Annotated in this window: 58 protein-coding genes and 1 riboswitch; of the genes, 26 read left to right on the forward strand and 32 right to left on the reverse strand. The window is 69.3% G+C overall.

Annotated elements, in window-relative coordinates:
* Positions 1-99: 99 nt before the first annotated feature.
* From QH270_RS31395 to QH270_RS31415, 5 genes are read right to left on the reverse strand one after another with little or no spacing between them, the layout of a single operon-like run.
* Positions 100-1,260: an acyl-CoA dehydrogenase family protein gene (locus tag QH270_RS31395; protein ID WP_280348030.1), complete on the reverse strand. Its 1,161-nt coding sequence runs from the start codon at positions 1,258-1,260 to the stop codon at positions 100-102.
* Complete coding sequence (locus QH270_RS31400) at positions 1,257-3,329, reverse strand: acetyl/propionyl/methylcrotonyl-CoA carboxylase subunit alpha (RefSeq protein WP_280348031.1); 2,073 nt, start codon at positions 3,327-3,329, stop codon at positions 1,257-1,259. The genes QH270_RS31395 and QH270_RS31400 overlap by 4 nt, the downstream gene beginning before the upstream one ends.
* Before the next feature lie 11 nt (positions 3,330-3,340).
* On the reverse strand, positions 3,341-4,939 hold the full coding sequence (locus QH270_RS31405; RefSeq protein ID WP_067978945.1) for an acyl-CoA carboxylase subunit beta: 1,599 nt from the start codon (positions 4,937-4,939) through the stop codon (positions 3,341-3,343).
* Positions 4,936-6,087 (reverse strand): acyl-CoA dehydrogenase family protein, encoded by a 1,152-nt coding sequence (locus QH270_RS31410; RefSeq protein ID WP_280348033.1) that lies wholly within the window; start codon positions 6,085-6,087, stop codon positions 4,936-4,938. The genes QH270_RS31405 and QH270_RS31410 overlap by 4 nt, the downstream gene beginning before the upstream one ends.
* Positions 6,084-7,799, reverse strand: coding sequence for an acyclic terpene utilization AtuA family protein (locus tag QH270_RS31415; protein ID WP_280348035.1), 1,716 nt, complete (start codon positions 7,797-7,799; stop codon positions 6,084-6,086). Before QH270_RS31415 ends, QH270_RS31410 begins: the two co-directional genes overlap by 4 nt.
* 84 nt (positions 7,800-7,883) lie before the next feature.
* On the opposite strand from QH270_RS31415, the gene QH270_RS31420 reads away from it, so the two are divergent.
* Together QH270_RS31420 and QH270_RS31425 are read left to right on the forward strand one after the other, a co-directional pair.
* On the forward strand, positions 7,884-8,039 hold the full coding sequence (locus QH270_RS31420) for a hypothetical protein (protein ID WP_280348037.1): 156 nt from the start codon (positions 7,884-7,886) through the stop codon (positions 8,037-8,039).
* A 103-nt stretch (positions 8,040-8,142) separates the two neighbouring features.
* Positions 8,143-8,382, forward strand: coding sequence for a hypothetical protein (locus QH270_RS31425; protein WP_280348039.1), 240 nt, complete (start codon positions 8,143-8,145; stop codon positions 8,380-8,382).
* 2 nt (positions 8,383-8,384) lie between these two features.
* Here QH270_RS31425 and QH270_RS31430 read toward each other — a convergent pair whose 3' ends face one another.
* The 6 genes from QH270_RS31430 to thiO form a co-directional block, all read right to left on the reverse strand.
* Entirely contained in the window at positions 8,385-9,230 is an 846-nt protein-coding gene (locus QH270_RS31430) for an adenylate/guanylate cyclase domain-containing protein (protein ID WP_432420459.1), read from the reverse strand.
* A gap of 257 nt (positions 9,231-9,487) precedes the next feature.
* Positions 9,488-10,243, reverse strand: a complete 756-nt coding sequence (locus tag QH270_RS31435; protein WP_280348041.1) for an ABC transporter permease — start codon at positions 10,241-10,243, stop codon at positions 9,488-9,490.
* On the reverse strand, positions 10,243-11,175 hold the full coding sequence (locus QH270_RS31440; RefSeq protein ID WP_280348042.1) for an ABC transporter ATP-binding protein: 933 nt from the start codon (positions 11,173-11,175) through the stop codon (positions 10,243-10,245). The genes QH270_RS31435 and QH270_RS31440 overlap by 1 nt, the downstream gene beginning before the upstream one ends.
* 94 nt (positions 11,176-11,269) lie before the next feature.
* Entirely contained in the window at positions 11,270-12,031 is a 762-nt protein-coding gene (locus QH270_RS31445; protein ID WP_280348043.1) for a thiazole synthase, read from the reverse strand.
* Positions 12,024-12,242, reverse strand: a complete 219-nt coding sequence (gene thiS, locus QH270_RS31450) for a sulfur carrier protein ThiS (protein WP_110039018.1) — start codon at positions 12,240-12,242, stop codon at positions 12,024-12,026. Before thiS ends, QH270_RS31445 begins: the two co-directional genes overlap by 8 nt.
* Positions 12,239-13,324, reverse strand: a complete 1,086-nt coding sequence (thiO, locus tag QH270_RS31455; protein WP_280348161.1) for a glycine oxidase ThiO — start codon at positions 13,322-13,324, stop codon at positions 12,239-12,241. The genes thiS and thiO overlap by 4 nt, the downstream gene beginning before the upstream one ends.
* An 80-nt stretch (positions 13,325-13,404) precedes the next feature.
* On the opposite strand from thiO, the gene thiE reads away from it, so the two are divergent.
* Positions 13,405-14,109 (forward strand): thiamine phosphate synthase, encoded by a 705-nt coding sequence (thiE, locus tag QH270_RS31460; RefSeq protein ID WP_280348044.1) that lies wholly within the window; start codon positions 13,405-13,407, stop codon positions 14,107-14,109.
* A 54-nt stretch (positions 14,110-14,163) separates the two neighbouring features.
* Here thiE and QH270_RS31465 read toward each other — a convergent pair whose 3' ends face one another.
* Complete coding sequence (locus tag QH270_RS31465; RefSeq protein WP_280348046.1) at positions 14,164-14,793, reverse strand: NUDIX hydrolase; 630 nt, start codon at positions 14,791-14,793, stop codon at positions 14,164-14,166.
* Between the two features lie 129 nt (positions 14,794-14,922).
* On the opposite strand from QH270_RS31465, the gene QH270_RS31470 reads away from it, so the two are divergent.
* Genes QH270_RS31470 through QH270_RS31480 form a run of 3 tightly spaced genes read left to right on the forward strand, consistent with a single transcriptional unit; the run spans position 14,923 to position 20,235 of the window.
* Positions 14,923-16,404, forward strand: coding sequence for a hypothetical protein (locus tag QH270_RS31470; protein WP_280348048.1), 1,482 nt, complete (start codon positions 14,923-14,925; stop codon positions 16,402-16,404).
* Positions 16,401-17,363, forward strand: a complete 963-nt coding sequence (locus tag QH270_RS31475; RefSeq protein ID WP_280348050.1) for a glutamate ABC transporter substrate-binding protein — start codon at positions 16,401-16,403, stop codon at positions 17,361-17,363. Before QH270_RS31470 ends, QH270_RS31475 begins: the two co-directional genes overlap by 4 nt.
* Positions 17,364-17,367: 4 nt before the next feature.
* On the forward strand, positions 17,368-20,235 hold the full coding sequence (locus tag QH270_RS31480; protein ID WP_280348052.1) for a serine/threonine-protein kinase: 2,868 nt from the start codon (positions 17,368-17,370) through the stop codon (positions 20,233-20,235).
* Here the strand turns inward: QH270_RS31480 and QH270_RS31485 are convergent.
* Positions 20,232-21,431, reverse strand: coding sequence for an acetate kinase (locus QH270_RS31485; protein ID WP_280348079.1), 1,200 nt, complete (start codon positions 21,429-21,431; stop codon positions 20,232-20,234). The two genes, QH270_RS31480 and QH270_RS31485, sit on opposite strands and share 4 nt — an antisense overlap.
* Positions 21,428-23,506, reverse strand: coding sequence for a phosphate acetyltransferase (gene pta, locus QH270_RS31490; protein ID WP_280348081.1), 2,079 nt, complete (start codon positions 23,504-23,506; stop codon positions 21,428-21,430). Before pta ends, QH270_RS31485 begins: the two co-directional genes overlap by 4 nt.
* 74 nt (positions 23,507-23,580) lie before the next feature.
* Between pta and QH270_RS31495 the strand changes: the two genes are divergently transcribed.
* Positions 23,581-24,087, forward strand: coding sequence for a nitroreductase family deazaflavin-dependent oxidoreductase (locus QH270_RS31495; protein WP_280348083.1), 507 nt, complete (start codon positions 23,581-23,583; stop codon positions 24,085-24,087).
* A 100-nt stretch (positions 24,088-24,187) separates the two neighbouring features.
* On the opposite strand, the gene fgd is transcribed toward QH270_RS31495, so the two are convergent.
* The gene (gene fgd / locus QH270_RS31500) at positions 24,188-25,198 is read right to left on the reverse strand and encodes a glucose-6-phosphate dehydrogenase (coenzyme-F420) (protein WP_280348084.1); all 1,011 of its coding nucleotides are present in this window, start codon (positions 25,196-25,198) and stop codon (positions 24,188-24,190) included.
* Positions 25,199-25,352: 154 nt separating this feature from the next.
* Between fgd and QH270_RS31505 the strand changes: the two genes are divergently transcribed.
* From QH270_RS31505 to QH270_RS31530, 6 genes are all read left to right on the forward strand, one after another.
* Positions 25,353-26,111, forward strand: coding sequence for an HAD-IIA family hydrolase (locus QH270_RS31505; RefSeq protein WP_432420460.1), 759 nt, complete (start codon positions 25,353-25,355; stop codon positions 26,109-26,111).
* A gap of 47 nt (positions 26,112-26,158) precedes the next feature.
* Entirely contained in the window at positions 26,159-28,408 is a 2,250-nt protein-coding gene (locus QH270_RS31510; protein WP_280348088.1) for a serine/threonine-protein kinase, read from the forward strand.
* A 65-nt stretch (positions 28,409-28,473) separates the two neighbouring features.
* Entirely contained in the window at positions 28,474-29,565 is a 1,092-nt protein-coding gene (locus tag QH270_RS31515; RefSeq protein WP_280348090.1) for an LLM class flavin-dependent oxidoreductase, read from the forward strand.
* A 31-nt stretch (positions 29,566-29,596) separates the two neighbouring features.
* Positions 29,597-30,217: an FMN reductase gene (locus tag QH270_RS31520; protein WP_280348092.1), complete on the forward strand. Its 621-nt coding sequence runs from the start codon at positions 29,597-29,599 to the stop codon at positions 30,215-30,217.
* A gap of 24 nt (positions 30,218-30,241) precedes the next feature.
* The gene (locus QH270_RS31525) at positions 30,242-30,790 is read left to right on the forward strand and encodes a YceI family protein (RefSeq protein WP_280348094.1); all 549 of its coding nucleotides are present in this window, start codon (positions 30,242-30,244) and stop codon (positions 30,788-30,790) included.
* A 138-nt stretch (positions 30,791-30,928) separates the two neighbouring features.
* Positions 30,929-31,366, forward strand: a complete 438-nt coding sequence (locus QH270_RS31530; RefSeq protein WP_280348096.1) for an ATP-binding cassette domain-containing protein — start codon at positions 30,929-30,931, stop codon at positions 31,364-31,366.
* On the opposite strand, the gene QH270_RS31535 is transcribed toward QH270_RS31530, so the two are convergent.
* A complete protein-coding gene (locus QH270_RS31535; RefSeq protein ID WP_280348098.1) occupies positions 31,326-31,784 on the reverse strand; it encodes a MarR family winged helix-turn-helix transcriptional regulator in 459 nt (152 codons plus the stop codon). The genes QH270_RS31530 and QH270_RS31535 overlap by 41 nt on opposite strands.
* Positions 31,781-32,407, reverse strand: coding sequence for a DJ-1/PfpI family protein (locus QH270_RS31540; protein ID WP_280348100.1), 627 nt, complete (start codon positions 32,405-32,407; stop codon positions 31,781-31,783). The genes QH270_RS31535 and QH270_RS31540 overlap by 4 nt, the downstream gene beginning before the upstream one ends.
* 120 nt (positions 32,408-32,527) lie before the next feature.
* Between QH270_RS31540 and QH270_RS31545 the strand changes: the two genes are divergently transcribed.
* Positions 32,528-32,749 carry a hypothetical protein gene (locus tag QH270_RS31545; protein WP_280348102.1) on the forward strand — a complete coding sequence of 74 codons (222 nt, stop codon included), beginning with the start codon at positions 32,528-32,530 and terminating at the stop codon, positions 32,747-32,749.
* Positions 32,750-32,751: 2 nt separating this feature from the next.
* Positions 32,752-33,849: an SPFH domain-containing protein gene (locus tag QH270_RS31550; protein ID WP_280348104.1), complete on the forward strand. Its 1,098-nt coding sequence runs from the start codon at positions 32,752-32,754 to the stop codon at positions 33,847-33,849.
* 26 nt (positions 33,850-33,875) lie between these two features.
* On the opposite strand, the gene QH270_RS31555 is transcribed toward QH270_RS31550, so the two are convergent.
* From QH270_RS31555 to QH270_RS31565, 3 genes are read right to left on the reverse strand one after another with little or no spacing between them, the layout of a single operon-like run.
* Positions 33,876-34,292, reverse strand: coding sequence for a hypothetical protein (locus QH270_RS31555; RefSeq protein WP_280348106.1), 417 nt, complete (start codon positions 34,290-34,292; stop codon positions 33,876-33,878).
* Positions 34,282-35,499: a DUF6973 domain-containing protein gene (locus tag QH270_RS31560; RefSeq protein WP_280348108.1), complete on the reverse strand. Its 1,218-nt coding sequence runs from the start codon at positions 35,497-35,499 to the stop codon at positions 34,282-34,284. The genes QH270_RS31555 and QH270_RS31560 overlap by 11 nt, the downstream gene beginning before the upstream one ends.
* Positions 35,496-35,792, reverse strand: a complete 297-nt coding sequence (locus QH270_RS31565; RefSeq protein WP_280348110.1) for a hypothetical protein — start codon at positions 35,790-35,792, stop codon at positions 35,496-35,498. The genes QH270_RS31560 and QH270_RS31565 overlap by 4 nt, the downstream gene beginning before the upstream one ends.
* Positions 35,793-35,859: 67 nt before the next feature.
* Between QH270_RS31565 and QH270_RS31570 the strand changes: the two genes are divergently transcribed.
* On the forward strand, positions 35,860-36,339 hold the full coding sequence (locus tag QH270_RS31570; RefSeq protein ID WP_280348163.1) for a type II toxin-antitoxin system VapC family toxin: 480 nt from the start codon (positions 35,860-35,862) through the stop codon (positions 36,337-36,339).
* Here the strand turns inward: QH270_RS31570 and QH270_RS31575 are convergent.
* From QH270_RS31575 to QH270_RS31595, 5 genes are all read right to left on the reverse strand, one after another.
* Positions 36,237-36,761, reverse strand: a complete 525-nt coding sequence (locus QH270_RS31575; protein WP_280348113.1) for an STM3941 family protein — start codon at positions 36,759-36,761, stop codon at positions 36,237-36,239. The two genes, QH270_RS31570 and QH270_RS31575, sit on opposite strands and share 103 nt — an antisense overlap.
* 43 nt (positions 36,762-36,804) lie before the next feature.
* On the reverse strand, positions 36,805-37,344 hold the full coding sequence (locus QH270_RS31580; RefSeq protein ID WP_280348114.1) for a hypothetical protein: 540 nt from the start codon (positions 37,342-37,344) through the stop codon (positions 36,805-36,807).
* Between the two features lie 71 nt (positions 37,345-37,415).
* A complete protein-coding gene (locus QH270_RS31585) occupies positions 37,416-38,624 on the reverse strand; it encodes an O-succinylhomoserine sulfhydrylase (RefSeq protein ID WP_280348116.1) in 1,209 nt (402 codons plus the stop codon).
* 10 nt (positions 38,625-38,634) lie between these two features.
* Positions 38,635-39,051, reverse strand: coding sequence for a rhodanese-like domain-containing protein (locus tag QH270_RS31590; RefSeq protein WP_280348118.1), 417 nt, complete (start codon positions 39,049-39,051; stop codon positions 38,635-38,637).
* Between the two features lie 17 nt (positions 39,052-39,068).
* A riboswitch (SAM riboswitch) is annotated at positions 39,069-39,185 on the reverse strand.
* Between the two features lie 44 nt (positions 39,186-39,229).
* Positions 39,230-39,688: an Rv0361 family membrane protein gene (locus QH270_RS31595; protein WP_280348120.1), complete on the reverse strand. Its 459-nt coding sequence runs from the start codon at positions 39,686-39,688 to the stop codon at positions 39,230-39,232.
* A gap of 189 nt (positions 39,689-39,877) precedes the next feature.
* Here QH270_RS31595 and QH270_RS31600 point away from each other — a divergent pair, with 189 nt between their 5' ends.
* The gene (locus tag QH270_RS31600) at positions 39,878-41,266 is read left to right on the forward strand and encodes an FAD-dependent oxidoreductase (RefSeq protein WP_280348123.1); all 1,389 of its coding nucleotides are present in this window, start codon (positions 39,878-39,880) and stop codon (positions 41,264-41,266) included.
* Between the two features lie 51 nt (positions 41,267-41,317).
* Positions 41,318-42,184: an amidohydrolase family protein gene (locus tag QH270_RS31605; protein ID WP_280348125.1), complete on the forward strand. Its 867-nt coding sequence runs from the start codon at positions 41,318-41,320 to the stop codon at positions 42,182-42,184.
* On the opposite strand, the gene QH270_RS31610 is transcribed toward QH270_RS31605, so the two are convergent.
* On the reverse strand, positions 42,185-42,667 hold the full coding sequence (locus tag QH270_RS31610) for a DUF456 domain-containing protein (RefSeq protein WP_280348127.1): 483 nt from the start codon (positions 42,665-42,667) through the stop codon (positions 42,185-42,187).
* Positions 42,668-42,793: 126 nt separating this feature from the next.
* Here QH270_RS31610 and QH270_RS31615 point away from each other — a divergent pair, with 126 nt between their 5' ends.
* Positions 42,794-43,885 (forward strand): CaiB/BaiF CoA transferase family protein, encoded by a 1,092-nt coding sequence (locus QH270_RS31615; RefSeq protein WP_280348129.1) that lies wholly within the window; start codon positions 42,794-42,796, stop codon positions 43,883-43,885.
* 78 nt (positions 43,886-43,963) lie between these two features.
* Positions 43,964-44,296 carry a hypothetical protein gene (locus tag QH270_RS31620; RefSeq protein WP_280348131.1) on the forward strand — a complete coding sequence of 111 codons (333 nt, stop codon included), beginning with the start codon at positions 43,964-43,966 and terminating at the stop codon, positions 44,294-44,296.
* Positions 44,297-44,305: 9 nt separating this feature from the next.
* Here QH270_RS31620 and QH270_RS31625 read toward each other — a convergent pair whose 3' ends face one another.
* Positions 44,306-45,808: a PLP-dependent aminotransferase family protein gene (locus QH270_RS31625; protein WP_280348132.1), complete on the reverse strand. Its 1,503-nt coding sequence runs from the start codon at positions 45,806-45,808 to the stop codon at positions 44,306-44,308.
* Here QH270_RS31625 and QH270_RS31630 point away from each other — a divergent pair.
* From QH270_RS31630 to QH270_RS31640, 3 genes are all read left to right on the forward strand, one after another.
* Positions 45,807-46,154: a hypothetical protein gene (locus tag QH270_RS31630; RefSeq protein ID WP_280348133.1), complete on the forward strand. Its 348-nt coding sequence runs from the start codon at positions 45,807-45,809 to the stop codon at positions 46,152-46,154. The genes QH270_RS31625 and QH270_RS31630 overlap by 2 nt on opposite strands.
* A gap of 32 nt (positions 46,155-46,186) precedes the next feature.
* Entirely contained in the window at positions 46,187-46,750 is a 564-nt protein-coding gene (locus QH270_RS31635; RefSeq protein ID WP_280348134.1) for a methylated-DNA--[protein]-cysteine S-methyltransferase, read from the forward strand.
* 82 nt (positions 46,751-46,832) lie between these two features.
* Complete coding sequence (locus tag QH270_RS31640; protein ID WP_280348137.1) at positions 46,833-47,651, forward strand: alpha/beta fold hydrolase; 819 nt, start codon at positions 46,833-46,835, stop codon at positions 47,649-47,651.
* A 185-nt stretch (positions 47,652-47,836) separates the two neighbouring features.
* Here the strand turns inward: QH270_RS31640 and QH270_RS31645 are convergent, their stop codons facing one another.
* The 3 genes from QH270_RS31645 to QH270_RS31655 all read right to left on the reverse strand — a co-directional run bounded on the left by QH270_RS31645 (position 47,837) and on the right by QH270_RS31655 (position 50,973).
* Positions 47,837-48,130 (reverse strand): hypothetical protein, encoded by a 294-nt coding sequence (locus QH270_RS31645; RefSeq protein ID WP_280348139.1) that lies wholly within the window; start codon positions 48,128-48,130, stop codon positions 47,837-47,839.
* Between the two features lie 367 nt (positions 48,131-48,497).
* The gene (locus tag QH270_RS31650) at positions 48,498-49,454 is read right to left on the reverse strand and encodes a hypothetical protein (protein WP_280348141.1); all 957 of its coding nucleotides are present in this window, start codon (positions 49,452-49,454) and stop codon (positions 48,498-48,500) included.
* Between the two features lie 229 nt (positions 49,455-49,683).
* A complete protein-coding gene (locus QH270_RS31655; protein ID WP_280348142.1) occupies positions 49,684-50,973 on the reverse strand; it encodes an adenylosuccinate synthase in 1,290 nt (429 codons plus the stop codon).
* A gap of 295 nt (positions 50,974-51,268) precedes the next feature.
* Here QH270_RS31655 and QH270_RS31660 point away from each other — a divergent pair, with 295 nt between their 5' ends.
* The 3 genes from QH270_RS31660 (at position 51,269) to QH270_RS31670 (ending at position 53,622) form a co-directional block, all read left to right on the forward strand.
* Positions 51,269-51,898: a hypothetical protein gene (locus tag QH270_RS31660; protein WP_280348144.1), complete on the forward strand. Its 630-nt coding sequence runs from the start codon at positions 51,269-51,271 to the stop codon at positions 51,896-51,898.
* The gene (locus tag QH270_RS31665; RefSeq protein ID WP_280348146.1) at positions 51,895-52,683 is read left to right on the forward strand and encodes a site-2 protease family protein; all 789 of its coding nucleotides are present in this window, start codon (positions 51,895-51,897) and stop codon (positions 52,681-52,683) included. The genes QH270_RS31660 and QH270_RS31665 overlap by 4 nt, the downstream gene beginning before the upstream one ends.
* 81 nt (positions 52,684-52,764) lie before the next feature.
* The gene (locus tag QH270_RS31670; protein WP_280348147.1) at positions 52,765-53,622 is read left to right on the forward strand and encodes a glycosyltransferase; all 858 of its coding nucleotides are present in this window, start codon (positions 52,765-52,767) and stop codon (positions 53,620-53,622) included.
* A 4-nt stretch (positions 53,623-53,626) separates the two neighbouring features.
* On the opposite strand, the gene QH270_RS31675 is transcribed toward QH270_RS31670, so the two are convergent.
* Positions 53,627-54,793 (reverse strand): FUSC family protein, encoded by a 1,167-nt coding sequence (locus tag QH270_RS31675; RefSeq protein ID WP_280348149.1) that lies wholly within the window; start codon positions 54,791-54,793, stop codon positions 53,627-53,629.
* Positions 54,794-54,815: 22 nt separating this feature from the next.
* On the reverse strand, positions 54,816-55,250 hold the full coding sequence (locus QH270_RS31680; RefSeq protein ID WP_280348151.1) for a DUF3151 domain-containing protein: 435 nt from the start codon (positions 55,248-55,250) through the stop codon (positions 54,816-54,818).
* Between the last annotated feature and the right edge of the window lie 524 nt (positions 55,251-55,774).

Below are 55,774 nucleotides of genomic sequence, written 5' to 3' on the forward strand. Positions count from 1 at the left end.
GCCGGTCAGGTGCCGCGGCGTAGGCGACGAAGGAGCAAGCCGCGGTGCCTGACCGGCGGGACACGAGGGGCCGCCGACTCGAGCGCGCCAGCGCTCCAACTAATACGAGCGCGGCAGGCCCAGCGAGTGCTGTGCCACGAAGTTCAGGATCATCTCCCGGCTCACCGGGGCGATGCGCATGATGCGCGCCGCCTGCAGCATCGCCGACAGACCGACCTCCTTGGTCAGCCCCGAACCGCCGTGGGTCTGGATCGCCTGGTCCAGCGCCTTGATGCTGGCCTCGGCGGCCGCGTACTTGGCCATGTTCGCGGCTTCGGCGGCGCCGAACTCGTCACCGGCGTCGTAGAGGGTGGCGGCCTTCTGCATCATCAGCTTGGCCAGTTCCAGTTCGATCTTGATCTGCGCCAGCGGATGCGAGATGCCCTGGTGCGCACCGATCGGTGTCTTCCAGACGGTGCGTTCCTTGGCGTACTCCACCGCGCGGTCGATGGCGTAGCGGCCGAGACCGATGGCCATGGCCGAGCCCATGATGCGCTCGGGGTTGAGGCCGGCGAAGAGCTGGGCGATGGCCGCGTCCTCGGAGCCGACGAGGGCGTCGGCGGGCAGGCGCACGTCGTCGAAGAACAGGGTGTACTGGTGGTCCGGCTCGATGACGTCCATCTCCTGGACGTTCTTGACCAGGCCGGGCGCGTCGACCGGGACGATGAACAGCGCGGGCTTGAGCTTGCCGGTCTTGTGGTCCTCGGTGCGCGAGACCACCAGGATCGCCTCGGCCTGGTCGACGCCCGAGATGAAGATCTTGCGGCCGTTGAGAATCCAGTCCGAGCCGTCGCGGCGGGCGGTGGTGGTGATCTGGTGCGAGTTGGAACCGGCGTCGGGTTCGGTGATCGCGAAGACCATCTTCGACGAGCCGTCGGCGAGCTTGGGCAGCCAGGTCTGCTTCTGCGCGTCGGTGCCGTACTTGGTGATGATGGTGCCGCAGATGGCCGGGGAGACGACCATCAGCAGCAGGCCCGCGCCCTGCGCCGAGAGTTCCTCCTGCACCAGCGCCAGCTCGTACATGCCCGCGCCACCGCCGCCGTACTCCTCGGGCAGGTTCACGCCGAGGAAGCCGAGCTTGCCCGCCTCGTCCCACAGTTCGCTCAGCGGCTCGTTCTTGCGCGAGAGCGGCAGCACGTAGTCGCGGTAGTTGTACTTGGCCGCCAGGGACGCGACCGCCCCGCGCAGCGCCTTCTGCTCTTCGGTTTCGTGGAAGCTCATGCCTGCTCCTGCTCTTCTTCCTCGACGACGGCGAGGACGGTTCCGACCTCGACCTGCTGGCCGACGGTCACGTTCAACGCACTGAGAACGCCGGTGGCCGGCGCGACGATGGTGTGCTCCATCTTCATGGCTTCCAGCCACAGGATCGGCTGGCCCTGTTCGACGTGATCGCCCTCGGCGGCGCCGAGCCGGATCACGCTGCCGGGCATGGGCGCGAGCAGCGAACCGGCCGCGACCTGCTCGGACGGGTCGGTGAAGCGCGGCAGCCTGCGCACGGCCACGGGGCCGAGCGGCGAGTCGACCGCGACCAGGTCGTCGTAGCGGGCGATCTCGAACTGGCGGCGCACCGGGCCACGCTCACCCGGCACCGCGAGCACGACGCGATGAGGCGTCGCGGAGATCAGTTCCAGGCCGTCGTGGCCCTCGACCGTCACGGCACCGGAGCGGTCGAACCGGTAGCGCACCTCATGGGTCCCGCTGACGCGACTCTCATAGGACTTGCGCTGCGGCTCCGACGCCAGGTTGCGCCAGCCGCTGGGCGCCAGCCCGCCGAAGCGGTTGGCGGCGTGGTTGGCGGCCGAATCGGCCAGGGCGGCGGCGACGATCGAGAGCGCCTCGTCGGCCTCCGACACCAGCGGCGCCGACAGCGCGGCCAGGTCGTGGGTGGCGAAGAAGGCGGTGTCGGTGTCACCGGCGAGGAACGCGGGGTGCCGCAGCACGCGCACGAGCAGGTCGCGGTTGGTGACCAGGCCGTGCAGTTTGGCGCGCTGGAGCGCGGTGGCGAGCAGATGCGCCGCCTCGGCACGGGTTTCGGCGTAGGAGATGACCTTGGCCAGCATCGGGTCGTAGTGCACGCCCACGACCGAGCCGTCGACGACACCGGTGTCCAGGCGCACACCCGGCTGGTCGAGCACGGTGAACTCGCCTGCGGTGAAGGGAATCTCGATCTTGTGCACCGGACCGCTCTGCGGCTGCCAGTCCTGCGCCGGGTCCTCGGCGTAGAGCCTGACCTCGATCGAGTGGCCGCGCAGGGCAGGCTGGGTCGCGGGCAGCGGCAGACCGGAGGCCACCTGCAGCTGCAGGCGAACCAGGTCCAGTCCGGTGGTCTGCTCGGTGACCGGATGTTCCACCTGCAGGCGGGTGTTCATCTCCAGGAAGAAGAAGTCACCCTTCTCGTCGGCCAGGAACTCGACGGTGCCCGCGCCCTCGTAGCCGATCGCCTCGGCGGCCAGCCGGGCCGCCTCGAACAGCCGATCGCGCGTGCTCTGCCCATCGGCGCTGTTCGCGGAGCCTGCGTGGCTACGCTCCGCTACCGCCTCCGGCCCCTGAGCTCGCAGCGCGTCGATCTTCTCGACCAGCGGCGACGGGGCTTCCTCGACGACCTTCTGATGCCGACGCTGGATCGAGCACTCCCGCTCGCCGACGGCCCAGGTCTTGCCGAAAGTGTCGGACATGACCTGGACTTCGATGTGGCGACCGGTCTCGAGGTAGCGCTCGCAGAACACCGTCGGATCACCGAAGGCCGACTCGGCTTCGCGCTGGGCGGCGGCGATCTGGTCGTTCAGGTCACCCAGTTCCCGCACCACGCGCATACCGCGACCGCCGCCACCGGCGGAGGCCTTGATGAGCACGGGCAGGTGCGCCTCGGTGACCTCGGCCGGATCGAGTTCGGCGAGGACGGGGACACCGGCGGCGTCCATCATCTTCTTCGACTCGACCTTCGAGCCCATCTGCTCGATGGCGGCGACCGGCGGTCCGATCCACACCAGGCCGGCGTCGAGCACCGAACGCGCGAATTCGGCGTTCTCGGAAAGGAATCCGTAGCCGGGGTGGATGGCGTCGGCACCGGCCGACAGCGCCGCCTCGATGATCAGCTCACCCCGGAGGTAGGTCTCGGCGGGGGTGTTGCCGGGCAGCCGGACGGCGGCGTCGGCCTCGGCCACATGCGGGGCCGACGCGTCAGCGTCCGAGTACACCGCGGTGGTGCCGATACCCATCCGGCGGCAGGTGGCGAACACGCGGCGCGCGATCTCACCCCGGTTGGCGACAAGAACATTGGTGATTGCCATGTTGGGCCGCCTCACATTCGGAAGACGCCGAAGCCCTCGGCGCCCTGGATCGGTGCCGTGTGGATGGCCGACAGCGCCATCCCCAGCACGGTGCGGGTGTCACGGGGGTCGATGATGCCGTCGTCGAAAAGCCTGCCCGACAAGAACATCGGCATCGCCTCCGCCTCGATCTGCGCCTCGACCATGGCGGCCAGGCCTGCGGCGGCCTCCTCGTCGAACGGCAGGCCCTTGGCCTCGGCCGCGCCGCGCTGCACGATCGTGAGCACGCCGCCCAGCTGCGCGCCGCCCATCACGGCCGACTTCGCGCTCGGCCACGCGAACAGGAAGCGCGGGTTGAACGCGCGACCGCACATGCCGTAGTGGCCCGCGCCGTAGGAGGCGCCGATCAGCAGTGAGATGTGCGGGACCTTCGAGTTGGCCACCGCGTTGATCATCATCGCGCCGTGCTTGATGATGCCGCCGTGCTCGTAGTCCTTGCCGACCATGTAGCCGGTGGTGTTGTGCAGGAACAGCAGTGGCGTGTTCTTCTTGTTCGCCAGCTGGATGAACTGGGTGGCCTTCTGCGATTCCTCGGAGAACAGCACACCGCGCGCGTTGGCCAGGATGCCGATCGGGAAGCCGTTGATCTCGGCCCAGCCGGTGACCAGGCTGGAGCCGTAGAGCGGCTTGAACTCGTCGAAGTCGGAGCCGTCGACGACGCGGGCGATCACTTCGCGCGGATCGAACGGGATCTTCAGATCCGAGGGCACGATGCCGAGCAGTTCCTCGGGATCGTAGAGCGGCGAGATCACCTCGGCGCGCGGCTCGGGCCCCTGCTTCTTCCAGTTCAGCCTGCGCACGATGCCGCGGCCGATGCGGATGGCGTCCTGCTCGTCGGCGGCCATGTAGTCGGCCAGACCCGAAGTGCGGGCGTGCATCTCGGCACCGCCGAGGGTCTCGTCATCGGAGTCCTCGCCGGTGGCCATCTTCACCAGCGGCGGGCCGGCCAGGAAGACCTTCGCGCCCTCCTTGACCATCACCACGTAGTCGGACATGCCGGGGATGTAGGCGCCACCGGCGGTGGAGTTGCCGAAAACCAGGGAGATGGTGGGAATTCCGGCCGCCGAGGCCTGGGTGAGGTCGCGGAACATCGCGCCGCCGGGGATGAAGACTTCCTTCTGCGTAGGCAGATCGGCGCCGCCGGACTCCACCAGCGAGATCACCGGCAGGCGGTTCTCCCGGACGATGTCGTTGATGCGCAAGGTCTTGCGCAGCGTCCACGGATTGGACGTGCCGCCGCGCACGGTCGGATCGGGCGCGACGATCATGCACTCGACGCCCTCCACGATGCCGATGCCGGCGATCGTGGACGCACCGACATGGAAGTCGCTGCCCCAGGCCGCGAGCGGGCACAGTTCGAGGAACGGCGAGTCCTCGTCGAGCAGCAACTCGATGCGCTCACGCGCGGTGAGCTTGCCGCGCTTGTGATGACGGGCCACCTTCTCGGGGCCGCCACCGGCGATGGCCTTGGCGAACTCGGCCTCGACCTCGGTGAGCTTGGTCGCCATCGCCTCCGCGGCCGCGGTGTACTCGGGCGAGGCGGTGTCGAGGGTGGAACGGAAGGTCGTCACGACTGGTACCCCAATACTTTCGACGCCAGCATGGTCAGGATCTCGTTGGTGCCGCCGCCGATGCCGATGATGCGGATGTCGCGGTAGATGCGCTCCACCTCGGACTCGCGCATGTAGCCCATGCCGCCGTGCAACTGGACGGCCTGGTTGGCGACCCACTCCACGGTCTCGACGGCGGTGTTCTTCGCGAAGCAGACCTCGGCGATCAGGCCCTGCTCGCCGTTGTCCACGCGCTCGACCAGCGAGCGGGTGTACACGCGGGCGATGTCGACGCGGCGAGCCATCTCGGTAAGCGTCATCTGCACCGACTGGCGGCTGATCAGCGGGCGCCCGAAGGTCTCCCGGTTGCGGCACCACTCGAGGGTGAGGTCGAGGGCGCGCTGGGCCATCGAGTACGCCTGTACGGCCAGGCCGACCCGCTCGCTGACGAACGCGCTGGCGATCTGCGCGAATCCGGAGTTCTCCGCGCCGACCAGGTTGGTCGCGGGCACCCGAACATCGGTGAACGACAGCTCCCCGGTGTCCGAGGCCAGCCAGCCCATCTTCTCCAGCTTGCGGGTCACCTCGAAACCCGGCGTGTCGGTGGGCACGATGATCAGCGAGACACCGGCGGCGCCGGGCCCACCCGTCCGCACGGCGGTGACGATGAAATCGGCGCGGCAGGCCGAGGTGATGAAGGTCTTGGCGCCGTTGATGATGAAGTCGTCGCCGTCGCGCACCGCCGAGGTGGTGAGGTGGCCGACATCGGAGCCGCCGCCGGGCTCGGTGATGGCCAGTGAGCCGATCAGGTCACCGGACAGGGTCGGCTTCACCCAGCGGTCGATCTGCTCCTGGTTGCCCGAAGCGATGATGTGCGGCAACGAGATACCGCAGGTGAACAGCGAGGCCCAGGTGCCGCCGGAGGCGCCGGCGTAGTGGAACTCCTCCCCCACGATCACGCCGTCGATCGCGGAACCGCCCTCACCACCGGCGAATTCGGGGTACTCGATGCCGAGCAGGCCGAGTTCACCGGCCTTCTTGTGCAGCTCGCGCGGCAGAGCGCCCTCGCGCTCCCAGGTGTCCAGATCGGGCAGGATCTCCCGCTCGACGAACCCGCGCACGGTGGCGCGCAGCTCTTTTCGTTCCGGCGTGTCCCAAACAGATGTCATGCGAGCAGCTCCGTCGGCATGTCGATGTGGCGGGAGCGCAGCCATTCGCCGAGCCCCTTGGCCTGCGGGTCGAAACGTGCCTGGTAGGCGACGCCCTTGCCGAGCAGACCGGAAATGATGAAGTTGACCGCGCGCAGGTTCGGCAGCACGTGCCGGGTGACGGTGAGTTCGGCCGTCTCGGGCAGCAGTTCGCGCAGCTTCCCGACCGTGAGGGTGTGCACCAGCCAGCGCCACTGCGCGTCGGTGCGCACCCAGACGCCGATGTTCGCGTCGCCGCCCTTGTCACCGCTGCGGGCGAGCGCGATCGTGCCGAGCGGGACGCGGGTGGTCTCCGACGGCGGCAGCTCGGCGGGCAGGTCCGGTTCGGAAACCGGTTCCAGTACAGCGGTTTCGGCGGCGGGATCGATGGCGACGCGGGTGCCGTCGGCCAGCACGGCGGTGTGCGGCACCTCGTGCGCGTCGACGAAGCCAGGGGTGAAGATGCCGTAGGGCGAGCCGTTGCCGGGCAGCGCGGTGAAACTCGCGCCGGGGTAGCTGGCCAGTGCCAATTCCACGGCGACACTGGAGAACGCGCGCCCGACCTTGTTCGGGTCGGGGTCGCGCACCACACAGCGCAGGATGGCGCTGGCCTGTTCCTCCGTCTCGGCGTCGGGTCGGTCGAGCCGGGCGAGAGTCCAGCTGAGTTCGGCGGGCTTGTCCGGCAGCCAGGACTCCAGCTGTCGTCGCGCCAGGGCGGCTTTGGCCTCGATGTCGAGGCCGGTGAGGATGAACGACATCTCGTTGCGGAACCCGCCGAGGGTGTTCAGCGAGACTTTGAGCTGCGGCGGCGGCGCCTCGCCGGTGACCCCGCTGATCAGCACCCGATCCGCGCCCTCCTGGCTGAGCGTGATGCTGTCGAGCCGGGTGGTGACGTCGGGGCCCGCGTAGCGCGCGCTCTGGATCTCGTACATGAGCTGGGCTTCGACGGTGTCGACGGTGACCGCGCCGCCGGTCCCGTCGTGCTTGGTGATCACGCTCGACCCGTCGCGGCGGATCTCGGCGATCGGGAAGCCGGGGCGGCCCAGGTCGGCGAGTTCGGTGAAGAAGGCGAAGTTGCCGCCGGTGGCCTGGGTGCTGCACTCGATGACGTGTCCGGCCACCACCGCGCCGGCCAGGGCGTCGTAGTCCGTGCGGCCCCAGCCGAAGTGCGCCGCGGCCGGGCCGACGATCACCGAGGCATCGGTGACGCGGCCGGTGACGACGATGTCGGCCCCGGAGTTCAGGCACTCGACGATGCCCCACGCGCCCAGGTAGGCGTTGGCGGTGAGCGGCTGGCCGAGGCCGAGCTCGCCGGCGCGCGCGACCAGGTCGTCGCCCTCCACGTGCGCGATCTTGGCGTCCAGCCCCAGGTCGGCGGCGACCTTGCGCAGCCGCTCGGCCAGGCCGGCCGGGTTCAGGCCGCCCGCGTTGGTGACGATCTGCACGTTCTTCTCGAGCGCGAGGCCGAGGCAGTCCTCGATCTGCTTCACGAAGGTCTTGGCATAGCCGAGGCTCGGGTCCTTCATCCGGTCGCGGCCGAGGATGAGCATGGTGAGTTCGGCGAGATAGTCGCCGGTCAGGACGTCGAGCTCGCCGCCTTCCAGCATCTCGCGCATCGCGCTGAGCCGGTCGCCGTAGAACCCGGAGCAGTTGCCGATCCGGATCAGGTCCGGGTTCGCCGAGAGTGCACTCATGAACCCCAGGATCACACCGGGTCCGGAAAAAAGCAAGCATGCGTGCTTGTTAATTACGAGCAATTCACCAGGCAAGATGGGGACATGTCGTCCTCCACCGCCGTCATCCTGCTGTTCGCCCTCGCCGGGTTCCTCATCGGCGGCGCCTTCACCACCTGGAAGACCAACCGATCGATGTCGATCGGCCTGCTCGTCGCCGCGGTCATGGCCGCCGTTGGCGCACTCCTCTGGCTGCAATAGCGCCACCAAGACTTTCGCAAGGGTGAGCCAAGACCGTCGCGATCAGCTTCCGGCAGTCTTGTCGTCCGGCCCAGCGGCCGCCTCAGCTCCGGGGGAAACACCCATGTTCGATTGGTACGTCGGCCTGCTCGCGTTCAGCGGCATCGCGATGCTCGTCATGGCCGATATCGGCAACGGGCAGGGCGAGTTCGCCCGCTACCTGATCTTCTTCCAGGCGTTCATCCTGCCGGTGCTGCTGGCGGTCAACTTCGTCCGCTCGACCGACTGGACCGCGTTGACCACCCGTCCGACGCCGACCCAGCAGGCCTGGCGCGCCTACCAGCGCGGGCAGCAGCGGCACTGAGCTCAGCTCGGCACGCTGAGTTTGAAGATGCGGACGTCCTCGGGGATGCCGGTGAGTGGGGCGGCCCAGAAATTGCGTTTGTAGGGCTTGACGATGGCGCCGAGCTCCTCGAGGGTTTCGGGGCGCAACGCGGCGAGGGTGGTGCTGGACAGCATCATGTTGCCGTTGCCGCCCGCTTCCATCATGCGGGCGGCGATATTGACGTCGACGCCGAGCCAGTCGCCGCCGATCTCGCGCGGGGTCCCCGTGTGCAGGCCGACGCGCATGCGGGGCCGGTATCCGTCGACCTCGACGGTGGCGAGGTTGCGGCGGGCGGCGACGGCCGCGCGGACCGCGCGATCGGGCGAGGAGAAGACCGCCATCAGGCCGTCGCCCATCCGCTTGACCACCTGACCGCCGCGCTCGGCGATCGGCGGCTCGATCGCCCTGGCGACCTTGCGCAGCAGCTCCAGGGTGCGCTCGTCGCCCGCGGCGAGCGACCAGCTCGAGAACGACACCAGATCGGTGAACACGACGGTCACCTCCTCGGTGCCGCGCCCACGCCCGATCCGCTCCAGCGCGGCCTGCCACACCTGCAGCGCGCCGAAACCGATCTCCTTGGCGGCGCTCGGGGTGCCACCCACGATCTTGTCCGCGGCGCGCGCGACGGCACGGGCGCCGCCGGGGCCGGTCACCGACAGTGGATCGCCGAACGACGGGTCGCCGGGCAGCTGCTGCCTGGCCTTGCGCACCGCGCCGATCAGGTCCGCGCGCCGGTTGGCCGCCTGCAACTTCGACGAGATCTGCGCGCGCCGCCGACCGGGTCGCGCATCGGACTCCTCGGAGGTCGACTCCGAGGGCTCGGTCACGGTGGGCTCCAAGGGAATCACCACCTCCGCGGCCTTGTCGCGCTGCCGCGGATCCATCCCGCCAGAAGGCGTTTCACTCACGCACCGAGGGTATCTCACCCAACGACAACCGCCGATCCGCTGTTTGTGTCCAGCGGATCGGCGGTCGTACCTTCGGCGACCGGGCAGCGGAAGCCGAAGGCCGGGTTCCGCGACCTCCCGACAAGGTCGCGGCCCTGGTGGCCCGGGCACTTGCGAGGGCAGCCCGGGCTGGTCTGTCAGGCGTCGCGGCGGTTGACCACCGCGAGCGCGCCGGCGAACACGATCGCCACGAAGACGGCGAAGTAGATCAGGCTGCCCCACACGCCCCAGTGCCAGTTGCCCGACACCTCCTCGGTGGTGAGGAAGCGGTTCGCGTTGGCGAACGGCAGGAACGGGTTCACCGCCCGGCCGAAGCTACCGAACGCGCCGAGCAGACCCTCGATCAGCAGCGGCCACAGCACGATCAGCGAGATCGCGGCGGCGGACTGGCGCACCAGCACACCCACACCGATGGCGAGCAGCACACACAGGAAGGCGTAGATCGGGATGCCGTAGATCGCGCGCCAATTGCCGTCGAGCACCAGCATCGGGGCCTCGTCGCCGACGATCAGCTTGGCCACCACGAAGGCGACCAGCGCCAGCACTCCGGTCAGCACCGCGGCGTACACGCCGACCAGACCGGCCTTGGACACGATCACCTTCGACCGGTTGGGCACCGCGAGGAAGCTGGAGCGGATAACGCCGAAGCGGTATTCGCTGGTCACCGTGAGGGCGGCCATGATCATGAGCACCATCACGCCGAAGCCGGCGACGCCGGAGGCGGCGAGCGCGGGGGTGAGGGGCGGCGGCCCCTGCCCCGGCTCGGCATCGATATTGGTGATCAGGGCCATCAGCGCGGCCAGGCCGACGCTGAGCAGGACCACGACCGCCGAGCACCACCAGGGCGAGCGGGTCGAGGTGAGTTTGATCCGTTCCGCAGCGAGCACGCCCATCAGAGCGCACCTCCCATCACCTGGTCGAGGCCCGCGCCGTGGTACTCCACCGCGCCGCCGGTCATCCGCATGAACGCCTCTTCCAGCGAGGCCTGCTGCGGCGCCAGCTCGTAGAGGGTCACGTTGTTGGTTCCCGCCACCTTGCCGACCTCGTCGCTGGTCACGCCGGCGACCAGGAGGGCGGCATCGCCCTCCTCGCGCACGGTCATGCCGTGGGAGATGAGCAGGCTGCGCAGCTGGTCGAGCTGGGGGCTGCGCACGCGCACCGACTGCTCGGAGGCGCGGTCGATGAAGTCCTTGGTGGTGGTGTCGGCGATGAGCTGACCGCGGCCGATCACGACCAGGTGCTCGGCGGTCTGCGCCATCTCCGAGAGCAGGTGGCTCGACACCAGCACGGTGCGGCCCTCCGCGGCCAGCCGCTGCATGAAGCGGCGGATCCACAGGATGCCCTCGGGGTCGAGGCCGTTGACCGGCTCGTCGAACAGCAGCACCTTCGGGTCGCCGAGCAGCGCGCCGGCCAGGCCGAGCCGCTGGGACATGCCGAGCGAGAAGCCGCCCGCGTTCTTGCCGGCCACCTCGGACAGGCCGACGAGCCGCAGCACCTCCTCGACCCGCGACTTGGGCAGGTCGTTGGTGGCGGCGAGCCACTCCAGGTGCGCGCGCGCCGACCGGTTCGGATGCACCCACTTCGCGTCGAGCAGCGCGCCGACCTGGGTCAGCGGGCGCTCGAGCTCGTGGTAGCTCTTGCCGTTGATCAGCGCGGTGCCCGAGGTCGGCCGGTCGAGGCCGAGGATCATCCGCATGGTCGTCGATTTACCGGCGCCGTTCGGGCCGAGGAATCCCGTCACCTGTCCTGGGCGGACGGTGAACGTGAGGTCCTGCACCGCGACGGTCTGGCCGAATTGCTTGGTCAGGCCCTTCAGCTCGATCATGTTCCCCAGCTTGCCGCACAACCGCCGCCCCCGCGTCCCCGTGAAGTCGCGAGTCGGGTCATCCTCGAGGATGATCCCGACCCTGAACCGAGACCTACCTGGCTGGGGAGGAAGCCTGGGCCCAGAAGCGTTTGGGGATGCGGCCCGCCGCGCGGGCGAGGTGGCCGGCCCGGACGGCGGCGGCCATGGCCGAGGCCATCAGTTCGGGCTCGCGGGCCCTGGTGACGGCGGTCGCGAGCAGGACGGCCGAGCAGCCGAGTTCCATCGCCAGGGCGGCGTCGCTGGCCGTGCCGATTCCGGCGTCCAGGATCACCGGCACGCCCGCGGCGGCGACGATCATCTCGATGTTGTGCGGGTTGCCGATGCCGAGGCCGGTGCCGATCGGCGCGCCGAGCGGCATCACGGCGGCGCAGCCCGCGTCCTCGAGGCGCTTGGCGAGCACCGGGTCGTCGTTGGTGTAGGGCAGCACGACGAAACCGGCGTCGACCAGCTGTTCGGCCGCGTCGAGCAGTTCGAACGGGTCGGGCAGCAGGGTGCGCTCGTCGGCGACGACCTCGAGCTTGACCCAGTTCGTGTCGAGCGCCTCGCGCGCCAGCTGGGCGGTGAGCACGGCCTCGGCCGCGTTGCGACAGCCCGCGGTGTTCGGCAGCAGGGTGATGTCGAGGCGTTTGAGCAGATCGAGGACGCCGGTGCCGCCCGCCGCGTCGACGCGACGCATGGCCACGGTGGTGAGCTCGGTCCCCGAGGCGACCAGGGCTTCCTCGAGCACGGCCAGGTTCTCGGCGCCGCCGGTGCCCATGATCAGGCGCGAGCCGAACTCCTTGTCCGCGATCCGCAGCGGCGCGACCTCAGCCACCCTGCACCGCCGTCAGCACCTCGATGGTCCAGCCGCGCTCGACCTGCTCGTCCCAGCGCGACTTCGGGAACACCGCGCCGTCGACCGCCAGCGCCACGCCCTGGCACGGCAGTTCCAGCCTGGTCAGCAGCTCGCGGACGCTGAGCGGCTCGGCGAACTCGTGATCGACACCGTTGACGGTGACACCGATCGGAATACTGGTCGAGGTCATCGAACTCCTCCTGAGGACGACAGGCGCAACGCCGGAAAACGTTGCGGTGCGACGAGTTCCGCGAGGGCGGGCGACTCGCCGGCGAGCAGTGCGGGCACGAGGGTCGCGGTGAGCGCGAGGGTGAGCATGCCGTTGCGGCCGTGTCCGGTGGCGGCGACGACGCGCTCGTCGAGCGGGCCGAGCAGCGGCAGGTTGTCGGGGGTGCCGGGGCGCGAACCGGCGCTCGCCTCGGCCAGTTCGTATTCGCCGATGCCGGGCAGGATCGTCTCCGCGTCGACGATGAGGTCCCGAACCCCGCCGACGGTGACGGTGGTGTCGAAACCCGCCTCGTATTGCGTCGCGCCGAGAACGATTCCGTCCGCGCGCGGCACCAGGTACACCTGCCTGCCGTGCACCCTGGCCCGGATCACCCGGCTCGGCGCCGGACGCACCCCGGGACGGTGTCGCAGCCGCAAAATCTCACCCTTCACCGGCCGCACCGGTAGCCCCGGCCACAGCTCGGCCGAGCGCGCGCCCGCCGCGAGCACGATCCGGTCGTGCGGCAGCTCATCCAGCGTGGCGACGGATTCCGCGCGCATCTCGACACCGGCGGCCGCGCAGCCTGCGCGCAGCGCACGCAGCACGCGGCGGTTGTCGACGGCGGGTTCGGTGTCGGCCAGCAGACCGGCCCGGACGGTGCGGGCCAGCGCGGGTTCCAGCGAGCGCACCCCCGCGCGGTCGAGTACGCGCAGGTCGTGGCCGAATCCGGCGAGCCAGTCGGCGACGGTGCGCAGGTCGGCGGCATCGGCGCCGTCGAGGGCGACGGTCAGGGTCTCGTCGGCGGCGAACACCGATTCGCCGCTCACCGCGCGCAGCCGCTCGCCGAACGCGGGCCAGGCGGCGAGCGCGGCGGCGCCGAACTCCAGCACCCGGTCCTCCCCCGGCCAGCCCTCCGACAGCGGCGCGAGCATGCCACCCGCCACATGCGACGCGCCGGAGCCGGGCGCGGGATCGAAGACGGTGACGGTCCAGCCCGCCGCGGCGGCCTGCCAAGCGACGGCGAGTCCGACGGCGCCGCCGCCAACGACCGCCAGAGTTCGCATCACCGTTCCACCTGTCTTTTTCCGCTTGCCGAGCGCCTCGGCGTTCGCGTCTCAACGGTAGCGCGACTACCGTTTGGGGGGTGCAGCCCTCCCATCCGAACCGATCCGTCCCGCCCAGGGAGCGTCTGGCCGACGCGCTGCTGTATCTGTGCACCGACGCGCGCCGGGAGAAGGGTGACCTGGCCCGCTTCGTCGATGCCGCGCTCGCGGGTGGTGTCGACATCGTGCAGCTCAGAGACAAGGGGTCGCCCGGTGAGGCCGAGTTCGGCCCGCTGGAGGCCAAGGCCGAGCTCGGCGCGCTCGCCGAGATCAAGGCCGCGACCCGCAGGCACGGCGCGTTGCTCGCGGTGAACGACCGCGCCGACATCGCGCTGGCCGCCGGGGCCGACGTCCTGCATCTCGGCCAGGGCGACCTCCCGCCCGCCTACGCGCGCCGCATCCTCGGCCCCGACGTGGTGATCGGCCGCTCGACGCACAACCGCGCCCAGGCCGGGCTCGCCGCGATCGAGGGCCATCTCGACTACTTCTGCACCGGCCCGGTCTGGACCACGCCGACGAAACCGGGCCGCCAGGCCGCCGGAATCGACCTGGTGCGTTCCACGGCCGAGTCGCATCCGACGATGCCCTGGTTCGCCATCGGCGGTGTCGACGCCGAACGGCTACCCGAGGTGCTGAGCGCGGGCGCGCGGCGCGTGGTCGTGGTGCGCGCGATCACCGAGGCGGCCGATCCGGAGGCGGCGGCGCGGGAGCTCAAGCAGGCCCTGGTCGCCGCGTCGGCGGGATAGGGGAACCGGTCCGTTCGATCGGTCGCGCGGCCGGACAAGGGCGCGCGGGCCGGGTCAGATCAGCACGCGAGCCAGGGCGGCGGCGAGCTCGTCGGCCGGGTCGCCCCCGATCACCACCTCGTCGCCCGGTCCGGCGTCCGTGTGCAACCAGTAGAAGCCGCGCTCGGGAAGTTCGACCGTGCGTGGCAGCGTCCCCGTCGGCTCGGCGGCGAAACGGACCCGCACCGGCACCGCGCGCAGCTCCAGCCAGGCCGCGGCGAAGCCGGGGTGCAGCGGCAGGTCGCCGACCTCGTTCTCCGGCACCCAGACCAGCTCCGAGCTCTCCTTGTTCGCGACGGTCGCCAGCGGGCTCTCGGCGTCGGCGACGACGGTGGTGTAGGTCCAGCCGCTCGGGGCGGTCATCGTGAGTCGTTCGGCCCGCACGCACAGCGCGTCGGCGGTGATGCCCGCTTCCTCCCAGGCCTCCCGCACCGCGGCGTGCTCGGCGGTCTCGTGCGAATCGCGCGCGCCACCGGGAATCGCCCAGGTGCCGCCCTGATGACTCCACGGCGCCCGGTGCTGCAGCAACACCGCCGAGCCGCCGCCGGGCAGCGGTGCGCGCAGCAGCAGACCCGCCGCACCGAATCTCCCCCAGTGCCGAACACCACCCGGACTGTCGGACCAGCCGTCCCCGTCACCGCGCATCCAATACTCTTTCCTCCGTAGCAGCCGAGCAGCAACCGCTTCGGGGGTGTCTGAGGGGCTGCGCCACCAGTAAGACCACAATAAACTCCGCACCACGATGGGTGCGCGGATAGCACCGGGAGGTGAACGATGGTCGACTCGGGGAACAGGACTGCCTCGACCGAGGTGGCGGCCGTCCGTTCGGCCTCGTCGGCGCAGGCCACGGCCGGTGCGAACACGGCGGATGGTGCCGCGAACAAGCCGCTGACGGGCAGGCGCACACCGCTGCGCCGCCCCGCGATCGTCACCGAACGACCGCCGGCGCCGGATGTGCGTGCCCTGCGCGCCCAGCTGCATCCGGCCCGTTTGCGCGGGTTCGTGCGCTCCTCCCCCGGGCGCCTGGTCGCCGCCGGGCTGGTGCTCATGGTGCTGTGCGTGACGGCGGGCGCGGTGACTTCGACGACCGTCAGCGACCGTCAGCAAGCTCTCGGCGTCCTCCTCGACGACACCGAGCCCGACGCGCACTCAGCCAATCACCTCTACACCTCGCTCTCGATCGCCGACGCCGCGGCGGGCACCGCATTCCTGGCCGGCGGCCTCGAACCGGTGGCCGTGCGCGACCGCTACACCCAGGCGATCGGTGAGGCCGCCGCCGAGCTCGTGACCCAGTCGGGTCATCTCTCCGAGGAGGAAGCGGCCGACCCGTCGGGCGCCGACCGCAAACTCCGCACCGGGATCGCCACCGGGTTGCCGGTCTACACGGGCCTGATCGAGACCGCGCGCGCCAACAACCGCAGCGGCTACCCGGTGGGGGCGGCCTATCTCAGCGAGGCCTCCCATCAGATGCAGACCACGCTGCTGCCGATGGCCGAGGAACTGGAGAACCATCGGCTCGCCGCGGTCACCGCCGCCCAGCACCGGCATGTGCTGCCGCCGTGGCCCGCGATCGTGCTGCTGATGCTGACGCTGGCCGCGTTGCTCTGGGTCCAGGTGGAGCTGGCGCGCCGGTCGCGGCGGGTGTTCAACATGGGCCTGTTGATCGGGACCGGCGCGCTGGCGCTGACCCTGGTGTGGACCGTGGCGGCGGGCTCGGTGTCGGCCGTCGCGATGATCCGCTGCCGCGATCAGGGCGCGGTGCCCGCGGCCCGGCTGGCCGAGAGCCGAATCCTGGTGCAGCAGGCCAGGTCCGCGGAGATGGTGAAGCTGGTGCGCCGCGACGCCACCGGCGACTACGACCGCACCTTCGACGCCAACACCACCCGGCTCACCGAGCTGCTCACCGGCTACCCCGAGGACGCCCCCGCCCGCGCCGAGGTCGCCGACGCACGCGCCGCGCTGACCCGCTGGCAGGCCGCCCACCAGCGCATGAACGACACCCTCGCCCGCGGTGACTTCTCCGGCGCCACCGCCGTCGCCACCGGGACGAGCGTCGCCGACTCGGCCGCCCAAGTCGACGCGATCGACAAGGCCCTCGACAAGGCGGCGGCCTCGGCGCGAGACACGCTGCGCAGCAAGGTGTCCCAGGCCATCGACGTGCTGGCCTTCCTGGCGCCCGGCGCGTTCGTGCTCGGCATCATCGGCGCGATCTGCGTGGCGCTCGGTCTGTGGCCACGGCTGCGGGAGTACCGGTGAGGGCGGGGCGCGCCACGGCGGCGCTGGTGCTCGCGGTCGCCGCGCTGGCGGGCGGCTGTTCCGACAGCACGCCGACACCCGCCGAACACACCGTGTACTCCGAACCGCCGTTGCCCGCCAAGGCGATTCCGATCGGCACCGACACGCCGGTGCCCGCGCACACCGAAGTGGACTGCGGTGACCCGACGGCCAGCCTGCGGCCGAGCACCTCGCGCGGCCCGACCATCGACGCCATCCGGGCGCGCGGCAGGCTCATCGTCGGTCTCGACGCCGGGAGCAACCTGTTCAGCTTCCGCGATCCGCTCACCGGCCGGATCGTCGGCTTCGACGCCGACATCGCCCGCGAGATCGCCCGCGACCTGCTCGGCAACCCCGACCTGATCGAATACCGCAGTCTCGCTTCGGAAGAGCGCGAGCGGGCACTGCAGGAGCACACCGTGGATCTGATCGCCAAGACGATGACGATCACCTGCGAACGCAAGGAACGGGTGGCGTTCTCCACCGTGTACCTGCGCGCCGATCAGCGGGTGCTCGCGGTGAAGAACTCCGGGATCAACGGCCTGGCCGACCTGGCGGGCAAGCGGGTGTGCGTGGCGCGCGGCACCACCTCGCTCGACCACATCCGCCGCGATCAGCCCGCCGCCACCATCCTGACCGTGCCCACCTGGGCCGACTGCCTGGTGGTGCTCCAGCAGCGCCAGGTCGACGCGGTGAGCACCGACGACGCCATCCTGGCCGGTCTGGCCGCCCAGGACCCTTACACCGAGGTCGTCGGCGCGAGCATCAGCGCCGAGCCGTACGGCATCGGCATCCCGAAGGGCGACGACGACCTGGTCCGTTTCGTCAACGCCACCCTCGAACGCATCCGCAACGACGGCACCTGGACCCGCATCCACCGCCGCTGGCTCGCCTCCCTCGGTGAGACGCCGAGCCCGCCCGCCCCCACCTACCGGGACTGACGCCATGAGCGAGAAGCCGCCGAAAAGCGCTCCGGCTCAACCAGACCCGGAGAACCAGCCCCGCCAGGAAGGCACCCTTCCCGGCGGCTGGACGCTGCCACCAGCGCCCGCCGACGACGAAACCCTCCCCCTCCCCATCGTCGCCGCCCGCCCCGAGCAACCGCGCGCCGATCACGTCGACGGCGGGCAGAATCCCACCGCCGCAGCGGATGCCGGGGCCGCCGGAGATGCGCATGCGACACAGCTGACGCCACGGCCCGCCGAGTTCGCCCAGCCCGATCAGCCGCGAGGCACCGAACTCGCCTACCGCCCGGCCTCGGTCCCGGTCACCCCACCCGCCGATATCGCGCCCGGCCCGGCGGCGCCGTCCGACCTGCCGGAAACGCAAGCCGCCCACCGCCCCGGCTCGTCGCGACCCCAGGCCATGCCGCGTGTCGACGTCCCACCGGCGACGCAAGCGGCCCACCGGCCCGGCTCTTCGCCGAGCACCGCACACGCGGACGTTCCACCGCCCACCGAGGTGACGCCGCGGACCGATCTCCCTCCCGCGACACAGGCCGCCCAGCGCCCGCGCTTCCCCCTCGGGGCGCAGCTGGACGACGCTCCCGCCACCCAGCGTGCCGGAGCGCAGGGCGATGACGCGCCGTGGCGTGTGACCGAACCGCCGGATACCTCCGCGACCACAGCCGAACCCGGCACGTCCACCCCGCAGACCGGGCCGAGCACCGCGCGGTCGGGGCGCAGCGTGCGGACGGCGCGGTCGCGGCCGACGCGGCGGCTCGGTGCGGGGTTGGTGCCGATTCCGACTGTCACGCCCGCGGATCCGCGCGAGGCCGTGCTGTCGGACCCGGTGGTGTCGGAGGGTCGGCGATTCTGCTGGCGGTGCGCGAACCCGGTGGGCCGGTCCACGCCGGCGCGCGCCGCCTCGTCGGCCGGGGTCTGCGAGACGTGCGGCGCCGCTTACGATTTCCGGCCGTCGCTGCACGAGGGCGATATGGTCGCCGGGCAGTACGAGATCCAGGGCTGCATCGCGCACGGTGGGCTCGGCTGGATCTATCTGGCGATCGACCGCAATGTGAGCGATCGGTGGGTGGTGCTCAAGGGCCTGCTGCACGCCGGTGACGCGGAGGCGCAGGCGGTCGCCGTGGCCGAACGGCAGTTCCTGGCCGAGGTGACGCACCCGAGCATCGTCAAGATCCACAACTTCGTCGAGCACACGGCCCCGGACGGCTCGAGCATCGGCTACATCGTGATGGAGTACGTCGGCGGCCGTTCGCTGCGCGACATCCTCGACGCCAGGCCGTCCGGTGAGCGCATGCCGCTGGCCGAGGCCATCGCCTACGTGCTGGAGATCCTGCCCGCGCTGGAACACCTGCACTCGATCGGCCTGACCTACAACGACCTCAAGCCGGACAACGTGATGGTCACCGAGGACCAGGTCAAGCTCATCGACCTCGGCGCCGTCGCCCCCATCGAGGCGTACGGGAACCTGTACGGCACCAAGGGCTTCCAGGCCCCCGAGATCGCCAGGACCGGCCCGACCCCCGCCTCCGACGTGTACACCGTCGGGCGCACACTCGCGGCGCTCACGCTGGCGCTGCCCACCGAGCACGGCCGGTATGTCGACGGCATTCCCGACCCGGTCACCGAACCGCTGCTGGCCCGCTACGAGTTCTTCCACCGGTTCCTGCTCACCGCCACCGAGACCGATCCGGCGCTGCGGTTCCCGTCGGCGCGGGCGATGTCGGCCCAGCTGGCCGGAGTGCTGCGCGAGATCCTCGCCTACGACACCGATACCGAACATCCCCAGCTGTCCACCGTGTTCAGTCCACAGCGGGCCAGCTTCGGCACCGAGGAACTGATCAGCCAGACCGACGCCTACCTCGACGGCGTCGGCCGTTCGCCGCTGCTCGATTCCGGCGATGTCGTCGCCGCGCTGCCCGTTCCGCTGCTCGACCCCGCCGATCCGTCGGCGCCGCTGCTGGCCGCCACGGCCAACCTCGAGCCGGAGCGCGTGCTGGAAGCACTGCACGAAGCGCGCGAGCGCGCCGAGGCCGACCCCGACAACGCGCCCGAAACGCTGGCGGGTGAGCTGGTTTTCGCCGAGGCGAGGGCTCGTCTCGAACTGGGCGAGTCCGCGGCCGTGCTGCACCTGCTCGACCGCGTCTCCGGTGAATCCGATTGGCGCGCCGACTGGTTCATCGGCCAGGCATACCTGCTGGAACTCGACTACGAGTCCGCCTTCGCCGCCTTCGAGGCGGTGCTGCGAGTGCTGCCCGGCGAGATCGCGCCCAAACTGGCGCTGGCCGCCACCGCGGAACTCATTCTGCAGCACTGGGATACCGATTCGCCCGAGCAGTGGCGCGCCTTCGCCGAGCGCTACTACGGCACCGTGTGGCGCACCGACCGGGCCGTGGTCAGCGCCGCGTTCGGCCTGGCCAGGCAACAGGCGGTGGCGGGCCGGGTCGGCGAGGCGGTACACGCGCTCGATGACGTGCCCGCGTCGTCGCGGCACTTCACCACCGCGCAGACCACCGCGATCCTGTTGCTGCTCACCAGCGCGCCCGTCGCCGACCTCGACGAGCAGATCCTGCGCCTGGCCGCCTCCCGCGCCCAGTCCATCCCGCCGGGCGAGCATCGCTCGACCCTCATGCGCACCCTGGTCCAGGGCACCGCGCTGGCCTGGTTGCAGGCGGGCAACACACCGAAACGCAAGGACGCCAAGCTGTTCGGGCGCCCCTTCGACGAGCGGGACCTGCGTGACGGCACCGAATCGGGCCTGCGCTCGATCGCGCGCAACGCCCCCGACCGCGTCCACCGCTACGCCCTGGTCGACCTCGCCAACTCGCTGCGCGCGAAGTCCTGGTTCTAGGCGGCGCCGACCAGCCGGTGCGCGGCCCGCGCGATGGCGAGTTCCTCGTTGGTCGGCACGACCAGGACGGTCACCGGCGCGGAATCCGGCGAAATCACCCGCACGCCAGGCGTTCTGGTCGCGTTGCGCTCCTGGTCGACCTCGATGCCGAGCCCGGCGAGCCCGGCCAGCGCGTCGGCGCGGACCGAGGCGCTGTTCTCGCCGACGCCCGCGGTGAAGACGACGGTGTCGAGCGTCCCGAGTTCCACCAGGTAGGCGCCGAGGTAGCGGCGCAGGCGGTGGATGTAGACGTCGTAGGCCAGTTTCGCGGCGGCGTCACCGTTGTCGATGAGCTGCTGCAATTCGCGGAAGTCGTTGACGCCCGACAGGCCCTTGATCCCGGAGTTGCGATTGAGCAGCTGCTCCACCGCGGGAAGATCGAGCCCGGCGGCGTTCATCAGCTGCGGCATGATCCCGGGGTCGAGATCGCCGGGGCGCGTGCCCATGACCAGCCCCTCGAGCGGAGTCATGCCCATGGTGGTGTCCACCGCGACCCCGCCGCGCACGGCCGAGGCCGACGCGCCGTTGCCCAGGTGGAAGATGATCTGATTGAGCTCGCTCGCCGGCCTGCCGAGGAACTCCGCCGCCTTCTCCGACACGTAGTGGTGCGACGTGCCGTGGAAGCCGTACTTGCGAACACCGTGCGCGGCGGCGATTTTCGCGTCGATGGCGTAGGTCTTGGCGGCCTCGGGCAGGGTGTGGAAGAAGGCGGTGTCGAACACCGCGACCTCCGGGATGCCGGGCAGCAGTTCCCTGGTCGACTCGATGCCGATCACATTGGCGGGGTTGTGCAGCGGCGCGAGGACCGACAGCTCGTCGATGGTGCGCACGACCTCGTCGGTGATCAGCGTCGGCTGCCAGAACACCTCGCCGCCGTGCACCACCCGGTGCCCGACCGCGCCGACCCCGATGGTGGTGAGGTCGATGCCGGTCTCGCGGAACATCTCGAACGCCTGCCGCAGACCCGCCCGGTGATCGGCGATCGCACCGTCGTGCACCAGCTTCCGGTCACCGCACTCGTGCACGATCCGGCCGCCGTGGGCTTCACCGATCTTCTCGACCAGCCCCGACGCCAGCACCTCGGCCGAATCCGCGTGCAGCAGCTGATATTTGATCGAGGACGACCCGCAGTTCAGGACCAGTACCAGGTCACTCACGCCTGCTCCCCCTGCGCCTGGATGGCGGTGATCGCCACCGTGTTGACGATGTCGGCGACCAGCGCGCCGCGCGACAGATCGTTGACCGGCTTGCGCAGGCCCTGCAGCACGGGGCCGATCGCGACGGCGCCCGCGCTGCGCTGCACCGCCTTGTAGGTGTTGTTGCCGGTGTTGAGATCGGGGAACACGAACACCGTCGCGCGCCCGGCCACCTCCGAATCGGGCAGCTTGGCGCTGGCGACGGCGGGCTCGATGGCCGCGTCGTACTGGATCGGCCCCTCCACCGGCAGCTGCGGCGCTCGTTCGCGGACCAGGTCGGTGGCGGTGCGCACCTTGTCGACATCGGCGCCACTGCCCGACTCGCCGGTCGAGTAGGACAGCATCGCCACTCGCGGTTCGATCCCGAACCTGGCCGCCGTGCCCGCCGAGGACACGGCGATATCGGCCAGCTGCTCCGAGGTCGGATCGGGCACCACCGCGCAGTCACCGTAGGCGAGCACCCGGTCGGCCAGGCACATCAGGAACACGCTCGACACGGTGGCCACGCCCGGCACCGTCTTGATGATCTCGAAGGAGGGCCGGATGGTGTGCGCGGTGGTGTGCGCGGCGCCGGAGACCATGCCGTCGGCGATGCCCTTGTAGACCATCATCGTGCCGAAATAGGAGATGTCGGCCATGGTTTCGCGAGCGCGTTCGAGCGTCATGCCCTTGTGCTTGCGCAATTCGGTGTATTCGGCGGCGAATTCGTCGAGGTAGCCGGAGGTGCGTGGGTCGAGCACCTGGGCGGCGGCGATGTCGACGCCGAGTTCGGCGGCGCGCGCCCGGACGGCGGACTCGTCGCCGAGGATGGTGAGGTCGGCGATCTTGCGCTGCAGCACCCGGCCCGCGGCGCGCAGGATGCGGTCGTCGTCGCCCTCGGGCAGCACGATCCGCTTGCGGTCCGCGCGTGCCCGCTCGATCAGCTGGTACTCGAACATCTGCGGGGTCACCACGTGCGATGGCGGAACCTGGATGCGTTTCAGCAGTTCCGGGGCGTCGACGCGCTCCTCCATCAGGGCCAGCGCGGTGTCGACCTTGAGCGGGCTGCCTGCCCACATCCGGCCCCTGGTGCGGTGCACGGCGCTGGCGGCGTCGTAGGTGCCGAGTTCGGTGGTGAGGATCGGCAGCTTCGGGTGCAGACCCTCCATCAGGCGCGCGATCGCGGGATGCGGGCGGATGCCGCCGTTCATGATGATCCCGGCCAGCGACGGAAAGCCCGCGGCCTCATGGGCGTTCACCACCGAGAGCAGCACGTCGGAGCGGTCGCCCGGCGCGATGACGACGACACCGTCGGACAGTCGCTCCAGAATGTGCTCGGCCGTCATGCCGCCGACCATGATGCGCAGGGCCTCGCGTTGCAGCAGTTCCGGGTCGCCGCTGTAGATCTCGCCGTCGATGGCGCCGCACAGCTCGCCCATCGTGGGGGCCATCAGCAACGGCACCTCCGGCAATGTCCACGACGGCACGCCCAGATCGGCGATGGCGGAGCCGATCTCGTCGATCTCCTCGGGATCGCAGCGATTCACCACCACCGCGACCAGCTGCGCGTGTTCGGCGACCAGCTCGCTGCGACACAGTTCGGCCAGCTGCTTGACCTCGGCGGGCGTGCGGTCGGCGCCGCGCACCACCAGCAACACCGGCGCGCCCAGGTTCACGGCGATGCGGGCGTTGTAGCGCAGCTCGCTCGGGCTGGCCACATCGGTGTAGTCGCTGCCGACGATCACCACCGCGTCGCATGCCTTGGCCACGTCGTGGAACCGCATCACGATCTCGCTGATCGCGGCGTCGGGATCGCGGTGCACGTCCTCGTAGGTGACGCCGATGGCCTGGTCGTAGCCGATATCGGCGGTGCTGTGCTCGAGCAGCAGCTCCAGGATGTAATCGGGTTCGTCGGTGGACCGGGTGATCGGGCGGAACACCCCGACGCGGGCGGTGGTCGCGCACAGCATCTGCAGCACGCCCAGCGCCACCGTGGACTTTCCGGTGTCACCCTCCGGTGAGGCGATGTACACGGTGGACGGCGCTTGTTCGACCATGCTCGCGAGCTTAGTGAATTCTCCGCGATTCGGGCGTTCGGTGTGGCGCGATCGGCCACGTTATAGTCCGGCCCATGACATCGCAGTTCCCGGATCGGCAGTGGGGTTCGCGCACCACCCTGCTCTCGCGCGCCGCCAACCGTTTCGCCGCGACCAAGCCGGGCTCCTGGCTGATCCGCACCGCGACGCCGCTGGACCGGGCCGTGCTCGAGCGCACCGACGCCAAGTACACCGTGCTCGGCCCGATCGGCGCCCCGGTGATCCTGCTGACCACCACCGGCCGCAAGTCCGGTGTCGCGCGCACCCAGCCGCTGCTCTACGTGCACGACGGCGACACCCTCTACGTCGTCGGTTCCAACTTCGGCCAGGCCCACCATCCCGCGTGGACGGCCAATCTGCTCGCCGACCCCTCCGCCACCGTCGCCATCGCGGGCGAGCGCATCCCGGTCACCGCCACCGTCGTCCCCGACGAGGAGAAGGACGCCGTCTTCGCCCGCTTCGTCGAGATCACCGGCGCCTACGCCGCCTACCGCGACCGCACCACCCGCGACCTCCGCATCTTCGCCCTCCGCCGGGCATAGCCGCGGCTGAGGGCTTGCGCCACATGGTCGTCGGCCGCCGCTGAACCCGCTCGGCAGTTCGACGAGGTGTCGGAACCGGCCGAGCGGTTCGGTCTCGCGGTCAGCCGAGGGCGCGCAGCCGAGGAGCCAGGTCGCGCTCGAACAGGTCGAGGAAGCGCAGCTGGTCGTGGCCGGGGGCGTGGAAGACCAGGTGGTTGAGGCCCGCGTCCAGGTAGGGCTTGATCTGGGCGACGGCCTCGTCCGGGTCGCTGGCCACGATCCAGCGCTTGGCGACCTGCTCGATCGGCAGCGCGTCGGCGGCGGCCTCCATCTCGATCGGGTCGGTGATGTCGTGCTTCTGTTCCGCGGTCAGCGACAGCGGGGCCCAGAAACGCGTGTTCTGCAGCGCCAGTTCGGGATCGGTGTCGTAGGAGATCTTGATCTCGATCATCTTGTCGATCCCGGCGAGGTCGCGGCCCACCTTGTCGGCGCCCTCGGCGACCGCAGGCAGCAGCTTCTCGGTGTAGAGGTCCATGCCCTTGCCCGAGGTGCAGATGAAACCGTCGCCGGCGCGACCGGCGTAGCGCGCGACGACGGGGCCGCCCGCGGCGATGTAGACGGGGATGCCGCCCTTGGGCACGTCGTAGATGGAGGCACCGACGGTGTGGTAATACTCGCCGTCGAAATCGACGCGGTCGCCGGTCCACAGCTCACGCATCAGGTTCACCGCCTCGCGCAGGCGGGCGAAACGCTCCTTGAAATCGGGCCATTCGCCCTTGTATCCGGTCGCGATCTCGTTGAGCGCCTCGCCGGTGCCGACACCGAGCATCACCCGTCCCGGGTACAGGCAGCCGAAGGTGGCGAAGGCCTGCGCGATGACGGCCGGGTTGTAGCGGAAGGTCGGGGTGAGCACCGAGGTGCCGAGCATGATCCGTTCGGTGCGCTCACCGGCGGCGGCCAGCCAGGCCAGCGAGAACGGCGCGTGGCCGCCGTTGTGGCGCCACGGCTGGAAGTGATCGCTGACGGTCGCGCTGTCGAGCCCGTGCTCCTCGGCGGCCACCGCCAGCTCGACGAGCTCACGCGGTCCGAACTGTTCCGCCGACGCCTTGTATCCGAGCTTGAGATCAACCATCTCAGCCACTCCTGTCATTCGCTTCGTCGCAGCCCCTGCCGCTTCGACACTAACCAACGCCGATCGCTACTGTCTGGTCGCACGGTCGCCGGTTTTAGCGGATGATTAGCTGGTGACCGCCAAGGATGAGCAGATCTTGTCGTACCTGACCGACATGGACGGTGTGCTGGTGCACGAGGATCAACTGATCCCCGGCGCCGACGAGTTCCTGGCCGAACTGCGGAAGAACGAGATTCCCTTCCTGGTCCTGACCAACAACTCGATCCGCACCCCGCGCGACCTGCAGGCGCGCCTGCGCCACACCGGCCTGGACATCCCCGAGGAATCAATCTGGACCTCGGCGCTGGCCACCGCCACCTTCCTCGACGACCAGCGCCCGCACGGCACCGCCTATGTGGTCGGCGAGTCCGGCCTCACCACCGCCCTGCACGAGATCGGCTACGTGCTCACCGACAGCGACCCCGATTACGTGGTGCTCGGCGAGACCCGCACGTATTCCTTCGAGGCCATCACGACCGCGATCCGGCTGGTCGAGCGTGGCGCCAAGTTCATCGCCACCAACCCCGACGCGACCGGCCCGTCCCGCGACGGCGTGCTGCCTGCCACCGGTTCGGTCGCCGCCCTCATCACCCGGGCCACGGGCAAGGAGCCGTACTACGTCGGCAAGCCGAACCCGCTGATGATGCGCTCGGCCCTGCGCCGCATCGGCGCGCACTCCCAATCCACGGTGATGATCGGCGACCGCATGGACACCGACGTGATCTCCGGTCTGGAGGCCGGGATGCGCACGATCCTGGTCACGTCGGGGATCTCCACCAAGAGTTCCGTCGAGCAGTACCCGTTCCGGCCGACGCTGGTGGTCGATTCGGTCGCCGACCTGCTCAATCGGACCCGGACACCGTTTCTGGACTGACGGGATACTCTCGGATAGCTCGGCAAATCACGTGATCGGGTGGCCACATGGATACCGACGGTGGTGTTGATCGTGTAGCGGCGACGCGCAGCGCGTTGACGCGGCTGGTCGCGGGTTTCGACAGTGCGTGGGAGAGCTCGGGCGAGCCGCCGGATCTGGCCGCTCATCTGCCCGCTGACCGGGGGTTGCGGCGCTCGGCGTTGATCGAGCTGATCAAGGTCGATCTGCGCAGGCGGTGGCGCGGGGCGGGCACCCGCAAGCGGCTCGCGGAGTATCGGGCGCAATTCCCGGAACTGGACGCGGCGCCGCTGCCACCGGACCTGATCTACGAGGAGATCAGCGTGCGCAGCCGGGGGCATGATCAGGACCTCGACCTCAGCGAGTACGAGCAGGAGTTCGCGCCGCAGATGGCGCAGATCGCCACCCGGCTCGACACCGCGACCCTCACCTCCGACAGCTTCCGGACCACGCTGATCGCCGACCCGACCACCGTCGACGCGCTGGACGGCCTGGTCGCGGGCAGCACCATCGACGACTTCGATCTGCTGCTCCGGCTCGGACAGGGTGCGTTCGCGCGGGTGTTCCTCGCTCGGCAGCGGTCCATGCAGCGGCTCGTCGCGGTGAAGATCTCGCAGGATCGCGGCACTGAACCGCAGACCCTGGCCCAACTGGATCACGAGCACATCGTGCGCGTGTTCGACCAGCGCCAGCGCGCGGACGAGCACCTGAAGCTGATGTACATGCAGTACGTGCCCGGCGGCACCCTGCTCGGCGTGCTTCGGCTGGTTCGGGCGACGCCGGTAGACCGGCGCACCGGTCAGCTGCTGCTCGATGCGGTGGATGCCGCGATCGCCGCGGACGGCGTGCTCACGCCGGTGACATCCCCGACCCGCACCGCCCTGGCGAAGCTGACCTGGCCCGAGGCGGTGGCCTGGCTGGGCAGCAGGCTCGCGACCGCACTGGACCACGCCAACCGGTGCGGTGTGCTGCACCGCGACGTCAAACCGGCCAACGTGCTGCTGACCGCGGAAGGCCAACCGAAACTCGCGGACTTCAACATCAGCTTCAGCACCCACATCCCCGGCGCCAGCCCCGTCGCGTACTTCGGCGGGTCGCTGGCCTATATGTCGCCGGAGCAGCTGGAAGCCTGCGATCCCGGCCTGCCGACCTCCGCCGCCGACCTCGACACCCGCAGCGACCTCTACGCGCTCGCGGTGGTGCTGTGGGAACTGCTGACCGGCCGGAATCCGTTCGCCGAGGACGTCGCGACGGGCGACTCCGACAGCGTGCTCACCAAGATGATCGAACGCCGCCGCCAGCCGATCGACGCCCGCCTCCAGGCTGCCGCGCCGCCGGACTGTCCACAGGTGCTCTGCCATGCCCTGCTGACCTGCCTGTCGCCCGACCCCGGCGACCGATTCGCCTCCGGCGCCGACCTCGCCCGGCACCTCGACCTCGCGCTGGACCGCAAGGCCCGCGACCTCGTCGACCCGCCCGCGCAGAGCGTGCGCGGACGGCTGCACAACCGGCCGCTGCCGGTCGTGACGCTGTCGAGCGTGATCGGGCAGGTGCTCGGCGCCCTGTATCTCTCGGCGCACAACACCGAGCTGCTGTCCCTCGAACTCGGCGCGGCTGCGCAGCACCAGCTCACCAGGCTCGCCGTGATCGCCGCCCTCATCGGTTATCCGCTGGGTGTCGCGCTGCTGCTGTACTGGTGCAGGCTGGTGTTCCTGGTACCCGAGGGTCTGCGGCGCGGCAAGCACTACGACGACGCCACCCTGGTCAGAGCGCGCGCGGACACTCTCGCGTGCGGGGATCGGGTCGCCGTCGTCGCGTTCGCCGGGTGGATGATCGCCATGGTCGTATTCCTGATCCAGTTGCGCGATACCGCCGAGCTGTCGGCCGGGCTGTACGTCAACCTGATCGCCTCCCAGATGATCGCCGCGGCGATCGCCGTCGTCTACAGCTACTTCCCGGTGACTTTCTTCGTACTCCGCTGGTACTACCCGGCATTGATCGCCGCCGGACACCGATCCCCGGCCGAGACCATCCCCCTGCGTCGCCTGGCCCGGCGCAGCCGGATCTATCTCGGCATCGCCGCCTCGGTCCCGCTGCTCGGCGTCGCCGTGGGGCTGGTGTTCCTGGACCCCACGCAGCAGCAGGCCGTGCTCGCCTCGATCATCGCGCTCTGTGTCGGCGGCCTGTTCGCCTTCGTCGTCGCCCTGCGCGTCTACTACGCGCTCGAGTCCGATCTGCACGCGCTCTACCGGGTGATCGACCCCTCCGCCCGGCGCTGAGGATGTTCGGGAATACACCGCGACCCCTCTAGGTTATAGTTGCCATGGCAACCAAAGGAGGGCACGTGCAGTTCGGAATCTTCACCGTCGGTGATGTGACCACCGATCCCACCACCGGCCGCACCCCCACCGAGGCCGAGCGGATCAAGGCGATGGTCGCGATCGCGCAGAAGGCCGAGGAGGTGGGACTCGACGTGTTCGCGATGGGCGAGCACCACAACCCGCCCTTCGTGCCGAGCTCGCCGACCACCATGCTCGGCTACATCGCGGGGCGCACCGACAAGATCATGCTGTCCACCTCGACCACGCTGATCACCACGAACGACCCGGTGAAGATCGCCGAGGACTTCGCGATGCTGCAGCACCTGGCCGACGGGCGCGTCGACCTGATGCTCGGCCGCGGCAACACCGGCCCGGTCTACCCGTGGTTCGGCAAGGACATCCGCGACGGCATCCCGCTGGCCATCGAGAACTATCACCTGCTGCACCGGCTCTGGCGCGAGGACGTCGTGGACTGGGAGGGCAAGTTCCGCACTCCGCTGCAGTCGTTCACCTCGACGCCGCGCCCGCTCGACGACGTACCGCCGTTCGTCTGGCACGGCTCCATCCGCAGCCCGGAGATCGCCGAACAGGCCGCCTATTACGGTGACGGCTTCTTCGCCAACCACATCTTCTGGCCCACCGACCACTTCCAGCGGCTGATCGAGCTGTACCGCCGCCGCTACGAGCACTACGGCCACGGCAGCGCCGACCAGGCCGTCGTCGGTCTCGGCGGACAGGTGTTCATGCGCAAGAACTCCCAGGACGCCGTCCGGGAATTCCGGCCGTACTTCGACAACGCGCCCGTCTACGGACACGGCCCGTCGCTGGAGGAATTCACCGCGCAGACCCCGCTGACCGTGGGCAGCCCGCAGCAGGTGATCGAGAAGACGCTCACCTTCCGCGAGCACTTCGGCGACTACCAGCGCCAGCTGTTCCTGATGGACCACGCCGGCCTGCCGCTGAAGACCGTGCTCGAGCAGCTCGACCTGCTCGGCGAGGAAGTGGTCCCGGTGCTGCGCAAGGAGTTCGCGGCCGGTCGTCCCACCCACGTGCCCGACGCCCCGACGCACGCCTCGTTGCTCGCCGCCAAGAACGCCGCGCAGGTCGACGCATGACCGCCCGCCACCCCGATCAGGAGGTGTTCCGATGAGCACCCGCATCGCCGTCGTGTCGGCGGGACTGTCGCAGCCGTCGTCGACCCGTTTGCTGGCCGACCGGCTGGCCACCGCGACCGCCCGCGAACTGCGCGCCGCGGGCGCCGAGGTCGAACTCGACTTCGTCGACCTGCGCGACCACGCCCGCGACCTCGCCGACAATCTGCTCACCGGTTTCCCGGCGCCGTCGCTGCGGACCGCGATCGAGCAGGTCGTCGACGCCGACGGCCTGATCGCGGTGACGCCGATCTTCAGCGCCTCCTACAGCGGTCTGTTCAAGACCTTCTTCGATGTGCTCGAACCCGATTCGCTCGCGGGCAAGCCGGTTCTGGCCGGCGCCACCGGCGGGACCGAACGCCACTCGCTGGCGCTCGAGCACGCGGTCCGACCGCTGTTCGCGTACCTGCGCTCCATCGTCGTACCCACCGCCGTGTACGCCGCCTCCTCGGACTGGGGCGCGCGCGGCGCCGACCAGTCCCTCAACAACCGGATCGACCGCGCCGCAGGCGAATTCGCCACCCAAGTCCTCGGCAGGCCCGCCGCAGTGCCCGCCGACCCCTACGACGAGCCGACCCCGTTCGCGGATCTGCTCGCCGCCGACTCGCCCCGCTAGACCTCGACCCCACAAGGAGTTCTCATGACCACCGCACTCGCCAACGGACTCACCGCAGGCACCTGGGCCATCGACCCCACCCACTCCACCGTCGGCTTCGCCGTCCGCCACCTGATGGTGAGCAAGGTCCGCGGCCGCTTCACCGACTTCGACGGCGCGCTCGTCATCGGCGAAGACGGCACGGCCTCCGCACACGCCGAGATCCGCGTCGACTCCCTCACCACCGACAACGCCCAGCGCGACGGTCACCTGCGCACCGCCGACTTCTTCCACGCCGAGCAGTTCCCGGTGATGACCTTCAAGTCCACCGGATTCCGCGGCGAGGGCAACGATTTCGTCGTCGACGGCGAGTTCACCGTGCGCGGCAACACCAAGCCGGTCTCGCTCGAGGTGGAGTTCCTCGGCGTGAACCCGGGCATGGGCAACGGCCCGGTCGCCGGCTTCGAAGCCAAGACCGTCGTCTCCCGCCGCGACTTCGGCCTCGACATCGACATGCCGCTCCCCGACGGCGGCGCCGTCATCGGCGACAAGATCACCCTCACCCTCGAGATCGAAGCCGTCCTCCAGAGCTGACCACAACCCCTCCAACGCCCTCGTCGCCACCGGCGACGGGGGCGTTTCAGCCAATGGTGTCAGCGCCGATTTCACCGGGCACACCGGGGTGGTGGCTGCCGAATTGCGCTCGCTCACTGTCGACGTCGATACCGGTCGGTGTGGCGCGGGGCATGGTCGGTCGAACGAGCTTGTGCCGCCGCCTATTACCCGACTGAGGCCCTGCGTCTTCTCCCGCGCGAGCACTCCGCCGGTCAGATCCAGCGGGCCGCGCTCGCGGCGGCCCTGCTCACCGCGCCCGACGTGCTCGTCGCGGACAGTCCGACCGCGTCCCTGAATCAGGGCACCGCGTACGCGGTGTGGAAGTCATTGCGGGAGTATGCCGATACGGGCGCGGCCGTGCTGGTCATCACCCACGACATCCCTCTGCTCACCGCCACCGGCTACGCCGAGCGGCTCGTGATCATGCGTAAGGGCGCCGTCGCGGCGGCCAAACCCTGGCCGAGCTGCGGGACTCCGATGACCCGCTGGTCCGGATGTATCTCCGTGGCTCGATTCACTGAGCGGACGCGGCCTCGGTGCCGATCTTCTCCATGACCGAGGACAACCGGGTCAGCGTGGCTACCGTGGCCGCGAACTCCGCCGGGCCCAGCTCCGCGGCCAGCCGCTGGGCGAACCGCGCATGCTGCGGGCCGATCTGCCGCACCGCAGCAAGTCCGGCCTCGGTCGCCGCGACCAGCTTGGCGCGTTTGTGGGCCGGGTTGGGGCGGTATTCGCACAGGCCCTTGTCGACCAGCAGGTCGGCGATGCGCTGCACGCTCTGCCGGGTGATGCCCATCGCGCGGGCGATGCCCGCCACCGGCAGCGGCTCGGCGAGCACGGCACCGAGCACCTGCCACCAGGCCGCGGTGAGCCCGGCGGGGGCGGCCAATTCCTCTGCCACGGCGAGGAATTGGCCGTTGAGCTTGAACGAGGTGATGGCGGCGGTCGAGAACAGGGCCTGATCGTCGGTCATGAGGCGTTGGCGGCCTCGTACTCGGCGAGCACCGCGTAGGCCGCCGGGTCGCGGTGCGCGAACAGCTCGTACCAGGCGTCGATGATGCGCGGCTCGGACACCTCCAGACGGGTGAAGACCTCCCTGGCGAACTCGAACGGCGACATCGAATCGGCGGTGATCACGTCGCGATCCGTGACGGCGGGCGCGTCCACGTAGTGCTCGGCGCCCGAATATCCGCTGTAGGCCAGGTATTCCACGGCGTTGGAGGTATGCGCGCGGTCGTCGAGCAGACCAGCCTTGGCCAACCCGAAGGTGGCGCCGCAGATCGCGGCGACCGGCACGCCCGCGTCGACGAACCGGCGCGCCGCGTCCGCGAACGGCACAAGCGCGTCGCCGTCCCACAGATCGGCGCCGGGCAGGATCAGCATCGCGCTGTCGGCCGGGTCGAGATCGGCGAGCGCGAGGTCCGGCGTCACCCGCAGCCTGCCCGCGGTGGTGATCGGATCGGTACTCAGCCCGACCGTCGCGACCTGGAACGTTCCCGGCTCGCGGTGCCAGCCACTGTTGGCGATGTGCGCGGTGGCGGCGCCCACCTCCCAGTCGGCGAGGGTGTCGTACACGGCCATGTGGACTGTCGTCATCATCATGACAGTATGCTGTCATATTGGACAGCATACTGTCAATAAGAATTTCGAAACCCGTCAACAGGCCCCACGCCGTACGCTGACGTCATTCGGTGCGAGACAAGGAGACTCAGCGCGATGACCGACCCCGTACAGGGCCTGACGGGAACCATCACGTCGCCGATCCGGGCGGCGGGCGCGCTGGGTGAAGTGCTCGTCGCGATCCGCGGGGGAACCGAGACCTATCTCGCCCGCGCCGACGAGCCGATCGAGGCCGGAGCCACCGTGTTGATCATCGCGGTCCACCCGGGCCGGATGGTCGACGTCGTCGCCTGGATTCCACTCACCAAGGAGAACTGAACATGCTCGGCTACCACGTTCCCGATCCCGACGAAGCCATGCTGGTCAGCGGCGCCAAGACCAAGGACAACGCACCGTTCAAGGTGGTCATCGGCCGCGGCACCTGGGTGGTCCCCCTGTTCCGCAAGGTCCGCTACCTCTCGCTGGCCATGTTCGAGTCCGAGATCAGGGAGCGTTGCGTCACCAAGCAGGCCATCCAGCTGGACGTGCGCGCGGTGATCGCGTTCAAGGTCGCCAACGACACGCAGTCCATCGTCAATGCGGCACAGCGCTTCCTGTCCGAGCAGGAGCAGGAGATGTCGGTGCTCACCGGCCGCATCTTCTCCGGCCACCTGCGCTCGATCGTCGGCTCGATGACCGTCGAGGAGATCATCCGGGAGCGGCAGAAGCTGGCCGACGAGGTGCTGATCGCCTCCAAGGTGGAGATGAGCAATATCGGCCTGTGGGTCGACTCGTTCCAGATCCAGTCCATCGACGACGGCAACCTCGGTTACATCAATGCCCTTGCCGCGCCGCACAACGCGGCCGTGCAGCGCGACGCCCAGATCGCTCAGGCCCAGGCCGCGCAGCGCGCCGCAGAGGCCGAGCAGGAGTCACTGCGCCGCCGCGCCGAATACGAGCGCGAGACCTCGATCCTCAAGGCGCAGTATCAGCGCGACATCGACAAGGCCAATGCCGAAGCGGCACAGGCGGGCCCACTCGCCGACGCCATCGCGCGCCAGGAGGTGCTCACCGCCCAGGCCGAGCAGGCCCGCAAGAACGCCGAACTGCGCGAGCAGGAACTGCAGGCCGAGGTCGTGAAACCCGCACTGGCCGAGGCGGAACGAGTCCGCATCCTCGCCGAGGCCGAAGCCGACCGCACCCGCATCCAGGCCGAAGCCGCCGCCTCCAACAACCGCATCGCCCTCGACCAGCTCCTCATCGAGCAGCTCCCCGAGATCGTCAAGCAGGCCTCCGCGGGCCTGTCCAACGCCAACCTCACCGTCCTCAACGGCCCCGACGGCGTCGGCGAACTCGTCAACGGCATGGTCGGCCAGGGTTTGACGGTCTTCAACTCCCTCCAGAAGGCCCTGTCCAACGGCGAGGTCGACAAGGCCTGAGCCGCTACGGCCTTGCCGCCCTGCACCTAGCCGTCATGCGCCTGGAGCAGGGCGGGGAAGCCGGGGGCGACAATCCGAACGTTGCTGCTGTACGTGCCGGGCGGCAGCAGATCCGGGCTGATGTAGATCGCTTCGCGCACGGCGCCGCCCCCAAGGAAGACTAGGACGTTCCCCGTCCCCAGAAATGCATCTTCCATTTCCACCTCGGCACCGACCATCTTCTCCACATAATCGCGGCTGACCGGGTGGTGCGATACGTACACCTTGTCCCATCCGGGCTCGGTGATATCCGCCAGCCGCAGCGCGCCTCCACGCTGCCGAAGATCGGCCAACTGCCCGGAGAGAAACTTGTCTTCTTGCAGATGATCTCCCAAGACCCCACATCCCGTCACGATCAGCCCCAATATCAGCGCAAAGAGAATCTGGGTGCCTTTAGTTATCACTCGTACCATAGTTCTCACCGTCGCTTCCGGGATTGTAGCCACCAGGTTTGAAGTCGATGCCATGATCGACCGGATTGGTGCCGCCGGTAGCGGGTAGATCAGTTGCGCGGCCGGTTTGACCGAGACCCACCGAATCGCTTGGGACAAGTCTACCGCTCGAATCCACTACGACCATCTGGCCGCCCTGCACGGCATCCTTGATACGGGCAGCCAATTCTTCAGGGCCGGCATCTGGATGCTCGGAAGCGATACGCCTGCCGACCTCATTGTTATGCAGGTCCATCGCTTCGGCCGTCGCCGTGTTCGTACCGGTTCTTTCGTGGGCGGTCGCGTATTCCTCAGCGAATTCTGGACCGAATCTGTTCGCCAGCATGGCGTTCCAATACGCATGGCGAAATGCGTCCGAATGACCGTCGGTTATTCCTTGACCCTCGAAAACGTTCTCGGACTCGTGGACCGCAGTTTTGTACACGCCGTACGCATCCCGGGCACCATCCAGTCCGATATCCGTCAGCAACCTACTTTCGCCGGTTGTCATCGGCATCGCGCCGAAGATCCAGCTCAACGGCGGCTTCGGCCACGTCGTCATTCCGTCTGGATCGACTGTGACGTTGTAGCGCGCCAGCAGGTCATCATGGAAGCCTTGCGCGAGCGAGTTGCTGCGCGCCACCGTCGCTTGCTCATCGATAATGTTTCCCGAACCCAGCAGGTCACCCGCAGCGCGAATCCTCAGAGCATTGGATGTTAGGATGCCTTGCAAGTTCAATATCTCGATCGACAGCGAATCCAAGGCAACGTTCAGGGACGTTTGGAAGTCCGATCTCGATGTTGATCCCTTATCGCTGCCGCTTACAATCCAGTCGTCGGATACGGCATACCCCGCCAAGGTGGCATCCGAGTATTTGTCCAGCGCAGCACGGCGGAGCAACCACAGATTCGTCACCGAAGACTGTGCCGCAGTCGGCACGTCTTCAATTTCGTAGAAGATGCGCCGAGACTGTTCAAAATCCTCGTCTACCCTTTCGTAAGCGGCGTTGTAGGCTACACCCTGCCAACTCGCAGCCACTTCTCCGAAGTAGTTTCGAGAGGAGGTTATTTTCTCTAGAAAGCCATCGTTCACGGACTTGAGTTTGCTCACCCAAGCCTGTAAACCATCGAGGTCCCACCGATCCAGTTCGGACTTCTTCGGCTTTATCTGCTTCGTCAAGACTGGGCCGCCGTGTAGTCCATCTCATTCATCTTGCTGGCGAATTCTGAGTCCGTCATAGAAATCTGCGCCGCACACGTACGCATGCTCGCCGCAACGGATTTCATCCTCTCGGCGACTCTCAGATAGGCCCCTTCAGTCTTTTCTGCAAGCTCTGCACACAGTGCCGATATATCAGTGCCGGGAAGTACCGGGCTGGCCGTGGATCTGATGTCCAGATCATCCACTTGATTCCCGACGCCCTCGAGCTTGTTCGCAACTTCGATAATTTGTTGAGTATCAGCTTCCAACACCGACGTGCCCCCTCTGCACGGTTGATCCCCTGGTCGCGACGCGGCAACCACATGAACGGCCGCAGCGCTGCCGAAGAACCGCTTCAGAGTAGCGGAAGTTCGCCAGCCGGCGGGGCGCCGGCTCACCGAGGCCGCCTCGCCCGCGGCCGCCGAGTGGTTCGATGAGGCCGCGGGAAGGGAGGGCAGTCGAGTCATCTCCTCGCCGTCGCTGTGTACCGAGATGACCAGGGTGCTGCGCCGCGATGGGCTGCCGGTACTCGAGCGGGATCGGATCATCGACTACATCGACGTCATCCCGATCGATCACGCTGTCCTGAACGAGGCCGAGGCCGTCATTTCGCACACCAGGCCCCTGGATGCCATCCATCTGGCTTCCGCTCTACGGAGCGGTTTGGAAGACCTCGCCGTCGTGACCCACGACAAGAACATGGCGACCTCTGTCGGTCAGGGGTGGACAGGGAGGTCGGGGTGGTGGCGGCGGAGGGCTTCGAGGATTTGTTCGGCGGAGGCGCCGAGGGTGGATTCGGGGAGGTTGAGGCCGCCGTAGCCGAGGCGGGCGTTGGCTTTCGCCAGTTGGCGGGACCACCAGGAACTCTGGGCGTAGAAGGACTCCGGGTCGCGGAGGCCGAGTTGGACGTAGCGGATCTCGGTACCCGCGGTGTGCTGAACGGCGATGTGCGCATGGGTGATGTCCGACCACGCGAGGTAGCCGCCCTGGCGATGGGTGACGCCGGTGTCGGTGACGGTCAGTTCCGGTCGACGGCGGATCAGCCGGAGGCCGGTGGCCACCGCGCCGAGCAGGCCGAACAGGGTGCCCGCGAGGCCGGCGACCACCATCACCGGTTCGCCGCGCGCCATCATCCAGATGCCTGCCGCGGTGAACACCAGCGATATCGCCAGCAAGCCCAGCATGCGTGAGACAGACGGATAGAAATTGGTCGCAGGACGCGACGCTCCCCCGGCACCCATCTACCGATTCTAGTGACCACCAGCCACTTTCGCCGCCGGAAAATCAGCCGCGCCAGTTCGACGGCGCCTGCCGGAAGCCCGGGCGTGGGGTCTCGAAGGTGGCGAGCACGGTACGCACCACCCGCGCGGCGGCCCCCGGGCCGACTTCCGGCCACTGTTCGATGTCCTCGAACTTCACGGCAGAACCGCCGTAGAGGATCAACTCGTCCGTGCGGGCGGGATAGAACCCGTATCCGATACCGTCAGTGGTCTCGTAGTACTCGTGCCTGGTCGAGTAGGCCGAGTCGATGCGGCCGGGTTCGGGCAGGGTGATGATGCCGTCGGCTACCGCGCGATCGAGGATCTGGCCCATGATTCCGGTCAGGCCGATGGGCGAGGCGAAACCGAACTCCGCCGACCACGCGCCGCGGTGTTGTTCACGCAGCGGCAGCGTGGCGGCGGGCCCGGTGATGGTCCGCTCGGACCACCCCTCGAGCGAACCCGCCAGCGGAAACAGCCAGGCGCGCTCGTCGAAGAGCTCCTTCGCCCGCTGCCTACGTCGATCGTTCTCGGCGTAATAGGCCTGGAGTTCTTCGGCATCCATCACCCGAAACTAGCAGCGCGCCAGTGCATCCGGCCGACGATGACCACTGATGCCCTGGCGCGCCCCGTGTTTCAGCTCAGGGCGTGGTCGAGATCGCCGAGCAGGTCTTCGAGGTCTTCGAGGCCGACCGAGATGCGCACGACCCCGTCGGACAGGCCGATGGTGGCGCGGCCCTCGGGCCCCATCGCACGGTGAGTCGTGGTGGCGGGGTGGGTGATCAGGGTCTTCGCGTCGCCGAGGTTGTTGGAGATGTCGATGATGCGCAGGCGGTTGAGCACCTCGAAGGCGCGCTTCTTGCCGTCGTCACCCGCGAGCTCGAACGTGACGACGGTGCCGCCGCCCGACATCTGCGCGGTGGCGAGGTCGTACTGCGGGTGTGATTGCAGGAAGGGGTATTTCACCCAGTTCACGGACTTGCTGGTCTCCAGGAACTGGGCGACCTTCAGTGCCGACTCGGTGGACTGGCGCACGCGCAGCGGCATGGTTTCCAGGCCCTTGAGCAGGGTCCACGCGTTGAACGGGCTCAGCGCGGGGCCGGTGTGGCGCATCAGGTTCTTGACCGGGCCGTCGATGTAGTCCTGGGCCCCGAGGATCGCGCCGCCGAGCACGCGGCCCTGACCGTCGATGTGCTTGGTGCCGGAGTAGACGACCACATCGGCGCCGAGCTCGAACCCGCGCTGCAGCAGCGGGGTGGCGAAGACGTTGTCCAGCACCACCTTCGCGCCCGCGGCGTGGGCCAGCTCGGTGACCTTGCGGACGTCGACCAGGGTCTGCATCGGGTTGGCCGGCGTCTCGAAGAAGACGGCCTGGGTGGGCACCGAGAGCGCCTGCTCCCACTGCTCGAGGTCGTCACCGTCGACGAAGACGGTCTCCACACCCCAGCGCGGCAGGATCTCGTTGCACACCACGAAGCAGGAGCCGAACAGGCTGCGCGCCGCGACCAGCCGGTCGCCCGCCTTCAGCAGCGCGCCCAGCGCGGTGAACACCGCGGACATGCCCGACGCGGTCGCGAACGCGGCCTCGGCACCGTCGAGCAGGCGGATGCGCTCCTCGAACATGGCGACCGTCGGGTTGCCGTAGCGGGAGTAGACGAAGTGCTCGACCTCGCCGGTGAAAGAGGCCTCGGCCGCCTCGGCGCTCTCGTAGACGAAACCCGAGGTCAGGTACAGCGCCTCGGAGGTCTCCTCGAAACCGGAGCGGCGCAGACCGCCGCGCACGCCGAGAGTGGCGGGACCGACGCCCTCGGGCAGTGGCTTGTCGAACGAACCACCGGTGATCATGCTGCTCTCCTTATGCCTGACGCCACGGCAGGCCGACCGCGCGCCAACCGACGCTGCCGCGCTGCCCGAACGCGTCGGGGCCGCCTTCGAAACCGTCGAGCACGTTGTAGGACGGGGTGATGCCCGCCGCGGTCGCCACGGTCGCCGCGCCGATGGAGCGCTGACCGGAGCGACACAGGAACACCACGGGCGCGTCGTCCGGCCGCCCGGCCAGCGCCTGCTCGAGCTGCGCGGCGAACTCCGGATTGCGGGCGCCGGTGCCGTCGACCCACTCGATGAAGTGGGCGGGCCGCTCGATGGAGCTGGTGTCGGGGATGCCGATCTGCGCCCACTCACCTTCGGTGCGCACGTCGACGAGGACGGCGTCGGGGTGCTCGGTCAGGATCTCCCACGCCTTCTCAGGGGTGATGTCGCCGGCGTAACTCATGTCGAACCTCCTGCGTGAATCCGCTCTTGCCGTGGCGGTTGTCCAGCGCACGGCCAGGTCGTCACCCGGAGCACCCCACCGCGGAGGAGGGTTGCCGACCAGCGAGCCGGGGCTTGATGCTGGCACTCATGACCTTGCGGTCTGAGATTGCCCCGGCACAGGTCACCGTGTCAAACGGTCAGGGGGTGCAGACCAGCCAGGTGCCGTCCACCCGGGTCAGGTTCCAGGTGCTGGTCGAGGCCTGGTCACCGATCTGGACGGTGGCGTCGATCTTGGCCCGGTCGCCGTTGACGGTCGCCTTGTCGAAGCCCTTCTTGTCGACCGTGACTTCCGATGTCGGGCCGCCGAGTCGTTCGGTCAGACCGGATTTCGCCTCGTCGAAGCCGGGGCAGGCGACACCGGGCGGCGGACGCAGCTCGCTGCGCGAGCGCGCGTCGATATAGTTGGTGACGGCGGCCGTGAGCCGATCAGCCTCTGTGACATTTTTCTCAGCGGGCGAGAGCACCCCGCCGAGCACGATGCCGATGAGCACGAGGATCGCGATCACCGCGGCCGCGACGAACGGGACGACGGAACGCTTGTCGGTCTGATCCACCACGATGGGCTGGTCGTCAGACCCTTTTTGCTCCTCGCTCATGCTGTAATCCTGACAGACCCGGCGCGGACGACCACACCGCACGCCGGACGGCCACGATGCCGCAGATAGAATCGCCAGATGTGTGGTCCGCTGCCGGGGAGAAGGCAGCTGCCGACAGCCGGATCGTCAAGTTAGCCTAGGCTGAGTTGACGCCGTCAAACGTTATCGACCAAAGGGTGCGCGTAGAAAATGACCGAACAGAGTGCAGCGACCCGCCCGCTCCGCATTGCGATCGTGGGCGCAGGACCGGCCGGTATCTACGCCGCCGACGCGTTGATGAAGTCCGATGCCGACGTGAGCATCGACCTCTACGAGCGCATGCCCGCCCCGTTCGGTCTGATCCGCTACGGCGTCGCGCCCGACCACCCGCGCATCAAGGGCATCATCACCGCCCTGCACAAGGTCCTCGACAAGGACCAGGTGCGCCTGCTCGGCAACATCGACTACGGCACCGACATCACCCTCGACGACCTGCGTCAGTTCTACGACGCGGTGATCTTCTCGACCGGCGCCAACGCCGACCGCGCGCTGCCGATCCCCGGCATCGACCTCGACGGCTCCTACGGCGCCGCCGACTTCGTGTCCTGGTACGACGGCCACCCGGATGTGCCGCGCTCGTGGCCGCTGGACGCGGAGAAGGTCGCCGTCCTCGGTGTCGGCAACGTCGCGCTGGACGTGGCCCGCGTGCTGGCCAAGACCGGTGACGAGCTGCTGCCGACCGAGATCCCGCCGAACGTCTACAAGGGCCTCAAGGCCAACAAGGCCGTCGAGGTGCACGTGTTCGGCCGTCGTGGCCCGGCGCAGGCCAAGTTCACCCCGCTCGAGCTGCGCGAACTCGACCACTCGCCGACCATCGAGGTCATCGTCGATCCCGAGGACATCGACTACGACGAGGGCTCCGAAGCCGCGCGCCGCAACTCCAAGCAGGTCGACATGGTCGCCAACACCCTCGAGCAGTGGGCCATCCGCGATCAGGGCGACCGTCCGCACAAGCTGTTCCTGCACTTCTTCGAGTCGCCCGCCGAGATCATCGGCGAGGACGGCAAGGTCGTCGGTCTCAAGACCGAGCGCACCCAGCTCGACGGCACCGGCAACGTCAAGGGCACCGGCGAGTTCAAGCAGTGGGACGTGCAGGCCATCTACCGCGCCGTCGGTTACCTGTCGCAGAACATCACCCAGCTGCCGTTCGACGACCAGGCGGGCACCGTGCCGAACGAGGCCGGTCGCGTGATCGCCGACGAGACCGCCGAGGGCTCGGCCCGGTTCATGCCCGCCACCTACGTGACCGGCTGGATCAAGCGCGGTCCGGTCGGCCTCATCGGCCACACCAAGGGCGACGCCAACGAGACCATCGCCTGCCTGCTCGACGACGCCAAGGACTTCACCCCGGCCGCCAAGCCGGAGCCGGAGGCGGTCACCGAGTTCCTCGAGGGCAAGGGCATCCCGTTCACCACTTGGGCGGGCTGGTACCGCCTCGACGCACACGAGCGCGCCCTCGGCGAGCCCGAGGGTCGCGAGCGCGTGAAGGTCGTGGAGCGCGAGGACATGCTGCGCGCTTCCGAGCCGAACAAGGTCTAGCCCGCTCCCCTGACTCGCCGGTTAGGGGTCGGGTGAGGCATCCTGATACACGTGTTCGATGCGCACGTCCACATCATCGATCCGCGGTACCCGCTGATCGAGAACGAAGGCTACCTGCCTGACCCCTACACCATCGCCGACTATCGAAAGCGCATGGCGCACTTCGATGTTCGCGGTGGTGCGGTGGTCAGCGCATCGTTCCAGGGGACCGATCAGAGTTATCTGAAGGCGGCGCTGGCCGCGCTGGGCGACGGCTGGGTCGGAGTCACTCGGCTCGACCTGGACGCCAGTGACGAGGAGATCCTCGAACTGGACCGGGCGGGGGTGCGCGCGCTGCGGTTCAACCTCAAGCGCGCGGCCGCCGACATCACCCAGATGACCGTGCAGGCGCTGCGCGCGCACGAGCTGGCCGGCTGGCACGTGGAGCTCTACATCGACGGCCAGATGCTGGCCTCGCTGCAGCCGGTGATCTCGAAATTGCCCGCCCTCTCGATCGACCACCTCGGCATGTCCGAGGAGGGCCTGCCGTATCTGCTCGACCTGGTCGATCGCGGGGCCAGGGTGAAGGCGACCGGTTTCGGCCGCGTCGACATGGACGTGGCCGAGACGCTGCGCCGCGTCCACGCCGTCAACCCCGGCGCGCTGATGTTCGGCACCGACCTGCCCGGCACGCGGGCGGGCAGGCCGTTCGAGGACGCCGACGTCGACCTGATCTGCCAGGTCGTCGGCGCCGACCTGCACGCGGTGCTGGAGGACAACGCCCGCGCCGCCTACCGCCTGCCCGCGGTGGAGCGCTCGGCCAGTGATCCGCTGCCGACGATGCCCATACCCCGCACCGACAATCCGACCGTGCCGATTCCGCGCGGCGATCTGCCCGGCGCGGGCGAACCGACCCGCCCGCTGCCGATCATCGAGTGATCAGGCCAGGATGGCGCCGGTGAGCCAGACCCCGGACGCGAGCAGCGCCCCGAACAGTTCGACCAGCATCGACAGCCCGACGCCCTTGAGCGCGTGCACCGTCGCGGGCCAGGCGAGTTCGTTGGTCTTCAACCGGTACAGCTCGGCCAGGTACACACCGAGCACGAAACCGATGAACAGACCGACGACCGGGATGACGAAGAATCCGACGACGCCGAGGATCGCGCCGACGAGCAGCGCCCGGTTCGACACCCCCGCCTCGCGCATCCGCCGCCCCGGCCAGGTGTATTTCACGACACCGGAGATGACCAGTGCGATGGTGGCGATCGCGAACACCGTCCAGGCCGCCGTGCCACCGGTCATGAAGGCCCACACCGCGATCGCGGCGAAGATCAGGATGATGCCGGGCAGGATCGGCACGATCACGCCGACGAGACCGACCAGAATGACGAGGCCTACGATGACCTCACCCCACACGCTCACTACTTGGTCCTCCCATTACGGCGCCGGGTCGCGCCACCGGAATTCTCGCCCATGCCCTACCAGCCCCGCCATCCCGACGCTATTGTCGGAGTGTCAATACGGTTCGACGAGGAACAGAGGTCAGGTGTGACTACCACCGCCAGGACGGGGCCCCTCGCGGGCATCAAGGTCATCGAGCTGGCCGGCATCGGGCCGGGCCCGCACGCCGCGCTGCTGCTGGCCGATCTCGGCGCCGACGTGGTCCGCGTGCAGCGTCCGGGCATGATGCCCGGCTTCATGGAGCGCCCGCAGTGGCGTGGCCGGACCATTGTCGAGGCCAACCTGAAGGACCCCGCCGACGTCGCCAAGATCCTCGACCTGGTCGAGAAGGCCGACGTGCTGCTCGAGGGCTTCCGCCCGGGCGTGACCGAGCGCATGGGCCTCGGCCCCGACGAGGCGCTCGCCCGCAATCCACGTCTGGTCTACGGCCGGATGACCGGCTGGGGCCAGCACGGTCCGCTCGCCGATCGCGCGGGCCACGACATCAACTACATCTCGCTGACCGGTGTGCTCAACGCCATCGGCCGCAAGGGTGAGCGCCCGGTGCCGCCGCTGAACATGGTGGGCGACTTCGGTGGCGGCTCGATGTTCCTGGTGTTCGGCGTGCTCGCCGCGCTGGTCGAGCGGCAGACCTCGGGCAAGGGCCAGGTGATCGACGCCGCGATGATCGATGGCGCGCTCGCCCTCTCACACATGATCTGGGGGATGCGCGGAGTGGGCCTGTGGTCCGACGAGCGCGGCACCAACCTGCTCGACACCGGCATGGCGTTCTACGACACCTACGAGACCGCCGACGGCAAGTACATGGCCGTCGGCGCGATCGAGCCGCAGTTCTACGCCGAGCTGCTGGCGGGTCTGGAGATCGACCCCGATGGCCTGCCGATGCAGATCGACCCGAACGGGCAGGAGCAGCTGCGCAAGCTGTTCGCGGACAAGTTCAAGACCAAGACCCGCGACGAGTGGGCCGCGATCTTCGACGGCACCGACGCCTGCACCACGCCGGTGCTGACGTTCACCGAAGCCGAGCAGAACCCGCACATCGTGGCCCGCACCGGCCTGATCGAGATCGACGGCGTCGTCCAGCACGCGCCGGCCCCGCGCTTCTCGCGTACGCCGAGCGGCACGCCGACGCCGCCGCCGTCGGAGACGACACCGATCGAATCGGTCTGGGCTGACTGATTTCCCGGCCTGTCGTCGGTAGTCTCACCAGCTATCGACGACAGGCCACGGATCCGCACCGGCCACCGGCCACCGAAGGTGCTCGCCGCGATCACCGCGGCCACCACCTTCGGCGCCGCGCTGCTCATCTTCGCCGTGGCCGAGGCGCTGTTCGCCTCCCCCTGCGGCGCCGACGTGCCGGTCCCGGCGACGGTCAGCGTGTTGAGCGGTCTCGCGGCCGGGCTGTTGCTGGCCAGCACCCTCGCGCTGATCTGCCTGTTGGTCCTGCTGTCGCGCCAGCCGTCGAGCCGCGCTGCCGTCGTCCCGCTGACCACGGTCGCCGTCGTGGTCTCGGCGCTGTTGATGCTCGGCGTCGGCTACGAGACCGTGCGGCCCGCGTCGAACGCGGGCGGATACCACTCGTGCCGCTGAGACCGTTACTCAGTAGCAGGTGAGCGGTTGCAGCGGGTCGGCGGCGCGGGGAGTCAGCGCCTCGTAGGCAGCCGCGATGGACTTCACGGCCAGGCGCAGGTCCGGCTCCGGGTGGGTGAACGGCAGCCGCAGGAACCGCTCGAAGGCGCCCTGGACGCCGAAACGTGGTCCGGCCGCGAGCAATACGCCGTGATTGGGGGCGGTGGCGGCCAACGCGGTGGAGACCGGGCTCGGTAGCTGCGCCCAGACCGACATGCCGCCGGCGCCGGGGGCGATGTGCCAGCCGGGGAGATCCTCGGCGACGGCGTCGAGCAGGGTGGCCCGCTGGGCCCGCAGTTGCTCGCGGCGCCGGTCGAGGATCGGTTCGGCGTTCTCCAGCAGGTGGATCGTGGCGAGCTGGTCCATGACGGGGGTGCCGAGGTCGACGGTGGAGCGGATGCCGAGCAGCTTGGTGATCAGTGCCTGATTGGTGCGGATCCAGCCCACCCGCAGGCCGCCCCAGAACGACTTCGAGGCCGAACCGATCGTGATGATCTCCGAACCCTTCGCGAACGCGGCGACCGGCGGCGGCATCGGCTCGTCGGACAGGTTCAGATCGCTCATCGACTCGTCGACGACGATGGTCATCCTGGTGTCGCGGGCGATCGCGGCCAGCTCGGCGCGCCCCTCCTCGCCGAGCAGCAGGCCGGTCGGGTTGTTGAAGTCGGGGACGAGGTAGGCCAGCGTCGCCGCGGTCTGCCTGGCGGTGCTGCGCAGACCGTCGAGATCCCAACCGGCGTGCGGGAATTCGGGGCGAAGTGGAACCGGGATCGGGCGGGCGCCGACATCGCGGATGGCCTCGATGGCGTTCGGATAGCTGGGGTGCTCGATCAGCACGCGCGCGGCGGGCGAGGTGAGGACGTTGAGCAGCAGCCGAAGGCCGTGCTGGGCGCCGAGCGTCACCAGGATCTGGTCGGGTTCGGTGGGCAGGCCGCGCGCGGTGTAGCGGCGGGCCAGCGCCTCGCGCAGCGCGAGCACGCCGACCGGGTCCATGCCGTGGGTGCCCAGGTAGGCCGGAATACCTTGCAGCGCCATGGAATACGCGTCGTGCAGCTCCGGCGGGGCCGACATCGCCGCGTAGGTCATATCGATGGTCGGCAGTTCCGGCTGCGCCATCAGCGCCATGATCCCGCGCGTCGGCTTGGCGCCGTCGTGCGCGACGGCGGGCGGCAGGGCCACCGTGCTGCGCGAACCCTGGCGGCTGATCAGGTAGCCGTGTTCACGCAGCAGCGAGTACGTGGAGGTGATGGTCGTGCGGCTGACACCCAGCGTGGCGGCCAGATCGCGCTCGCTGGGCAGCGCGACACCGAGCGGGGCGCGACCGTCGTGGATCAGCAGCCGGATGGCCTCGGCCAGCGCCAGATAGGCGGGCCGATGGGGGCGACGCTCGGGGGAATCGCCGTCGGGTTCGGGGTCGCGCCACCGGCCGAGGTCGCGGGCCAGGCCCGACGCGCCGATCACTCTTGTCGCCATGAAGTCCAGTATTCCGGAAGTGGATATTTATTGGCAAGGCCAGTCGGAGGATTCTTGCGCTATGACCACTTTCCTCGCCCTCGCCGTCGCCGCCGCTTTCGGGTTCGCGGTCTATCACTTCTCCCCGAAACGCGGGGAACTGCCGTTCTGGCCGTTCCAGTACCTGCCCCACGACCGCGCCTTCGGCACCTATGATGACCAGCGCCTTTATCGCGATCTGGACGCTATGCGGGTGCACGAGGACGCGGTCGACCCCGCGCCGAGCGCCACCGCCGCGGACGATCCAGTCCAGTTGCCGAAAACTGGCCCCTTCAAGGCCGGTCAGCGTGGACCCCTCGCTGCGTGAATCTGTCACCGGGTCGGCGCACACTGTCCTGCATGAGTTCCGGAACCAGGACCGAACCGGTTGCCGCGGCACTGTTCGACACGGCGATCGGCCTGTGCGCGATCGCCTGGCACGGCGACACCGTCGTGCGGTTCCAGTTACCCGAGGCCAGTGAGGAACAGACCCTCGCGCGCATCACCAGACCACTCGGCGGCATGCCGGTGGACGAAGACGAACCGGGTCCGGCGATCACCACCGCGATCGCCGGCATCCGGGCGCACCTGGCCGGGACACTCGACCCGCTGCGCTGGATCGCGATCGACCTGCGCGATACGCCCGAGTTCCACCGCGCCGTCTACGCGGTCACCCGTGATATCGACCCCGGCCGCACCCTCAGCTACGGCGACATCGCCACCCGCCTCGGGGCGCCGGGCTCGGCCCAGGCCGTGGGACAGGCACTGGGGCGCAATCCGATTCCGCTGATCGTGCCGTGTCACCGCGTGCTCGCGGCCGACCACGCGCTGCACGGGTTCTCGGCGCCGGGCGGCATCGGGACCAAGGCGCGGCTGCTGGAGATCGAGCGGACGCCGGGGTTCGGCGAGCCGATGCTGTTCTGAACCGCGCGCGAAACCCGGTCCCACCTGCGCGGGACTCGTCGCGTACCGTCGGATTCCGATCCGGCATCGAGAGGAACCCACCATGCAGACAGTGACGTCGGCCGACGGCACCACCATCGCCTACGACCGGGTCGGCGATGGCACCGCGGGGACGGTCATCCTGATCGGTGGGGCCTTCAGCCACCGCGAGTTCCCGACGATGGTCGAACTCGCGCAGACCCTGGCCACGGAATTCGATCTGACGGTGCTCAACTACGACCGGCGCGGCCGTGGCGACAGCGAGGATTCGCCCGGCGTGTACAACGTGGCCAACGAGATCGCCGACATCGCGGCGCTCGTCGAGGCCGCCGGTGGCGAGGCCGCGCTGTTCGGCTGGTCCTCGGGTGCCGTGCTGGCGCTGCTCGCCGCGGCGAACGTACCGGGTGTCACCGCGGTGGTCGCCTTCGAGCCGCCGTTCGTGGTCGACCCGAAACACCATGTGCCGCCGCAGGATCTGGAAGCCAAGCTGCATCCGATGATCGCGGCGGGCAAGCGCGACAAGACGGTGCGGTACTACATGAGCAAGGCCATGGGTATGCCGTGGCTGATGGTCACCGCCATGCGGGTCACGCCGTTCTGGAAATCCCTTGCCGCGACGTCGAATTCGACCGCGCACGACTGGGCGGTGATGAAGCCCTACATGCGCGGCCGCAAACTCGACCCCGCCGACTGGCGCGAGGTCACCGTGCCCGTCCTCGTCCTCGCGGGTGACCGCACGGCCCTGCTGCTCGCCACGGCCGCCAAGGCCGCCGCCACAGCACTGCCCGACGCCGAGCTCGTCGAGCTCCCCGGCATGGGCCACAACCCGAAGATCTCCGTGCTCGCCCCCGTCGCGGGTGAATTCCTCACGCGCACGAGATAGTTCGGCCGCTTCGCCACCGAGTCGATTGCCCGGCGAACTGTCCGACGCGACCATCGGGCGACCGAGTCACTGCGTCGAGTCTGCCGGGGCGATCTCGAGGAATCGGCAGGTGGCGCGGGCCGGCAGCCTGCGCCGAGGCCGACGGACTGTTCATCGTCACCGGCCGCGTCAGCTCGGCGGTTCGCTCATGGTGGCGGTGGATGGTCTCGGTAGAACTGGCAGGGGTCGCCGGTGAGGTAGCCGTCCATGCAGGCGAAGTAGGTCTGGACGCACGCATTGCTGGTGCAGCCCGCCGTGTAGAGCATGCCGCGGATACGCTCGTTGCGTTGCTGCGAGGGCACGAGGGTCTGCGCGGGCGGGAGCACCGTCTTCACCGGCGACGCACTCGGCGGCGGAGCCGGCTCATCCGACGACCCGCACCCGGGCAGCACCGCGACAGCGACCAGCACCGACAGGGCGAACCCCACACGCACCGACATCAGCCACCTCCGTCCCGACCCGCCTCGACGCTACTACCGCCCTCCGAACCGCACCCGCCCGCCCGGTGAACCCCGGTACGGCCGATATCCCAGCGCCACCGACACGCTCTGTGAGGTGCGCCGAGATCTCCGAATTCGGCGGGGTGCGACCGCGGCAAGCAGGGGGCGTACCCCCACTCAGAACCGCCCGAAGGCGGTCAGTCCGACAGGGTCGGCGGGGCGGGCAGTGCGACCTGTGGGAGCGGCACCGCGTGGAGCTGCGGGCACGGCATTTTCTCGAGCCGGGTGACCCGGCGGCGGACCCCCGTCCACGGCCGTTCCCGCCGCTGGCGAAGGTGGGCTGCCACGCGTCCTCTGCGGCGCGACCCTACGGGAGCGGAACCGCGGGGAGCTGCTGGTGCGGCATCTTCTCGATCGCGTCGTCGACGAGCGCCTCCAGCGGGTCCGCGGGGCTGGCCGGGGCACCGGGATCGCCCTGGAACGCGGTCGCGCCGACGACACTACCGACGACACCGCCTGCGACGGCGCCCGCGGCGGCAGCGGGGATACCGAGGACCGCGGCACCAGCGGCCGCACCGACGCCGGCTCCGATGAGGGCGCCGGCTCCGGTGGCGCCCGCGGTGGCCGCAGCGGCAGCGCCGAGGGCAGCCACCGCGCCGATGCCACCGGTCGGAACGGCGGCAGCGGCGGCGATGATCGCGCCGGCGGTGCCGGTGGTCACGGCGCCCACCACGAACCCGGCACCGGCGCCGACCGCCGCCCCGGCGAGCCCACCGCCGACAGCGCCGACAGCGGCAGCCGGGACGCCGGCCGCCGTGGCGCCGATCAGCGCGCCGCCGACGGTCGACGCGGCGATCTTGTCGGATCGGCTCGGATTGATGCCGACCGAACGGCCCTGTGTGGCGATGGCCGCTTCGATATCGGCGGCAGTGGTGTTGACCCCGGCGAGAGCATCGCTGGGCACCTCATCCGGAACCGGGCTGGTGAACCCGCCGACGCGCAGCGTGCGCGGCGGCGGGGCGATAGGGGCGACCGGCTCGACCGGTTCGGGGAGGTGCAATTCCTCGATGACAACAGGCGGGGCCGGCGTGGTGTACTCGGGCATCGGGCGAGGTTCCGGCCGCGGCGCGGGCGGCTCCGGGGCGAGCTTCTGCAGCTCGGGCTCATCGAACTTGCCCAGGTCCGAGCGACCCTCGGGCGCCTCGGTGGTGACACCCGGCTGCACCGGCGGCTGGGTGACACCGGGCTGCGGTACCGCCACCGCGACACCGGCGCACGCCACCGCCAACGCCATCGGCAGCACGCCCACCAGGGGACGGGCCACGCGCCGCACCGTCGAAACGTTCACATCATCGGACCGACGGTTCACGCCGCACACCCACTCACACACTCGCCGAAAGCGGCGCGTCCCCGCGCGCCGCGCAGCGACGATAGCGGTTGCCGAGCGGATGCTGTCAAATCGATAGCGAGTCGACATCACTCGCGCGTGTCGGCGGTGAACTGCGAAAACAGCCCCTCCCCGGGACCGGGAAGGGGCTGTTCGCGAAGGAAACTCAGCCGAGCACGTCGTGCCGGACGATGGTCTGGTCGCGGCCGGGGCCGACGCCGATGCACGAGATGCGCGCGCCCGAGAGCTCTTCCAGCCGGAGCACGTACGCCTGCGCGTTGGCCGGCAGTTCCTCGAAGGTGCGGGCGTGCGAGATGTCCTCCCACCAGCCGGGCATCTCCTCGTAGACGGGCTTGGCGTGGTGGAACTCGGTCTGGGTGGTCGGCATCTGCTCGACCCGCTCGCCGTCGATCTCGTAGGCCACGCAGATCGGCACGGTGTCGAGGCCGGACAGCACGTCGAGCTTGGTGAGGAAGTAGTCGGTGATGCCGTTGACGCGGGTCGCGTAGCGGCTGATGACCGCGTCGAACCAGCCGCAGCGGCGGGCGCGTCCGGTGGTGACACCGACCTCGCCGCCGTTCTTGGCCAGGAACTCACCGAAGTTGTCGAACAGCTCGGTCGGGAACGGGCCCGAGCCGACGCGGGTGGTGTAGCACTTGAGGATGCCGAGCACCGTGTCGATCTTGTTCGGGCCGATGCCGGAGCCGACCGCCGCGCCACCCGAGGTGGGGTTCGACGAGGTGACGAACGGATAGGTGCCGTGGTCGACGTCGAGCAGGGTGCCCTGCGAGCCTTCCAGCAGGATGGTGTCGCCACGCTCGAGCGCCAGGTTCAGCTGCAGGCGGGTGTCGGCGATGCGGTGCTTGAACGACTCGGCCTGCTCGAGCACCTCGTCCACTACCTGCTGCGGGTCGAGCGCGCGGCGGTTGTAGATCTTCACCAGCACCTGGTTCTTGAACTCCAGGGCGGCCTCGACCTTCTGGGTGAGGATCTTCTCGTCCAGCACGTCGGCGACGCGGACGCCGACACGGGCGACCTTGTCCTGGTAGCAGGGGCCGATGCCACGGCCGGTGGTGCCGATCTTGCGGCTGCCGAGGAAGCGCTCGGCGACCTTATCGATGGCCACGTGGTACGGCATGATCAGGTGCGCGTCGGCGGAGAGCAGCAGGCCGGAGGTGTCGACTCCGCGCTCTTCCAGACCGGCGAGCTCGTCGAGCAGCACACCGGGGTCGACGACGACACCGTTGCCGATGACGTTCTTGACGCCGGGGGTGAGGATGCCGGACGGGATCAGGTGCAGCGCGAACTTGTCACCGTTGGGGAGGACGACCGTGTGGCCGGCGTTGTTGCCGCCCTGGTAGCGGACCACCCACTGCAGCCGCTCGCCGAGCAGGTCGGTAGCTTTGCCCTTACCCTCGTCGCCCCATTGGGCACCGATGAGGACGATTGCCGGCATTTCGGAGTCTCCTACAGATCGACGGCAGCACGCTACGTACTGCAGCTACCTGCCGTAGGACGCAGCGCGTCCAGTCACTGAGGCGGTTGCCGGAGACACATTCTAGCCGACACCTGCTCAGAGCCACCCGACCTGCCCCGCCCGGTGCGCCACCCCCGCCCGCCCCGAACGCCACTATCGGTTACGGTTACCTGTCGGCAGGGGGTATTGCCGTGTGCTTGTGGGCGACACACCGTCGGCCGAACCGAGGAGGGTGTACCGCAGTTTGAGTACCCACGTTCTCCGATGTGGTGACATGCCGGTCCCGATCGCGCTCAGTTCGGTGCCGACCACCCAGACCGAGCCGTCACCCGACACCGCCGTGATCGACGAACTGCTGCCGGTGCTGGCGGCCGACAGCCTGCCGCGCCTGATCGTGCTCGGCGCCGACGCCAGTCTCGCCGCCGTGCTCACCCACCTGATGCGCACCGAACGGTTGCACGTCGAGGTCGGGTTCGTCCCGGTGGAGACCACCTACGCCTCGCGGGTCTATCAGACCGCCACGGGCAACGCCGCCGCCAAGATCGCGCTCGAGGGCCGCGCCATCGAGACACCGCTGATCCGCGACGACACCGGCACCGTGCTGGTCGGCCGGGCCAGCATCACCGGCGTCGACGGCGCCAAGCTCGAGGGCGAGGCCTACGTCGACGACACCCTGCTGTTCAGCGGCATCGTGAACACCATGCTGATCTCGCCGACGATGACGATGCCCGGCGTCCGCGCGCGGGTGCGCAAAGGCTTCCGCAAGCGCACCTGGGTGTCCGGGCGCGCCTCGCAGCTCGGCACCCCCGGCGCGATCGTCACCAGGGACGGGATCACCACCGAACGCAAGGTGCCGCGCTCGACCTTCTACCGATTCGAACAACCCTGGCTGCTGGTGCGATGACCTACTCGTTCACCCCGGGCCGCCGGACCGGCCACAGTGCCGTGCGTCCCAGCCCGGTCTTCCTGCTCATCGTGCTGATCACCGTGGCCGGCGGCGCCCTGGCCTGGGACGCCGACCTCGATTCGGTGCGGGCCGAGGTCGGCGTGTTCGTGCTGGTGGTGTTCGGCTGGATCGTCAGCCTGTGCCTGCACGAGTTCGCGCACGCCTATGTCGCATGGCGCGCGGGTGACCACGAAGTGGAGATGCGGGGATATCTCACACTCAACCCGCTGAAATACAGCCACCCGGTGCTCTCGATCGGGCTGCCGCTGGTGTTCATCGCGCTCGGCGGCATCGGCCTGCCCGGCGGTGCGGTCTACCTGGACACCTCCCGCTTCGGCGCGTCGGTGCAGCGGCTGGTCAGCGCGGTCGGTCCGGCCTCGAACGGGCTGTGCGCGGTGATCCTGCTGGTGGTGATCCGGATGTTCGGGTCGGTGCAGGAGCACGGGGCGTTCTGGCTCGGACTCAGCTTCCTGGCGTTCCTGCAGATCACGGCGTTCCTGCTGAACATCCTGCCGGTGCCCGGCCTGGACGGGTACGGGATCATCGAGCCCTCGCTCAGCTACGAGACCCGGCGCGGACTCGATCAGATCAAGCCCTACGGGATGCTGATCCTGTTCGCCGTCATCTTCTTCACACCGTTGAGCCGGGTGTTCTTCGACGGTGTCTACGCATTGTTCGGGCTTTCCGGGGTACCTGATGTCTGGGCTGCGTACGGCAGCCAATTGACCCGGTTCTGGCGCTGACCTCGTCCGACTCGCATCGCGAGTAACCCGGGCGTGCACTAGCCTGAGCCGGGCATTCACGACCCCGGAACGGAAGCGCACATGGGCACACCCGACAGCTCGCCCCCTGTACTGTCCGTCGTCATCCCGGCGCTCGACGAAGCAGCGGGCATCACCGCCTGCCTCGAGCGCCTGGTCGGGCAGGACGCGATCGACGAGATCATCGTCGTCGACAACGGCAGCACCGACGGCACCAGAGACATCATCGCCGAACTGGCGAGCCGACATCCGAAGATCGAACTCATCGACGAGCCGGAGCCCGGCGTCGCGCACGCGCGCAACGCGGGCTTCGCCAAGGCGCGCGGCGACTACCTCGGCCGCATCGACGCCGACACCCTCGTCGCGTCCGACTGGGGCGCCACCGTGCGCGCCCACCTGGACGCGCACCCGGACACCATGGCGGTGACCGGCATCAGCACCTACCACGACTCCCCGATCGGGTTCTTCCTCGCGGCCGCCATCGGCGGGCAGCAGCGGCTGGGGTTGATCAAGCATCAGCCGGTCGGCAATGTGCACGGCGCCAATATGGCGATCCGCCGCTCCGCCTGGGAACAGGTGCTCCCGGCCACCACCACCCGGCGTGACCTGCACGAAGACCTCGACCTGGCGCTGTGCCTGACCAAGGCCAAGCTGCGGATCGACCAGTTGCCGCAACTGCGCGCCGAGATCTCCGCGCGCCGCCGGCAGACCCCGCCCGCCATCTGGTGGAAGTACCAGCTGCGCGGGCTGCAGACCATCGCCAACCAGGGGTACAACGTGGTGCCGTTCCACCGCGCGGTGATCACCGGTGCGTGGGTGATGCACACCTCGCAGTGGCCGATCTACCGGGCGTGGGACTTCGACCGCAAGCGATTCTCGCTGCGTCCAGGCAGGCCGAGGGTCTCCCCGGTCGGCGACTGAACGCTCAGTCCTCGGGCGTCACATACGGGTTGGGCACGGTGGGCGGGAGCAGGGCGATCGCCGAGATGCGCTGCATCCCGCACACCACCATCAGATCCACCACGATCGACCGGATCTGCGCGAACACCACGTGCGCCGAGAGGCCCGCGCCCGCGACCAGATCGGGGCTGGCCTTCTTCGCCACGCTGCGCAGCGCGCGGGCGGCCTCCGCCTGATCGGGCTGTTCACCCGGATCGGCGAGCATCATCCGGCGGACCACGTCGGTGGCGTTGCCGAGTTGGTCGACCAGGTCGATCAGGCGCGGATCGAGGACCTCGTCGTCACGGACCAGGGTGAGCGAACGGCGCAGCAGCACACGGGTATTGCGGACGGCGTTGTCGAGCGGATCGGCGGCCGACCTGATGCGTTCGAGGCGTTGACGCGAGTTCCAGTACAGCGGGGAGATCCGGCTGACCTCGCGCCCGCCCTCCAGCGCCGAACGCAGCGAGTCGATCTGCGCCTGCGTGGCGCGCACCGCCGTCAGCGCCTCGTGCACCTTGTCCGAGTTCTGTTCGAGCAGGCCGTCGGCGCAGGTGATCATGGATTTGCTCATCACCGACAGCACGTCGGCCGCGTGCTCGCGGGCCCTGCGCACCGGATGCAACGGGATCAGGCCGACCATCAGTACCCCGACCAGGCCGCCGACCAGCGCGTCGATCATGCGGCTCGGGCCCGCCGCCGAGGCTTGGCTCAGCGTCGACACCAGCACCGCCGACCCCGCCGCCTGGATCGAGATGATCGACCCGCCGTCGAGGAACACCGCCAACGCCATCGCGACCGCGACGACCAGCCCCACCTGCCACACACCGGTGCCGACCTGGGCGATGAACAGGTCACCGATGCCGATGCCGACCGCGACGCCGACCACCAGCTCCACCGAGCGGCGCAGCCGCGCGCCGAAGGAGATGCCGATCGAGACGATCGCGGCGGTGGGCGCGAAGAACGGATCGGGATGGCCGATCACGTTGTGCGCGATGAACCAGGCCAGTGCCGCGCCGAGCGAGCACTGGATGATCGGGATCGCCGACAGCCGCAAACGCACCGAGGACCGCTTGAAACGGTCGACGGTGCTGTCCCTGGCGGCCGTGACTACCGGGGTGGCCGCGGCGACGACGGAATGGGAATCGCTCACCTACGACTCGGATCCGGCCGGGTCAGTCCAGGCCGAGTTCGGTGGCGGCCCTCGGGTCGCAGTCCTCGAGCAGGTCGAGGCAGCGGGCGTATTCCTCGGTCTCGCCGATCACCTTCGCGGCCCTGGCCAGCGCGCCGACACTGCGCAGGAAACCCTGGTTGGGCTCGTGGTTCCACGGGACGGGGCCGAAACCCTTCCAGCCGTTGCGGCGCAGCAGGTCCAGGCCACGGTGGTAGCCGGTGCGCGCGAACGCGTACGCGGCGACGACATCGTGGTTCACCTCGCCGTCCGCGCGCTGCAGGGCGTTCTCGGCGAGCTGGGCCCACGCGATCGACGCGGCGGGATGCGCGGCGGCGACCTCGACCGGGTCCGTGCCGGCCGAGATGGCGTCCTCGGCGTCGATCAGTTCCGGAAGGAGGACCGGCTGCGGTCCGAGCAGGTCACCGAAGGAGGTCATGGATTCATTGTGCACCGCCCCGTGACGGCCCGTGCTCCGGCCCGCCACGGGGCGATCGGCGAACTCCCCCGCACGGCGCGCATTAGGCTGACGTTCGAGTGGAACGTTCAAGCCTGAGCGAGGGGTACAAGGTGTCCGACCCGACCGACGAGAACAATCCGGCAGCCGAGGCTGCCGATCCCGGCGCGCCCCAGCGGGGCGGCGCCGATTCGTCGAGCACCGACAAGACCGCGCCCGCCGGGGGCACACCGAAGTCGACCCCCGAAGCGGTTACCGAACCGGGCAGGGAGACCGTGTCGCAGGGGACCGCGGAAACGGTGGTCATCCGGCCCGGTTCGCCCGCCGGACGTCCCGGTTCGCCTGGTGGACAACAGTTCGGCCCCGCGCGCGGGGCAGGCGGCCCTTCCGGCCAGAGCGGCCCTTCCGTGCCGGGCGGCCGATCCGCCCAGGGCGGACCGCAGGACGGCCGTGGATCCGGTGACGCCGGTTACCCATCTTCTCGACAGCAGCCCGAGGGCGGGCCA

Source organism: Nocardia neocaledoniensis, from assembly GCF_029868625.1.
Classification (GTDB): domain Bacteria; phylum Actinomycetota; class Actinomycetes; order Mycobacteriales; family Mycobacteriaceae; genus Nocardia; species Nocardia neocaledoniensis_A.

Coding starts and splice junctions, on each gene's coding strand:
- QH270_RS31395 (WP_280348030.1), bottom strand. CDS start 1,260: ATGAGCTTCCACGAAACCGAAGAGCAGAAGGCGCTGCGCGGGGCGGTC.
- QH270_RS31400 (WP_280348031.1), bottom strand. CDS start 3,329: ATGGCAATCACCAATGTTCTTGTCGCCAACCGGGGTGAGATCGCGCGC.
- QH270_RS31410 (WP_280348033.1), bottom strand. CDS start 6,087: ATGACATCTGTTTGGGACACGCCGGAACGAAAAGAGCTGCGCGCCACC.
- QH270_RS31415 (WP_280348035.1), bottom strand. CDS start 7,799: ATGAGTGCACTCTCGGCGAACCCGGACCTGATCCGGATCGGCAACTGC.
- QH270_RS31420 (WP_280348037.1), top strand. CDS start 7,884: ATGTCGTCCTCCACCGCCGTCATCCTGCTGTTCGCCCTCGCCGGGTTC.
- QH270_RS31425 (WP_280348039.1), top strand. CDS start 8,143: ATGTTCGATTGGTACGTCGGCCTGCTCGCGTTCAGCGGCATCGCGATG.
- QH270_RS31435 (WP_280348041.1), bottom strand. CDS start 10,243: ATGGGCGTGCTCGCTGCGGAACGGATCAAACTCACCTCGACCCGCTCG.
- QH270_RS31440 (WP_280348042.1), bottom strand. CDS start 11,175: ATGATCGAGCTGAAGGGCCTGACCAAGCAATTCGGCCAGACCGTCGCG.
- thiS (WP_110039018.1), bottom strand. CDS start 12,242: ATGACCTCGACCAGTATTCCGATCGGTGTCACCGTCAACGGTGTCGAT.
- thiO (WP_280348161.1), bottom strand. CDS start 13,324: ATGCGAACTCTGGCGGTCGTTGGCGGCGGCGCCGTCGGACTCGCCGTC.
- QH270_RS31465 (WP_280348046.1), bottom strand. CDS start 14,793: ATGCGCGGTGACGGGGACGGCTGGTCCGACAGTCCGGGTGGTGTTCGG.
- QH270_RS31470 (WP_280348048.1), top strand. CDS start 14,923: ATGGTCGACTCGGGGAACAGGACTGCCTCGACCGAGGTGGCGGCCGTC.
- QH270_RS31480 (WP_280348052.1), top strand. CDS start 17,368: ATGAGCGAGAAGCCGCCGAAAAGCGCTCCGGCTCAACCAGACCCGGAG.
- pta (WP_280348081.1), bottom strand. CDS start 23,506: ATGGTCGAACAAGCGCCGTCCACCGTGTACATCGCCTCACCGGAGGGT.
- QH270_RS31495 (WP_280348083.1), top strand. CDS start 23,581: ATGACATCGCAGTTCCCGGATCGGCAGTGGGGTTCGCGCACCACCCTG.
- fgd (WP_280348084.1), bottom strand. CDS start 25,198: ATGGTTGATCTCAAGCTCGGATACAAGGCGTCGGCGGAACAGTTCGGA.
- QH270_RS31505 (WP_432420460.1), top strand. CDS start 25,353: ATGGACGGTGTGCTGGTGCACGAGGATCAACTGATCCCCGGCGCCGAC.
- QH270_RS31510 (WP_280348088.1), top strand. CDS start 26,159: ATGGATACCGACGGTGGTGTTGATCGTGTAGCGGCGACGCGCAGCGCG.
- QH270_RS31520 (WP_280348092.1), top strand. CDS start 29,597: ATGAGCACCCGCATCGCCGTCGTGTCGGCGGGACTGTCGCAGCCGTCG.
- QH270_RS31525 (WP_280348094.1), top strand. CDS start 30,242: ATGACCACCGCACTCGCCAACGGACTCACCGCAGGCACCTGGGCCATC.
- QH270_RS31535 (WP_280348098.1), bottom strand. CDS start 31,784: ATGACCGACGATCAGGCCCTGTTCTCGACCGCCGCCATCACCTCGTTC.
- QH270_RS31540 (WP_280348100.1), bottom strand. CDS start 32,407: ATGACGACAGTCCACATGGCCGTGTACGACACCCTCGCCGACTGGGAG.
- QH270_RS31545 (WP_280348102.1), top strand. CDS start 32,528: ATGACCGACCCCGTACAGGGCCTGACGGGAACCATCACGTCGCCGATC.
- QH270_RS31550 (WP_280348104.1), top strand. CDS start 32,752: ATGCTCGGCTACCACGTTCCCGATCCCGACGAAGCCATGCTGGTCAGC.
- QH270_RS31575 (WP_280348113.1), bottom strand. CDS start 36,761: ATGGGTGCCGGGGGAGCGTCGCGTCCTGCGACCAATTTCTATCCGTCT.
- QH270_RS31580 (WP_280348114.1), bottom strand. CDS start 37,344: ATGGATGCCGAAGAACTCCAGGCCTATTACGCCGAGAACGATCGACGT.
- QH270_RS31585 (WP_280348116.1), bottom strand. CDS start 38,624: ATGATCACCGGTGGTTCGTTCGACAAGCCACTGCCCGAGGGCGTCGGT.
- QH270_RS31590 (WP_280348118.1), bottom strand. CDS start 39,051: ATGAGTTACGCCGGCGACATCACCCCTGAGAAGGCGTGGGAGATCCTG.
- QH270_RS31595 (WP_280348120.1), bottom strand. CDS start 39,688: ATGAGCGAGGAGCAAAAAGGGTCTGACGACCAGCCCATCGTGGTGGAT.
- QH270_RS31600 (WP_280348123.1), top strand. CDS start 39,878: ATGACCGAACAGAGTGCAGCGACCCGCCCGCTCCGCATTGCGATCGTG.
- QH270_RS31630 (WP_280348133.1), top strand. CDS start 45,807: ATGAAGTCCAGTATTCCGGAAGTGGATATTTATTGGCAAGGCCAGTCG.
- QH270_RS31625 (WP_280348132.1), bottom strand. CDS start 45,808: ATGGCGACAAGAGTGATCGGCGCGTCGGGCCTGGCCCGCGACCTCGGC.
- QH270_RS31635 (WP_280348134.1), top strand. CDS start 46,187: ATGAGTTCCGGAACCAGGACCGAACCGGTTGCCGCGGCACTGTTCGAC.
- QH270_RS31640 (WP_280348137.1), top strand. CDS start 46,833: ATGCAGACAGTGACGTCGGCCGACGGCACCACCATCGCCTACGACCGG.
- QH270_RS31645 (WP_280348139.1), bottom strand. CDS start 48,130: ATGTCGGTGCGTGTGGGGTTCGCCCTGTCGGTGCTGGTCGCTGTCGCG.
- QH270_RS31655 (WP_280348142.1), bottom strand. CDS start 50,973: ATGCCGGCAATCGTCCTCATCGGTGCCCAATGGGGCGACGAGGGTAAG.
- QH270_RS31660 (WP_280348144.1), top strand. CDS start 51,269: ATGCCGGTCCCGATCGCGCTCAGTTCGGTGCCGACCACCCAGACCGAG.
- QH270_RS31665 (WP_280348146.1), top strand. CDS start 51,895: ATGACCTACTCGTTCACCCCGGGCCGCCGGACCGGCCACAGTGCCGTG.
- QH270_RS31670 (WP_280348147.1), top strand. CDS start 52,765: ATGGGCACACCCGACAGCTCGCCCCCTGTACTGTCCGTCGTCATCCCG.
- QH270_RS31680 (WP_280348151.1), bottom strand. CDS start 55,250: ATGACCTCCTTCGGTGACCTGCTCGGACCGCAGCCGGTCCTCCTTCCG.